Here is a 55,178-nt window from a genome sequence, read left to right as displayed (position 1 = left end):
CTCTGGAGCACGACCCGGCCGTCGGACGCGGCCCGTCGACTCTGCGAGCCGGTCACTGCCGGCCCACCCCCTGCCTGCCGCCATGCCTTCGACGGATGTGGCTCGAAGGGTCGTCGGTCTGATCTCGAACGACGCGCACCCTCGCGGAGCGCAACAGTCATTGGCAGGACCCTGGCAATCACCCGCGCGCCCAAGGGGAGAGTCGACATGCCCGAGCCCCGTACCGAGTCCACCCGGCGAAGATTCATCGCTACTACTGCCGCTGCCGGAGGAGCCGCCGTGGTCGGCGGTCTGGCCGCGGGACAACCCGCGCTCGCCGCCGAGGCGGCGTCCGGCAGCCGTGCCTCCATCTCGACGGCCGGCTCAAAGGGACATCGGAACGCTAAAAAGGAGAAAAAGATGCGCATCGTGGCCGTGGAAGAGGCGTTCGCCATCCCTGGAGCCATCCGGCAGGAGGCAGCGATCCGTCAGCGCTTGGAGGCGCCAGAGGCGATCAAGCAGGAGTGGTTCCGTCGCCTGGACGACCTGACCGACCTGCGCCTGGCGGACATGGACGCCAACGGCGTCGATGTCCAGGTCCTCTCGTACGCCACGCCGGGCTTGGAAGTGATCGAGGACCCGGCAGAGGCGGTGGCCGTCGCGCGGCGGGTCAACGACCATCTGGCCAAGGCGGTCGCCGCCCATCCGAAACGGTTCGCGGGCTTCGCCGTCCTTCCGCTGCAGGACCCCAAGGCCGCGGTCGTGGAGCTGCGCCGAGCGGTGCAGGAACTCGGGCTGAAAGGCGTGCTGTACAACGACCATGTGCGGGGGCACTACCTGGACGAGCCGCAGTTCAGGCCGGTATGGGCCGAACTGGAGCGCCTCGGTGTGACGCTGTATCTGCATCCGGCCGCCATCCCGGCCGACAACTGGCGCGTCTTCGACGGGTACCCCGTGCTGGTCGGGCCGTCGTGGGGGTGGACCGCGACGACGGGTGCCCATGCGCTCCGGCTGATCTACGGCGGTGTGTTCGACCAGTTCCCGCGCGCGTCGCTGATGCTGGGCCACATGGGCGAGCTGTTGCCGTTCCAGATGGCCCGGCTCGACAGCCGCTTCGGCCAGGTGCCCGCCGAGCGGAGGCTGCAGCACCTGCCCTCGTACTACCTGCGGAACAACGTGTACGTCACGACCAGCGGAGTCATGTCGCATGCCGCTCTGCTGGGAGCCGTCCACGCCGTGGGTGTCGACCGGGTGCTGTTCTCCATCGACTACCCGTTCGAGTCCAGCGCCGAGGCGGTGGGATTCCTGCGTTCGGCACCGTATGCGCCGGCCGACCTCGCGAGCATCGCGCACGGCAACGCCGATCGCGTTCTGGGGTTGTGACCAAAGACGGACTCAAGCTCTGGCGAGGGCTCGTCCCCGTCGGTGACCAGCAGTCGCGTGCAGCGGGTGAGCAGGCAGAGCAGTGCCGGGACTGCTGCGGCGCGCACCACCTTGTGGGTCGAGGTGGCGCGCGCCGCTGTCGTTCACAGTCCCTGACCGATGTCCCGCGCGGTCGTGAGGAGAGGCTGGGACAGTTCGGTGAGCCGTGCGCGGGTGCAGCGGACGGACGGGGCGGCCACGACCACGGCGGCCACCGCGGCGCCGGTGCGGTCGCGCACACACGCGCCGACGGCGTGCACTCCGCGCTCGCTCTCCTGAAAATTGAGGGCGTAGCCGTGGCGGCGTACGGACACCAACTCGTTCATCAGGCTCTCGAAGTCCTTGGGGGCTTTGGCCCGGCCGTCGGGTAGTCCGTTGGGGTAGAGGGCCCGGAGGCGGTCAGCCGGCAGTGCCGCGAGCAGGGCCTTGCCGCCCGAGGTCACATGCGCGGGCAGAAGCGTGCCGGTGCGGTAGCTGACGCGCAGCGCCTGGGAGCCCTCCACCCCGTCCAGGAAGCGGCTGCCGTTGCCCTCGAGCACCATCAGGTGGGTCGTCTCCCGGACGGCGTCCGCCAGCCGTTGCAGGTGGGGGTGGGCGATGGTGATCAGGTCCGGGGGAGGGGGCGCCTGGCTTCCCCTGATCGCCTGCAGAGCCGGCCCGGGCCGGTACACCTTGTGACGGTCCTGCACGGCGAATCCCTCGAAGACGAGCATCGCGAGGACCCGATGCGCGGTCGAGCGCGCGACGCCGAGTCGGTCGGCGACGTCCATCACCCGCAGCTCGTCGAGCTCGTGCAGCAGCCGGACGACGCGTAGGGCGTTGCCGGCGGCGCTCACCGGATACGAGGGGCCGGGCGAATGATCCGCTGAATTCTCCATAGAGGAATCATAGCCATCAAGGATTCCTGTCAGAGGAAACGGCACGTAGCGTCGAGGACAGCGCGGTGGACCGCGCTTCTTCCGGCGGTCGCCGAACATACGACCTGGAGGTTTCCGTGACCGACACCACCAGCGAACAGACCGAGCGCAAGCTGCTCGACGAGCTGTACGCGGATTTCGAGGACGCGGGTCTGATCCCGCTGTGGACGCAGGTGGACGGCCTGATGCCGATGTCGCCGCAGCCTGCCGCGGTGCCGCACCTGTGGCGATGGGCGGATCTGCTGCCCATCGCGCAGCGCTCCGGCGAACTCGTGCCGGTGGGCCGTGGCGGCGAGCGCCGCGCCATGGCCCTCTCCAACCCCGGCCTTCCTGGCCTTCCTTACGTCACCCCGACCCTGTGGACCGCGATCCAGTACCTGGGGCCGCGCGAGGTCGCTCCCTCGCACCGGCACAGCCAGGGAGCCTTCCGGTTCGTGGTCGAAGGCGAGGGCGTATGGACCAACGTCGACGGGGACGCGGTAGCGATGCGGCGGGGTGACCTGCTGCTCACCCCGAGCTGGGCCTTCCACGAGCACCAGAACGTCACCGATGAGCCGATGGCCTGGCTCGACGGCCTCGACATCCCGCTCGTCTCCAAGCTGGACGCAGGCTTCTTCGAGTTCGGCCCCGACGAGCTCTCCACGCGCGAAACCCCCGAGCGCTCGCGCGGCCAGCGACTGTGGGGCCACCCCGGGCTGCGCCCGATCAGTCGGCCCGACCAGCCCAACTCCCCGCTGAACGCGTACCGCTGGGAGCACACCGATGCCGCCCTGACCGCCCAGCTGGAACTGGAGGACGAGGGCGTCCCCGGCGTGCTCGAGCCCGGACACGCCGGAGTCCGCTTCTCCAACCCCACCACCGGCAGGGACGCCCTGGTCACCATGCGCACCGAGATGCGCCGACTGCGGGCCGGCACCCGGACCACCCCGGTGCGCACGGTCGGCTCCGCGGTCTGGCAGGTGTTCGAGGGCGAAGCGGTCGCGCAGGTCGGCGACAAGGTCTTCGAGATCGCCAAGGGCGACCTGTTCGTCGTCCCCTCCTGGTGCGAGGTCTCGCTGTCCGCCCGCACCCAGGTCGACCTCTTCCGCTTCAGCGACGAGCCCGTCTACGAGGCCCTCGGTCTCGCCCGTACCTCCCGAGGAGAACACAAGTGAAGCTCGCCACCATCCGGGTCAACGGCACCACGCGCGCCGTCCGCGTCGACGAGGACAAGGCTGTCGACCTCGGCGAGAGCGACCTGGTGGCCTTCCTGCGCCACAGTGACTGGGCGACGCGTGCCGCGGACGCCGACGGTGACACGTACGAAGGCGCCCTGGACTACGCCCCCGTGGTCGTAGCGCCGGAGAAGGTCGTGTGCGTCGGTCTCAACTACCGCACCCACATTCTGGAGATGGGCCGCGAACTCCCCTCGCACCCCACGCTGTTCTCCAAGTTCGCGCGGGCGCTGGTAGGCGCCTACGACGACGTGACCCTGCCCGCCGTGTCCACGCAGATGGACTGGGAGGCCGAACTCGGCGTCGTCATCGGGGCCGAGGTCCGGCACGCCGACACGGAGCAGGCGCGGGCCGCGATCGCCGGGTACACCGTGCTCAACGACGTCACCGCCCGCGACTGGCAGTACCGCACCACCCAGTGGGATCAGGGCAAGACCTTCGAGGCCAGCACCCCCGTCGGACCGTGGCTGGTGACCGCCGACGACCCCGCGGTCTCCGCACAGGGCCTGAACCTGACCTGTGAAGTCGACGGCGACACGGTTCAGAAGGCCGACACCGGTGACCTTGTCTTCGACCCGGCCACCCTGGTCGCGTACCTGTCCGAGATCGTCACCCTCGTGCCTGGTGACGTGATCGCCACCGGAACCCCGGGCGGGGTCGGCCACGCCCGCAAGCCCGCCCGTTATCTGCAGGACGGTTCGCTCCTCGTCACCCGGATCGAGGGAATCGGCGAGACGCGCAACACTTGCCGTCGGGAGACACGGTGAGCGCAGGCCCGGCCGTGGTGCTGGAGCAGGCGGCCAAGGGCACGGCGGCCTTCGAGGCCGCCGTACACCGGCTGACCGACCCAGGCTTCACCAGGTCCTCGTACCTGCCGGGCTGGAGCCGCGCCCACGTCGTCGCCCACGTCGCCCGCAACGCCGACGCACTCGTCAACCTGCTGATCTGGGCGCGTACCGGTGTCGAGACTCCCATGTACGCAAGTGGCGACCAGCGTGGGCGTGAGATAGAGGAGGGCGCCCGGCGGCCGGCCGAGGAGTTGCGTGCCGATTTGCTCGCGGCCGACGGCCGTCTCGCCAAGGAGCTCGCCGCGCTGCCCGACGAGTGCTGGGCGGCGACCGTCCGCACCGCGCGAGGCCGTGAGGTGCCCGTGTCTCAGGTGCCGTGGATGCGGGTGCGCGAGGTATGGGTCCACGCCGTCGACCTGAACATCGACACCAGCTTCGACGACGTGCCGCACGACGTGTGCGTGGCCCTCGTCGACGACGTGGCGGCGTCTTTCCAGGATCGACCGGATTGTCCCTCCGTCCGGCTGCGGTCCGAGGACGGCGCCCACACCTGGCTTCTGGGCGACTCGGGCGGCGCCGAGCCGGTCGTGGTCAGTGGTGATCTGGCCGGCCTGGCCGCCTATGTGACCGGGCGCCCCGTGCCCGGTCCCCTGTACCCGCCCGGCAGGGGATCCCTGCCGAAGCTGCCCGCGTGGCTGTGAGCACGAAGGAAATTCGATGAAAGTTGCCTGCATCGGCGCAGGTCCCGGAGGACTGTTCTTCGCCACACTGCTCAAGCGGAGCCGGCCCGACGTCGAGGTCGTGGTCTTCGAACGCAACCGTCCCGACGACACGTTCGGCTTCGGAGTGGTCTTCTCCGACGCCACACTCGACGCCATCGACGCCGCCGACCCCGTCCTCAGCGAGGCGCTGGAGAAGCACGGCAGGCACTGGGACGACATCGAGGTCCGCGTGCACGGCGCCCGGGAGCGTGTGGGCGGGATGGGCATGGCGGCCGTGGTCCGCAAGACGCTGCTGAGCCTGCTGCAGGAACGGGCCCGCGCCGAGGGCGTGCAGATGCGCTTCCAGCACGAGGTCAGCGATCCCTCCGAGCTGGACGACTTCGACCTGGTCGTGGTGTGCGACGGCGCCAACAGCCGCTTCCGCACCCTGTTCGCCGACGACCTCGGACCGACAGCCGAGGTGGCGAGCGCGAAGTTCATCTGGTTCGGCACCACCTACGCGTTCGACGGGCTCACCTTCGTCCACCAGAACGGCCCCCACGGTGTCTTCGCCGCCCACGCCTATCCGATCAGTGACTCGCTGAGCACCTTCATCGTCGAGACCGACGCGGACTCCTGGGCCAGGGCCGGCCTCGACGCCTTCGATCTGTCGACCGCGCCGGGCCTCAGCGACGAGAAGACCAAGGCATACCTGGAAGGCCTGTTCCGCGAGCAGATCGACGGGCACCCGCTGGTCGGCAACAACTCGCGCTGGGCCAACTTCGCCACCCGCAGGGCCCGTTCGTGGCGACGCGGCAAGTGGGTGCTGCTGGGCGACGCCGCGCACACTGCGCACTTCTCCGTGGGGTCCGGCACCAAGATGGCGATGGAGGACGCGGTCGCGCTGGCCGAGGCACTGGGGGAGACGTCCCACAGCGTGCCGGAGGCATTGGAGAGCTACGAAGAGCGCCGCCGCCCCAAGGTCGAGAAGATCCAGAACTCGGCGCGGCCCAGCCTGTCCTGGTGGGAGCACTTCGGCCGCTACGTCCGTACGCTCGACGATCCGACACAGTTCGCCTTCCACTTCCTCTCCCGCAGCATCCCCCGCGGAAAGATCGCCGTGCGCGACGCGGCGTACGTGGACCGCGTCGACGGCTGGTGGCGGCGACGTCACGATGCGGAGCCCCTGCGGACGCCTTTCCGAGGCGGGCCGTACCGACTTCCCTCGCGGCGTGTGACGGCCGACGGCGACGTCCTGACCGGGACCGACGGCACCAGCATTCCGATGGTCCCGTTCAGCGGTCAGCCGTCGGGAGCGGGCGTGTGGATCGACGCTCCGGACACCGAGGAGGGCCTGCCCCTCGCCCTTGAGCAGGTGCGTGAGACGGCGGAGGCGGGCGCCCTGCTCGTCGGTGTACGCGGCGGTACGGCGCTGACCCGCGTGCTGGTCGCGGAGGAGGCCCGGCTCACACACAGCCTGCCCGCCGCGATCGTCGGCGCGTACGACGACGACACCGCGACCACGCTCGTCCTCTCCGGCCGGGCCGACCTCGTCGGAGGTACCAAGTGACCGCCCTGGAAGCGCTGTTCGCCCCCCGAGCCATTGCCGTGCTCGGCGCATCGGCCACGCCCGGGAAACTCGGCGCGGCGATGGCAGACTCCCTGGCCTCCTTCCCGGGGCCGGTGATGAAGGTCAACTCCGGCCGCCCGGACCTGGATCGGGGCTTCTTCCCCACCGTCGGCGAGGCCGCCGCGAGCTACGGCATCACGCCCGACCTGGTCGTCTCCTGCATCCCGGCCGCCGTGACCGCCGACGCCCTGCGCGAGGCGGCAGCCGTCGGCGCCCGCGCAGCACTCGTGTGCGCCGGCGGTTTCGCGGAAGCCGGGGGTGACGGTGCGCTGCACCAGCAGGCGTTGACCGAGGTGGTACGGGACACCGGCATCCGGGTCCTCGGACCGAACACCTCCGGCTTCCTCGTCCCCCACCTCCGACTCACGGCCAGTTTCGTCCCGGGCGCGCCCGGCCTGGAACCGGGGCCGGTGGCGGTCGTGGCCGCGAGCGGCGGTGTGAACCACGCGCTGGCGTTCGCCCTGGCCGAGGGCGGCGTCGGCCTGCGCCTAGGGGTCGGGCTGGGCAACAGCCTGGACGTCACCCAGGGCGACGTCCTGCGCCACCTCGCCGAGGACCACCGCGTACGGGCCGTCGCCCTGCACGTGGAGACCGCCGCGGAAGGCCGCCGCCTCACCGAGGCGGTACGGCGTCTGACCGATCGTGTCCCCGTGGTGGCCCTGGTCGTTGGCCGCAGCGACATCGGAGACTTCGCCCGTTCCCACACCGGCGCCCTCGCCACCTCCTGGCGCGTGACCAGGACGGCCCTGCGCCAGGCCGGAGCAGTCCTCGTCGACGACGAGCGCGACCTCGTCGACGCCGTCACCGCGCTCGGCCGCGTACGACTCCCCGCGCGTCCCCGTGCGGGCGTCGGCCTGGTCACCGCCCAGGCCGGACCCGGTCTGCTGCTCACCGACGACCTGCGCTCCCACGGAGTGCAGGTTCCCCCGCTGGTCGAACGCACGGTGAAGGAGCTGCGTGAACTGCTCCCCGCCCTCACCTACCAGAACAACCCCGTCGACACCGGTCGGCCCTCGCCCACGATCACGCAGATCGTGGAGCGGGTCTCGGAGGACCCCGGTATCGATGTCACCGCCGTCTACGGGCTGCTGGAACCCACCACCGTGGACCTCTGGGCCGCACTGACCGCCGCCCGTACGGCCACCCCGCTCGTCGCCGTCGTCGGCGGACCCGTGGATCAGGCGCGGCGGACCCGCCGTGAACTGGGCGAAGCCGGCATTCCCTGCGCGGCCACGCCGGCCTCCGGATCGGCGATGGTGCGCGCGCTCGTCGAGGACGCGGCCGCGCGCACCCGACTGGAGGCCGCCGTCCTCACCGCCTCCGATGCCCCTACCCTGCCCCCGACGGGGCCGGTCGACGAGCACACGGCCAAGGGCGTCCTCGCGGACTTGGGCATCCGTACGCCCGTACGGCGTGTGTGCGCCGACCCCGCCGCGGCGCACGCGGCTCTCGACGAGCTCGGCGGCTCCGTCGTCGTGAAGATCCTCGACGCGGACATCCTGCACAAGACGGAGGTGGGCGGGGTCCAGGTCGGCATCCGCACGCACGAGGAACTCGACGAAGCCCTCGCCCGTATGCCCGCGAGCCCCGCGCTGCTGGTGGAACAGATGGCCCCCGCGGGTCCCGAACTCATCGTCGGCGTACGCCGGGACCCGGTCTTCGGCCCCGTGCTGGCTCTGGGTGCCGGGGGAACGGCCGCCGAAATCCTCGGCGACGTATCCCTGCGCCTCGCGCCCCTGTCCGATAACGAGGCCCAGGCGATGCTCGATGAGCTCGCCACCCGCCAGCTGTTCCTCGGCGCACGCGGCGCCACTCCCGTCGCCCGAGCGCGACTCACCCACGTACTGCTCGCCCTGGCCTCCCTCGCCGCCGACGACGCCGTGGCCGAGTGCGAGATCAATCCTTTGCGCGTCCTGCCCGACGGCGACGTCGTCGCGCTGGACGCCGTACTGCTGCTGCGTGACCCCCGGGATCAAGGAGGATCCGATGACGCGTGAGGGATTCGTACCCTGGCCCAAGGAGACGGCCGACCGCTACCGCGAGGCCGGGTACTGGCGGGGCAGGCCGCTCGGCTCGTACCTTCACGAATGGGCGGAGACCTACGGCGACACAGTGGCCGTGGTGGACGGCGACACGCGTCTGACCTACCGTCAACTCGTCGACAGGGCCGACGGATTGGCATGCCGTCTGCTGGACAGTGGTCTCAGGTCCGGGGACGCGATGCTCGTCCAGCTGCCCAACGGCTGGGAGTTCGTCACACTCACCCTCGCCTGTCTGCGGGCCGGAATCGCTCCCGTGATGGCGATGCCCGCGCATCGCGGTCACGAACTGCGCTACCTGGCCGCCCACGCCGAGGTGACATCGATCGCCGTACCGGACCGACTCGGCGACTTCGACCACCAGGCCCTGGGGCTGGAGGTGGCCGAAGACACCCCGAGCGTACGGCTGTTGCTCGTCGCGGGTGGCACGGCCGGTACCGACGCCACGGACCTGCGCGCCCTGGCCGAACCGGCCGACGACCCGGCCGGCGCACGGGCCCGGCTCGACGACATCGCCCCGGACAGCGGCGACCTCGCCGTCTTCCTGCTCTCCGGCGGTACGACCGGACTGCCGAAGCTCATCACCCGCACCCATGACGACTACGAGTACAACGCGCGGCGCAGCGCCGAGGTCTGCGGCCTCGACGCCGACTCCGTCTACCTGGTGGCCCTGCCCGCCGGGCACAACTTCCCCCTGGCCTGCCCCGGCATCCTGGGCACCCTCATGAACGGCGGCCGGGTCGTCCTGGCCCGCACCCCGGAACCCGGCAAGGTGCTGCCGCTGATGGCCGCCGAGGGCGTGACGGTCACCGCCGCCGTACCGGCCGTCGTCCAGCGCTGGATCGACGCGGTGGCCTCCGGCCACCACCCCGCCCCGCCCGCGCTCCGGCTGTTGCAGGTGGGGGGCGCCCGCCTTGCGCCGGAGGTCGCCCGCCGAGCCGAACCCGTGCTCGGTGGCACGCTCCAGCAGGTGTTCGGCATGGCAGAGGGACTGTTGAACTACACGCGCCCCGACGACCCCGACGAGATCAAGGTCGAGACACAGGGGCGCCCCATGTGCCCGGACGACGAGATCCTCGTCGCCGACGCCTCCGACGAGCCGGCCCGGCCCGGCGAGATGGGCGCGCTGCTCACCCGCGGCCCGTACACCCCACGCGGCTACTACCGGGCCGCCGAGCACAACGCCCGAGCGTTCACTGTCGACGGGTGGTACCGCACCGGTGACGTCGTCCGGCTGCACCCGTCGGGCAATCTCGTCGTCGAAGGACGGGACAAGGACCTCATCAACCGGGGCGGCGAGAAGATCTCCGCCGAGGAGGTCGAGAACCTGATCTACCGCCTGCCCGGTGTCGCCCGCGTCGCGGCCGTCGCGAAGGCCGACCCCGATCTGGGGGAGCGGGTGTGCGCCGTCGTGGTCGTCGAGCCGGGGACCCACTTGAGCCTCGAATCGGTCCGTGCCGCCCTCACCGCCATGCAGGTGGCGCGATACAAGCTTCCCGAAGGCCTGCTCGTCGTGGAGGAGTTGCCGCTGACAAAGGTCGGCAAGATCGACAAGAAGCGTCTGCGGGAGGTCGTCCGTGACAAGGCGGACTCCGTCGAGGCGGTGTGACGGCGCCGACTTCCGGCGGTACCTGGGAAACAGCTCCAGGTACCGCCGTCGCCGTCGCCCGGTGTCCCGGCAGTCGGACCAGCAGACCGGGATGTACGCCGTCCCGGTGACCAGCGACAGGCGTCCGTTCTCTCGTACGTCCTGCCGCTGAGTGTTGCTCCGCGCGGACCAGGCCGAGAATTCGAGCGCCAGCCGGTCGGTCGGAGGACGCGGATCGGCGGTCCGGAATCGGGTGGCGGTCGTCATTCCCCGTCGCAGACGCCCTCTACGGCGAACTTCTGGTAGAGGTGCGGGTAGGCCACGGTACCGGCAGGGTAGCTCGCCAGATGCAAGGCGAACTCCGGTGTGCCGAGCGCCGTACGGAGGTGCTCGGTGGATTTCCAGACCGCGACGTTGGTGAAGAGCCGGCTGCCGGCTATGCCCCGGTACAACTGCACCGAGAGGAGGCTCCCCGACCTCTGCATGTACTCCGCGTCGTCCTTCCAGGCGGCCACCACCTCGTCCTCCTTGCCCTCCGGGGCGACAAAGGTGTTGATGATGGTGACCGGGCCGGCTTCCTCCTTCTGCTGGTCGTGGAAGTTGGGGGACTCGTCGAGCTGGCCGAACTTGAGCATGGTTCCTCCATGTACGCGCGTGTGGTGAGTTGTGATCAAGGAGCGGTCCGGGTGAGGGGCCGAGCCCCTGTGGTACCGCCCGTGGTGTGCGTTCAGGCGTGGTGCTTGTCGAGAAAGTCGGTCATGAGCTGCAGCCACTCCTCGGTCCGCTCCAGCATCGGCAGGTGGCCGGTGGCGATTTCGGCGAGTTGGGCGCCGGGGATGGTCTCGGCGAGCCGGCGGTGCAGGGCGCTGGAGACGAGCCGGTCGTCAGTGGTCGAGACGACCAGGGTGGGGACCGTGATGCCGGCGAGGTCGTCCCGGACGTCGACCTGGCCGACGAGGTCGGTCTGGTCGGCGCTGCCGTCGACCGTACCGGCGGCGACGTAGCCGAGGGTCTGCCGCAGCTGCTCGGCCGGCATCGACTCCAGTGCCTGGGTGCCGAGGGCCACCATGAGCTGGAACTCGGCGAGCAGCTCGCGGTCGCCGGACGCGGCGATCTTGCTCTGGATCGAGGAGGCGAGAGCGAGCCGGTTGTCGCGGTGCGGGAAGGCGGCGGTCAGGACGAGTGCGGTGACGCGCTCGGGGTGGCGGGTGGCGGCGCGGATGGCGACCGGGCCGCCGAGGGAGTAGCCGGACACGGCGAAGCGGTCGAGGCCCTCGGCGTCGGCGGCGGCGACGAGCTGGTCGGCGAGGTCGTCGACGGACAGCGGGGTGGTGGAGCGGGGGGTCTCGCCGCTGCCGGGGTAGTCGATACCGACGACGGTGTGGCGGGCGGCGAGGGCTTCCAGAACAGGGCCGTAGGTGCCGGCCAGGCTGCTGCCGGCGCCGTGGGCGAGGAGCAGGCCGGGGCCGGAGCCGAGGCGAGTGCGGGCGAAGGTGGGCGCGGTGAGGTTGCGGGGTGACATGGGCGTCTGCCTTTCGAATCGTCGACACGCGAGAATCATCCAGTGCGTGTGATTACTTCCTCAGGTCTATCACACAGTGCGTATGATTGCCGCCTGTGACGTCAATCACACACGCCGTATGATGTGCGGGTAAGGTGATGGCATGAAGCAGCCCCTCCACCGCCGTCAGCCGACTCCGGGCAACCCGCGCGTACAGCGCACCCGCAATCGCGTGCTGGCGGTCGCGCGGGAACTGCTGCCTCAGGTCGGACCGGCCGGGCTGACCTACGCCCTGCTGGCCGAGCGGTCGGACGTCACCCGCCAGACCCTCTACCGGCACTGGCCCACCAGGGCCGCGCTGCTCTTCGACCTCGTCCTCGAAGGCCCCGATCTCGGCAACTACCCCGAACCGGGCAGCGACGTGCGTGAGGTGGCCACCGCCTGGCTGAAGAGCCTGCGCGCCGGCGTCAGCGTGCCGGCCGTGCGATCCGCGGCCCTGGCCGTCACCGCCCAGGCCGACCACGACCCCGACAGTGCGCGGGCGCTCGTCCGCATCGGCGAAGACCGCTACGTCGGCTTCAACAAGCTGCTGCAGCCTTCAGGCGTCCAGATCAGCGAGGACGAGTTCACCCTCCTGTACGGGCCCGTCCTCGCCCGCCTCTTCCTCGACCGCGGCCAGGTCACCGACGCCTTCATCGACGCCGTGGTCGCCCAATGGCTCACCGCGTTGCAGCCTGCCGAGTAGGTCGACCACCGACCTGGGCGACGCCCCGCAACCAGTACGAAGCTCCCGAAGGCACGGTCGCCAGTGCGGCGATCGGCTTCATGAAGGCTTCATGTGCTGAGTGGTACGTGCTTTATGAGGCGGCTGTTGTCTGGCGGTCATGCACGTACTCCTCGTCCCGCAGGTCGACAACGTCGACCACCCTGCTGTGCGGCACCTGACTTCCGCGGTCGGTACCTCGCTGTCGGAGCTCGGCGATGACGCACTGCATGAGGGAACCGCCCGCCTGTTCACCTCGGTTGGGGCAGCGACGGCGGGGCCGGGCGGCGTTGCTCGCGAGACCGTTCCTGCAGCAGACCGATGACCGCCGGTCTACCCGGCCACGTCGGCGCCGTGGGTTCCCACGTCTGAGCGCCGGACGGCCCGGTGGCGGCAACCGGCCAGGCCGGGGAGCGACTTGGCCGCTCACGCTCCCCGGTCGGCCGGACCGCGTGCACACCGGCCCGGGGAGAGAACGGGCTCCACCATCGCGGGGACCATCGCCCTTCCGCGTGGGCCCTGCCGGCCTGGCGACGGCGCGGTGACACACACACGAACTGACTCGCACGCAGAACGAAGAGGAGAACCGGAAATGAACCTGCGACGGAACATCTCGCGTCGACGGATGATCGAAGGAGCATCGGCCGCGGCACTTGTCACGGCTGCCGCGACCACCATGCCTGCTGCCATGGCCAGTCCGGAGGTGGCATCGTCCGGCCAGGGTCTGCCGAAGGGCAACTGGCGTATCGATACCCACGCGCACTACTCGCCCGACGTGTACAACGACTACCTCAAGCGTTATGGCCTCCTCGGCGCCATCACCGGGGCGTACGGTCCCTGGTCGGTGGAGCGGCACCTGGCCTTCATGGACGAGTACCGGATCCAGGCCAGCGTCCTGTCGTTCGGCGACCTCCAGGTCACCGTCGGCCCGGTCGACGACCGGCGCGCCACCGCCCGCGCGGTCAACGACTACGCCCGCGACCTCGTGCAGACCCGTGGTGACCGGTTCGGCATCTTCGCTGTCACCCCGATGCCCGACATCGAGGGCTCGGTGGCCGAGGTGGACCGCGCGCTCGGCGAACTGGATCTCGACGGCATCTGCCTGCTCACCAACTACAAGGGCACCTACCTGGGGGACCCTTCGTTCGCGCCTCTGTACGAGATCCTCAACGACCGTGGTGCCTACGTCTACGTCCACCCGACGGGTCCGGAGAACAACCCGGCCCCCAAGCTGTGCTTCGGCCCCGACATCCCGGCCGGGAACAACGTCTTCGAGTACAACTTCGACGCGACCCGCGCCATGACGAGCCTGATCTACAACGGGGTCCTGCGGGACTACCCGAACATCCGCTGGCACTTCACCCACAGCGGCGGGGCACTGCCGTTCCTGGCCTTCCGGCTCGCGACCCGGCACTCGGCCTTCCCGCCGTTCAACGAGGTGCTGCCCGAAGGCCCCCTCACGTACATGAAGCGGATGTACTTCGACAACGCTCAGGCGTTCACCGCCGCCCAGTTGCAGCCGCTGGCGTCGCTGGTGCCCGACAGCCACATCATGTTCGGCAGTGACTGGCCGGCGACCCGCCATCTCTACGCGGCCGACAACGTCGAGACGATGCCCTTCCTCAAGGGCAGCCTGCCGAATCTCAAGGCAGGCGACCCCGAACCGACCGTCGACGAGATCTACAGCCGGCGCCAGCGGATCGCTCTCGAGCGGAACAACGCCCTCGAGCAGTTCCCGAAGTTGAAGGCGCGTATCCGCCGCTCCGGCTCTCGCTGACCCGCGACCGCACACCGGCCCGGCCTGCCTCCCGCTGCCCCGTCAAGGTTCGCGGGCGCGGACAGGGTCTGTGCAAAGGCCGGCGTCGGCCGACGGGGGAGACCATCGACGGAGATCGACGTCGGCTGACCGGGCGAACGCGACACGAGGGACGGGGAAGCCGGTGTGTGACCTGCCCGGCGACTCGGCCGGGCGGCGCTCGCTGCGTGAGGCCCGCCCACAAAGCGTCGCCGGCCACGACAGACACCGTACGCTGGCTGCTTCGAGGCACTCTGCCTCCATGCCGACGGTGTCCCGCGGCCATAACTGCCTTCCCCCTCCCCCCTTCTTCTCACCTCGGCGATGGAAAGCGAGCACGATGAGTACGCAGCGCGTTCTGGTCGTCGATGACGAGCCCAAGATCCGCATGACAGTGCGCGGGTACCTGGAGGCGGACGGGTTCCACGTCGTCGAAGCCGCGGACGGGCCGTCCGCCCTGCAGGCGGTCACCCGCGACCGACCGGACCTCGTGGTACTCGACGTGATGCTTCCGGGCCTGGACGGTTTCCAGGTCCTGCGCCGCATCCGGGAGGCGAGCCAGATCCCGGTCATCATGCTCACCGCCCGCGACGAGGAGGTCGACCGGCTGATCGGCTTCACCGCCGGCAGCGACGACTACGTCACCAAGCCGTTCAGCCCTCGCGAACTGGCACTACGGGTGCGGGCCATCCTGCGGCGCACTGACAGCCGGTCCGAGGCGGATCACGAGGACGGCGTGCTGCGCTTCGACGGACTGACTGTCGATCGCGTGACGCGGACTGTGCAGGTCGATGCCGACCGGACGGTGGAGCTGTCCGCTCTCGACTTCGATCTGTTGTTCGCGATGGCCCGTGTCCCCGGGCGGGTCTTCACTCGGCGCGGTCTGCTGGCCCAGGTGTGGGGCGAGGACTTCTTCGGCGACGAGCGTGTCGTGGACGTGCACATCCGTACTCTGCGGCGCGCGTTGGGCGACGAGGCGAGCGCACCTCGGTTCGTAGGCACCGTCCGCACCATCGGCTACCGGTTCGTCGGGCGCCCCGCCTAGCCGGCGGCCAGGAAGGACACCTGTCCATGCCGTTCTCCGGCTTCTCGGCCTACCGCCGATCTCGTGCGCGGCTGCGCCGAATCCTGCAGCGGATGTCGCTGCGTGACCGGCTGGTGCTCTCGCACGTCATGGTCCTCCTCCTGGCTCTGGCGGCCATGGCGGCGGTCAGCGCGCTGATCGAGGTGTGGCTCGGTTTTGACGACATCGAAGGCGATGTGGTCCTGCGGATCGGCCTCTTGTTCGGAGGGGCCGCGGCCTTTCCGGCGTCCCTCGCCCTGAGCCGGTTTCTGCTGCGTCCTCTCGACAGGGTGCGCGCCGCCACGCGTCGGCTCGCCGAGGGACACTACGACGACGTCCTCGCACTCCCCAGCGAGCCGGGCCTGGCAGCGCTGGTCCAGGACGTCAACACACTGGCGGCAGCCCTCGCTGACACCCAACGCCGCCGTGCCCGGCTCATCTCCGAGGTCGCCCACGAGATGCGCACCCCCATCACCATCCTCCGCGGTCAGATCGAGGGTGTGGCCGACGGCATCTTCGTCCCCGACGAGGCGATGTTCGCTTCCCTCGCCGACGACCTTCACCGGCTGCAGCGCTTGGCGGGCGACCTCTCCAGCCTGTCCCGGTCGGAGGAGGCGGCCTTCGATCTTCACCGCAAGCCCACCGACGTGGCCACGTTGGCCCGGGCCACAGCCGAGCGTCTGCGCCCCCAGTACGACGACCAGACGGTAGCCCTGACCGTGGACGCAGGCACCCAAGTCGGCGCGTTCTGCGACCCGGACCGGATCACTCAGATCCTGGTGAACCTGCTGGGCAACGCACTGGCCGCATGCGATCCGCACGGGCATGTGGTGCTGTCCGTGCACACCGAACCTGCTCCCGTACGCCACGTGGTCGTCCGCGTCACGGACGACGGCATCGGCATCGCCGCACCCGACCTCGAACGCGTCTTCCACCGCTTCGAACGCCTCGAGCGTCTCGGCCGACCTGCTGCTGCCGGTGGCAGTGGCATCGGTCTGACCATCGCCCGGGGCATCGCCCGGGTCCACGGCGGAGACATCACCGCGGAATCCGCCGGCCCGGGCAAGGGCGCTACGTTCACGTTGCGCCTACCGCAGGAACACGTCCCCGGGGCCGGCAGGCCTCCGGTCTCCCGCTGACTCCATCGACCCAGCCCCGGTGCGGCGGTGATGAGCAGGCCGCGGTCGCGAAGACGCCGAGCCGTGTACTCAGTGCGCGTCGCCGGCCCGTCCAGCAGGTGGTACCCGCGCCGCGCCAGGACCGGCCGACCAAGGGCGGCTGTTGTCCGCACGTGTGAACCGGTCGCCGGGCTCTGCTGCCGGTTTCGGATGGTCTCGACAGCCCCCGAGGATCAGGCCAGTCCCAGAAGTGCTTCGGCGTTGCCGGCCAGGATGCCCTGGGTGTCCGCTGCGTCGAGACCGGCCCGTTCGATGTAGGCGACGGTGTCGAGGTAGTGCTCGCCGCCCTGGTACGGGAAGTCGCTGCCGAGGACGAGTCGGTCCGCGCCGACCGCCTGGACCGCGGCCCGGAGCGCCGCCTGGGAACTGTGGGCGACGGTGTCGTACCACATCAGGCGCGCCGCCTGGCTTGGCGGAAGGGGGGCCTCAGGCGCCTCGAAGTGGGCGAGGTTGTCCCACCGCTCCAGCAGCATGGGCAACGCGCCGCCGAAGTGGGAGTTGAGGATGCGTACCCGGGGGTAGCGCGTCACGAACCCACGGGTGATGAGCTGGGCCGCTACGACGGTGTCCTCCACGGGCGCGCCGACCATCCAGATGAGGTGGTGGTCGGTGATCTGCGGGGAGGCGACGCCGTCGCCGGCGGGGTGGAGGTACATCACGGTGCCGCGGCGGTCGAGTTCCTGCCACACCGGTGCGAACGCCGGGTCGGTCAGCGCCCGGCCCGCGGCCGATGTGGTCAGTGCCACGCCCACCACCCCCGGCGCGTCGAGGACACGGTCGAGTTCGGCCAAGGCCACGTCGACGTGCGGCAGAGGAAGCACGACGAAGGCCAGGAAGCGGTCGGGGTGGCGGTCCACCAGGTCGACGTACCGGTCGTTGATCATGCGTGCGGCTGCGGCGGCCCGCTTCGGATCCGGCAGCGCGCCTGTCAGCGGCGAGGCCGAGATCACCTGCCGGTCCACACCGGCCCGTTCCATCAGGGAGAAGCGGGCATCGAGTTCCTTGTCGGTGTCGTCGGCCCCGAGCCCGCGCTGGCCGCGGGTGGTCGTGATGCCCGAGTCCGCCAGGAAGTCCAGGTAGTCGGTGGGGTAGACGTGTGCGTGCGTGTCGATGCGCATGAAGGGGTTCCGCAATCGTCGGAGGAAGAGGGCGGGGAGAGGGAGAAGGGAGCGGTTTCCGGATTCGGGAAAAACGGCCAGGCGAAATGGATGGGCCGAGCTACTTGTCGACCAGGGACATGTGGTGCTCGTTGTAGCGGTCTCCCTGTACTCCGACGCGGCCGGCGAGTCCGTTGAGGTCGGCGAGTTCGTCGGCGGAGAGGGGCAGTCGGGTGGCGCCGATGTTCTCCTCGATGCGTGCGGTGCGCCGGGCTCCGGGGATCGGAACCACCGACGGATGCCGTGCGAGCAGCCAGGCGAGCGCGACCTGGCCCGGTGTGGCGTCCTTGGCCCGCGCGAGCAGGGTGACGTGGTCGACGAGCGCTTGGTTCGCTGCCCGGTTCTCGGCTGTGAACCGTGGGATGTTCGTGCGGACGTCGTCGGCGGTGAATGACGTCGTGGCGTCCACCGTCCCGGTAAGGAACCCCTTGCCGAGCGGGCTGAAGGGTACGAATCCGATGCCGAGCTCCGAGCAGGTCGGCAGAACCCCGTGCTCGGGGTCCCGGGTCCACAGCGAGTACTCGCTCTGCACAGCCGTCACCGGGTGGACCGCGTGAGCGCGGCGGATGGTCTGCGCACTGGCCTCGGAAAGCCCGAAGCAGCGCACCTTGCCTTCCTGCACGAGCTCCCCCACGGCTCCGGCGACCTCTTCGATCGGCACGTCCGGATCGACGCGGTGCTGGTAGAAAAGGTCGAGCGTTTCGACCCTGAGCCGTTTGAGGGAGGCCGTAGCGACGGCCCGGATCTGCTCGGGCCGGCTGTTCAGCCCGACGGAGGCACCGTCCTCGATGCGGAATCCGAACTTGGTGGCGATCACCGCCTGGTCTCGCACCGGGGCGAGGGCTTCTCCCAGGAGCTCTTCGTTGACGTAGGGGCCGTACACCTCCGCCGTGTCGAAGAACGTGACCCCGCGGTCCACGGCGCCACGCAGTACGGCGATCATGTCGGTGCGATCGCCGGGATTCGGGCCGTAGCTCTGGGACATTCCCATGACGCCGAGACCGATCGCGGAGACATGCAGGTCGCGTCCGAGCGTTCGGGTGTGCATTCTTCCTCCTCGTTACTGCCAACTCGTTGCTGTCAACGGCGTACTGCGGTTCACCGCGTTGTCCGCGGAAACAGGCGCCTGGCGTTCGCCGTCGTGAGCGATCGCCATGTCGTGTCCTGCGCCGGTGGTTCGGCCGCGTCGATCGCCGCGATGTGGGCGTCGGCCAGCGGCGCGGGCGTCCAGCAATAGTCGCTGCCGAAGAGCACGCGGTCAGGGTCGACGAGCTTCAGCAGTGCGGGGACCTGGCGTGGGAAAGCTGTGCCTGCCATGTCGTAGTACAGACCGCGGAGTTGCTGCACCGCATCGGGGCTGGGCGGCTGCCGCGCGGGCAGGAACAGGCTCATGAACTCGTTGATGCGGTCGGCCAGGACGGGGATCGCGCCACCGCAGTGCGGGACGATCACCCGCATGTTCGGGTGACGTGTCAGGACGCCCGCCATCACCAGGTCCGTGATGGTGCGGGCCGTGTCGAAGATGTACTCGACCATCGGACGCGGTCTGCCGAGCGCCGACTGTTCCCAGCAGACGGGTGAGGTGGGGTGCAGGAAGACCACCGCCCGCCGCCGGTCGAGCTCCGCGAAGACCGGGTCGAGGCGCTGGTCGCCCAGGTACACCCCGTGGGCGTGAGTCATCAACGCCACGCCGTCGGCGCCGAGTTCGTCGAAGGCGAAGGCGATCTCCTCCAACGCGCCGTCGACGTCCGGCAGCGGAAGTGACGCGAAGTTGCCGAAGCGGCCGGGGTGGTCCCGGGTCAGTTCGGCGGTGTACTCATTGACGCGCCGGGCGAGGAGGCGGGCCGCTTTGTCGTCGCCGAAGTGCACGCCGGGGGAGGACATGGAGAGCATCGCGGTCTCGATGCCGTTGCGGTCCATCAGATCGAGATGGGCTTGCACGGACCATGACGGCCAGCCGCCCATGCCGTCGGGGTGGGCGTGGCCGGCCGCCGTCGCCTGCTGGACGTAGAAGTCGGGAAGCATGTGGGCGTGGACATCGATGAGGCTGGAGGACATGACAGTGGGAATCCTTCTCGTGGGGCTCGCGTCGTCAGGGCACATACCGCAAGCGGCCTACTCCACCTGCTCGCCTCCGGCCAGCCGGACCTCTTCGTTGTCCAGGGCGGCCTGGAGCCGGCGGAGCACGGTGTCGTCGATCTGCGACTCGTCGCGTAGGCGGACGACGGTCGCGCGCTTCGTGGCGATGAGGGCGAGGCGGAGGTCGGTGTAGTGGCGGTTGTGGAGCAGGGCCGGATCGTCGTCGGTGCCCGCGCCCCTTGCCCGTACGGTCGCCAGGTTGGCCTCGTACTCCTGGCGCAGCCACTCCACGACTTTCGGAGTGGTCCCCTGTTCGGCGGCGAGCTGCGGCAGCGCCTTGATGGCTTCCTCGGTCGCCGTGGTCTCGGCGAGGACCTGCTCCTCGTCGACGGAGGTGTCGTGGGGCAGCCGGGCCCAGCGCACCACGCCCGGTAGCAGCAGCCCCTGCACCACGAGCGTCACCACGATGACGCCGGAGGTGACGAAGACGATGAACGCGCGGCCGGGGAACGGCTCGCCCGAGTCGAGGGTCTCCGGTACGGAGAGCGCCACGGCCAGTGACACCGCGCCCCTAAAGCCCGCCAGCCCGCTGACCACTCGTGCCCGGTCGCTGATTCTCCGCAGGCGTTGCTCGGGGCGCCGGTCGATCGCGCGGATCAGGTAGGCGGAGGAGAACAGAAAAGCGAACCGGACCGCGACCAGGACCACGCTGACCGCCCCGATCGCGATGAGGGCGTCTCTGAGGTCGGACCGGCTCAAGTGACGCAGCGCGTACTGCAGTTCCACTCCCACCAGGACGAACAGGGCGCCGTTGATGATGAACGTGGCCAGCGGCCAGAAGGCCAGTGCCTGACGGCGGTGATCGGCGCGGATGAGGCTCGGCGCCACCTGGGCCATGATCAGGCCGCTCACGACGACGGCGAGGACGCCGGAGGCGTGGATCTGTTCGGCCAGCAGGTACGCAGTGAACGGCGCCAGGATCATGACGAGATTGCCGAGCAGGGGATCGTCCAGTCGGCGTCGCAGGTTCATGTTGACCCAGGCGACCGCGACGCCGACCGCGGCCCCGCCGCCGTACGCCAGCAGGAACAGCGCTCCGACGTGCGGAAGTGTCAGGTGTTCCTCGCCGACGGTGATACCGACCGCCAAGCCGTAGATGACCAGTGCGGTGCCGTCGTTGACGAGGCTTTCCGCACGCAGCACGGTGATCTGACGGCGCGGCAGGGAGCCCGCCAGTGCGCTCACCGCGGTGGCGTCGGTGGGAGCGACGGCCGCGCCCAGGGCCCACGCCGGTCCACACGGCAGTCCCAGCGCGTGCCCGGCGACCGCCACAGCCCCCGCGGTGAGGATCACCAGGACCGTGCTCAGCAGGACGATGCCGCGCAGGTTTGTCCGGATCTCCCGCATCGAGGTGGTCAGGCTCTCCCAGTAGAGCAGTACGGGAAGGAAGAGCAACAACACGACATCGGGCGGGAGTTGGGTCTGGCGGACGGCCGGGACGAGGCCGATGAGCGCGCCCACGACGAGCAGCACGACGGGCGGCGCGACATGGAAGCGCTGCCCCAGGACGTTGCCCACCAGCACGGCCGCACCCAGGAAGACGACGAGTTCGAGACCGAGCATGGTGCTTACTCCTGTGCGGGACTGGCTGTCGGTGGTGGTTCAGCGGCTGCCAGCGGGATCGTCCCGGTCATCGGGGCACCAGTCGCAGTGTCGTGGAGCGCGCCGCGACCAAGGGGTTGACGTACGCGTCGCCGAAACGGCCGTACTTGGTGCGGTACGCGGTGTCGACGCGGTCGTCGACCTCGGAGTCCGCCACCTGGACGAAGGTGACGTCCTTGTCGACGCCTCCGGAGCGGATGTGCCCCTCGTGGCCGGCGCGGGCCGTGCGCCACCAGCCGCCGTCCGTACCGCGGAAGGAGCGGACGTACAGATCGTCGCCGTCGCGGACGACCCAGACCGGCACCGGACCCCGCAGTGAGCCGTCATCGCGGCGCGGCGCCATCTCCAACTCGTCGGCCGCGGCGATGCGGTCGAGCTCGTCGTTCGTCCATTTCGTCATCGGTGTTCTCCGGTCGAGGAGGCGGCGGGCGGGGCGGACAAGCGCGGGAACGCCTGAGGCCGGGCCAGGCGTAAGGCGGTGTCGCTGTGGTGGAGGGTGCCGGAGGACTCGTGGTCAGCCGGGGGTGCTGGTGAGCGGGTCACCGAGGTGGGTACGGGTGATGCCGAGTGAGTCCTCGAAAACGCGGTAGTCGGTGATCAGTCCGTCGGCGACGGTGAAACGCAGGATCATCTCGCTTTCGAGTACCTGCCCCGAGGGATGGAACCGGGAGGAGTACCGGCCCGGTGCCAGGACCTGTCCGTCGGCCTCCAGCATGGTGCCCAGCTCGAACGCGAGCGGCTCGACGGCGGCGAAGAACGCGGTGAGGGACTGCCGGATCTCCTCCGGCCCGGTGCGGCTCCCGGCCCACGGGGTGAGCGCCGGATCACCCGGAATCGTCCAGGTCGCCTCGGGGGTGAAGTGGGAGATCACGCGCTCCATGTCACGCGCGCCGAAAGCCTCGAAGTACGCCTCCACGGTGGCGATCGCCTCGCTGGTCATGGCTGTCGATCCGTTCTTCCGGTCACGGACGCAGCAGCGTCTTGATGGCGCGGCGCTCGTCCATGGCCTTGTAACCTTCGGCGACCTCGTCCAGGGGCAGGGTGAGGTCGAAGACCTTGCCCGGGTTGATACGGCCGCCGACGACGCGCTCGATCAGGTCGGGAAGGTAGGCGCGCACGGGGGCGGGACCACCGCGCAGACCGACGTGGGAGAAGAAGAGCTCCTGGCCGTCGATCTGTGTGCCGTGCGGGAAGCCGACGAATCCGACGTTGCCACCCGGACGCGCGGACTGCAGGCCCTGGCGCATCGACTCCTGCGTGCCGACGCACTCGAGCACCGAGTCGGCGCCGATGCCGTTCGTCAGCTCCTTCACGCGGGCGACGCCTTTTTCACCCCGCTCGGTGACGATGTCGGTGGCGCCGAACTCCAGGGCCAGCTTCTGCCGGGACTCGTGCCGGCTCATGGCGATGATGCGCTCGGCGCCCAGCTCCTTGGCGGCGATGACACCGCACAGGCCCACCGCGCCGTCACCGACGACCACGGCCGTCGAACCGGGTTTGACCTCGGCGGCCTTGGCGGCGTACCAGCCGGTGCCCATGACGTCGGAGAGCGTCAGCAGGCTGGGGATCAGCTCGTCGGTCGGCTGCTCCGGGGTGGCGACCAGGGTGCCGTCGGCGAGGGGGACGCGCAGGTACTCGGCCTGGGCACCGTTCACCCACTGCGCGTGCTGGCAGGAGGTGTGGTAGCCGGCCTGGCAGATCGGGCAGGTGTTGTCGGAGGCGACGAAGGAACCGATGACGAACTGTCCCGGCCTGACGCTGGAGACGTCGTTGCCGACCTCCTCGACGATGCCGACGTACTCGTGGCCGATCGGCTGCGGCTCGGCGACCGGTAGGACGCCCCGGTAGCTCCACAGGTCGGAGTCGCACACACAGGCGGCGACGATACGGATGACCGCGTCCGTCGGCGCCGTGATCTTCGGCTCGGGGGCGTTCTCCACCCGGATGTCACCGGGCGCGTGAATGATGGTTGCTCGCATGGTGCCTTCCCAGCTCTCGTCGTGTCTGTCGTGCCGTCAGGGGCAGTCGCGGGTGCGGAGGCGCGGGCTGTTGGGGTCGTGGTCGGAGAGATGTGCGAGCCAGGCTGTGCCGGCCGTCTCCGGATGCCGCCGCCGGGGGCGTGACGGCGTGGGGACAGACCCGGCCGCTCCCAGATGTCGCCGAACAGGACGGTGTCGGTCACCTCCGCGAGCGAAGAACGAGGCGAGCCCGACGAGGGCGGAGGGAGGTGTACGTAACCTTCGAGTCGGCCGCCGCCCCCGCCCGCGGCCCGGTTGCGCTCGGCCGTGCTCGGGAGTCCGCGGGGGACCGGTGAGGGCCAGGCTGTTGCCGAAGCGGGGGACATCCGTCCGCACTGGCCCTCCTCTCCTCCTCTGCCCGCCTCAGAGATATTGAATATCGGTGACATCCGGGAAATCATTCTTTCGGGAGATCGGCCTTCCCGCTCATCCGGGTGTGTGCGCTGGGCAGACCGGTTCCGGTCACCGAACACACCACAGACCCTGCCACTTTCACGGGAACCCGCAAAGGGGAGAATTCCATCCGGGGAATCCCGTATCCAGGGGAGAAATCCTTACCCCCCTTCCAGTGACCGAGCGATGCCACACTGGAGTCATGGCCGGCGACGCGCATCTGAGTGAGCTGGGAGAAATCCTCAAGGCGCGGAGGGCCGAGCTGACCCCGCGCACCGTCGGTCTGCCCGACACCGGTGGTCGGCGTGTGCCCGGTCTGCGCAGAGAAGAGGTCGCCCTGCTCGCTGCCATCAGCAGCGACTACTACACACGGCTGGAGCAGGGCCGTATCCAGCCGCCCGCGTCGGTGCTGGCCGCTCTCGCCCATGTCCTGCGCCTGTCGGATCACCAGCGCGACCACCTGTTCGAACTGGCCGGCCGGCAACGGGCACGACACCGCCGACCAGCCGCACAGAAGGCGCACCCGCAGCTGCTCCGCCTGCTCGACGATCTCACCGTGAGTCCCGGCGTGGTGATCGGTCGCCGTATGGACATCCTGGCCTGGAATCCGCTCGCTGCCGCCTTGTTCACCGATTTCGCGAAGGTCCCGGAAGGCAGGCGGAACTGCGTCCGCATCCTCTTCACCGATCCCTCCATGCGGACGCTCTACGCCGACTGGCGGGCCGTCGCCCGTGACTGCGTGTCCCATCTGCGCATGGAGACCGCCAAACGTCCCGAAGATCCGGGGCTGATCAGCTTGGTCGGGGAACTCTCCGTGGAGGACAGTGACTTCGGCCGATGGTGGGGAAGCCGTCACGCGCCGTCACGCAGGGCGGGCGTCAAGAGGTTCCACCATCCCGTCGTGGGCGAACTCGTCCTGGACTGGGACACCCTCATCTGCGGCGGCGACCCCGATCAGGAACTCGTCGTCTGGACGGCGGAGCCAGGCACGCCGTCGTACGACGGACTGAGCGCCCTCGCCTCGCGGGCCACCGGCCGGCCCGGCGGGCTCACGGCCGGTGCGACCGGTGAGACCGGCTGATACGAAGGTCTCGTCGGCCTCTGCGATTCGACAGGCGACAGACCTGGGACAAAACTCTCCCCCTCACATTTCGACTGGATACTGCGACACTAGCTGTTATGTACACCGAAGAACATTTGCCTGAACTGGGAGAATTCCTCAAGGTGTGCCGGGCCCAGCTCAGCCCGCGGACCGTCGGTCTGCCCGAGTCCGGGGCGCCCCGGCGAGTGCCCGGGCTGCGCCGTGAGGAGGTCGCTCAACTCCTGGGGATCAGCACCCGTGCCTACGCGCGGCTGGAACAGGGGCGCACCCCCGTGCCGAGGACGGTGCTCGCCACGCTCGCCCACGTCCTGCACCTCGACGACGCCCAGCGCGACCACCTGTTCGAGCTGGCGGCAAGGGGCACGTCCGAACCGCGTCGCCGGCCGGCGCAGAAGGTCCATCCGCAGCTCAGACGCATTCTGGACGAACTGTCCACGACCCCCGCACTCGTCCTCGGCCGGCACTTGGACATCCTCGCCTGGAATCCTCTCGCAGCCGCTCTGCTCACCGACTTCGACAAGCTCCCCGCGAACAGGCGCAACTACGCGCGGCTGATGTTCACCGACCCCGCCTTCCGTGAGCTCTGCCTCGACTGGAGGACGAACGCCCGAATCTGCGTGACCCATCTGCGCCTGGAGGCTGCCCGGTACCCCGGCGACCCGAAGCTGGCCGCACTCGTCGGCGAGTTGTCGGTCACCGACGCCGACTTCCGGCAGTGGTGGGCGGGCCGACAGATGAACGGCCTGCGGATGGGCACCAAGAGGCTGCGCCACCCGATCGTCGGCGACCTCACCCTCGACTGGGACACCCTGACCTGCACCGCCGACCCCACACAGAAACTGGTCGTCGCGACCGCCGATCCCGGGGCCCCGTCCCACGACGGGCTTCTGTTCCTGGCGTCATGGACCGCCGACTCGGACCGGCCCGCACAGGACGCGGCAGCCTGATACCTCAGGGGCCAGGTGTGCCACCGCGCAGCCACAGGCCCGTCGGGACGGCCTCATAGCCGCCATGGGGTTACCGGTCCACCGCCGTGGAGGGCCCCGGCGCGGGGAGAGACGCCGCCCCTCCCCATCCGGAGTGACGCATGCCCTGGATCAGGTGCGACGAGCGCGTTCCCCGGGCGCCGCGAGGCGCGGTCGTTCCCCGTCGGAGCCGGAGAGCTGCGACGACAACTCGTCGACCAGTTCGACCAGGTCCGTCGGCCGGTCGGGTCCCCACCAGTCGCCGAGCAGCTCGGCGAGAGAGTCCCGGCGGGCCGCCGACAGCCGGGCCGCGGCGTCGCGGCCCGCGTCGGTGAGGATCAGGTCCATGCCCTCGATCGTGGCCAACTGCCGCTGCTCGATCTGCTGCAGAGCGGCCTGGATCACCGGCAGCGGCACCTGGCTGTACTCGGCGAGCCGTGCCGGCGGCAAAGACCTGTCCGGTCGCAAAGCCCGCAGCAGTAGCCAGCTGGAGGCGGGCAGAAGGTCGTATCCGGCCGTGGCGGTGATCTTCTCGTAGATGTCGCGCCGTCCGTTTCGTGACCCGAGGACGGACAGGGCCCGCTGCGCCTCCTCACGCGAGGAGCGGTGCACGGGGTGGACGCTGAGGGTCTGCGCCAGGTCGGGCGCGGTGACCGAGCCGCGCAGCCTGTCCTCCTTGAGGAGCCAGGTCAGCGCGAAGGCGAGCAGGACGACCGGGGCAGCGTAGAGGAACACGTCGGTGATCGATGTGGCGTACGCGTGCAGCGCGGACGGGCGCAGCTCGGGCGGGAGCCGGTCCATGGCACGTGGGTCGGCCTCGAGCACGGCGGCCGACCGGGACTGGGCCGGCCCGGTGAACACGTCGTGCAGCTTGTCGTCGAGCCGGCTGGTGAAGACCGTGCCGAAGACGGCGACGCCGAACGCGGAGCCGATCGACCGGAAGAACGTGACCCCCGAGGTGGCGACCCCCAGATCCTCGTACGACACCGCGTTCTGCACGATGAGGACGAGCACCTGCATGACCAGGCCGAGCCCGAAGCCGAAGACGAAGAAGTACAGGCTCATCTCGAGGTTGCCGGAGGACTCCGTGAGCCGGTGCAGCGAGCAGTACGGCACCCAGGGCCGCGGTTCCGATCAACGGGGCCGATGTCCATCCCCAGGTCCGGCCGCCGAGTGAGGTCACCAGGATCAGGCAGGTGGCGACGGACGCGATCAGAAGCGTCCCCAGGTAGTCGATCCGGTGCTTCTGCGACCGGACCGGGATCCGCAGCGCGGCGGCGATCACCACGAGGGCGAAGGCACCGACGGGCAGGTTGATGTAAAAGACCCAGCGCCAGCTCAGACGGTCCACGAACAGCCCGCCGAGCAACGGCCCCAGCACGCTGGTCGCGCCGAAGACGGCACCGAACAGCCCCTGGTAGCGGCCCCGGTCCCGGGGCGGCACAATGTCGCCGACGATCGCCATCGACAGGACCATCAGGCCACCGCCGCCGAACCCTTGAAGCGCGCGGAACGCGATCAGCTGCGGCATGTCCTGCGCCAGACCGCACAGCGCCGATCCGATCAGGAAGATCACGATCGCAGCCTGGAACAGCTTCTTGCGCCCGTACTGGTCGCCCAGCTTGCCCCACAGCGGGGTCGCGGCGGTCGAGGCGAGCAGGTAGGCGGTGACGACCCACGACAGGTGGCTCATTCCGCCGAGGTCACTGACGATCGTCGGCAACGCGGTGGAGACGATGGTCTGGTCCAGGGACGAGATGAGCATGCCGAGCAGCAACGCGCCGATGGACACCCGCACCCTGTGACGGTTTCCCGCCACCGACTGCGGCTCCACCACCTGTTCGCCTACTTCCTGGACCACAATTCCGTTCCCTCCGATACAGGCAATCGGACGTGTTTCTTCCGCCCGGGCCGCGCCGCTGACCATATCCGCGGGGCCGACACGCGCGCATCGGTGTATGGGTGGGAGGAATTCATCCCCTGGGTAATTCATGCCGGGGAAGAAAACAGCCCCTTTTCTTATTCCCCGACACCGGGAAACTTACTGTCCAACTCAGAACTGCGGAGATGCACTTGCTGCCGTGATGCGTCTCGGACCTCGGCCGAAGGAAGCGAGTCACGGATGACCAGAGCCATCCCCACGTCCAGCCAGGTCGCCGCTCCGATCCCCACGACACGGGCGAGCCTGTTGCTGCCCGTCGCGCTGGTCGCTGCCTACTACGGTGCCTACATCGCGGTGATGTCCCCGCCCACGATCAGCATGGCGCTGCGCGTGCGTGACGTGGTCGGTGAGGGCCGGCGGGTCTCCACGCTGAGTACCGTGCTGTCCGTCGGCGCCTTCGCCGCCGCGATCGCCTCCCCGCTCCTGGGCGCCCTCTCCGACCGCACCACCCTTCGCCTGGGGAAGCGTCGGACCTGGTTGGTGATCGGCCCGCTCGTCGGACTCACCGGCCTTGCCTGCATCGGCCTCGGCGGCGCGGTGTGGCTGCTGGTCGTGGGCTGGGTACTGGCACAGGCCGGCTGGTCGGGCACGCTGATGGCGGCGCAGGCCGTGCTGACCGAGCGCATCGAACCAGGGATGCGGGGCCGGGTCAGCGGGCTGATGGGGCCGGCCATGCCCATCGGGATGGTCGCCGCGACCCTGTTGGTCAGCCTGTTTGACTTCAGTCCCGCGCTGATGCTGCTGGTCCCAGGTCTGATCGGCGTGGCCGGTGTGGCGCTACTCGTCGCCGTGGTCCCCGACGGACCCGCCGACAAGAGCACCCTCCCGCCCTTCGGCCCGCGGGAGTTCTTCTCCAGCTTCTATGTGTACCCGCGCCGCTACCCCGCCTACGCCTGGGCGTTCGCCAGCCGGTTCCTGATGTTCACCGGGGTCTTCATCATCCTCACCTACCAGACGTACATCGTCTCGGACCGTGTCGGATACGCCGGCGACAGCACCGCTGGCAAGGTCTTCCAGTCCACCCTGCTGCTGGGCGCCGGATCGTTGGTGGCCTCGCTGCTCTTCGGCATGCTCGACGACCGTACCGGCCGCCTCAAGCCCTGGCTCCGCCTGGCCGCTCTCGCGTCGGCGGGCGGACTTCTGGTCATGTGCGTCGACAGCTCGTTCGGGATCTTCCTGACGGGCATGGTGCTCATCGGCGTCGCCCAGGGCGGCTACCTCTCCGTCGATCTGCCCATGGTCAGCCGGGTCCTGCCCGATCCCGAGCACGCGGCACAGGAACTGGGCGTCTACAACCTGGCCCTCGTCGTCCCGCAGATGCTCATCCCGCTGTACGGATCGCTCATCGTCGGCTCCCACGACGACTATCCGCCCCTCTTCGTCGTCGGCGCCATCTGCTCGGCCCTCGCCATCGTCTCCCTCGCAGGCGTACGCGGCGTCAAGTGACGACGCACGGATAGCCCCCTCACCTCCTCAGGAGCGACCATGACCACCCCCGCCTCCCGCGCCGATGCCCTCGTCCTCTTCGGCATCACCGGCGACCTAGCCAAGAAGATGGTGCTGCCCGCCCTGTACGACCTGACCCGCCAGGGCTTCCTCGACGTGCCCGTCATCGGCGTCGGCCGCAGCGACTGGGACGACGAACGGCTGCGCCGACATGCTCGCGATGTGCTGAGGGCCGCGGAAGTCTCCCTGGACGAGGGGGTGTTCGACAGGTTCGCCGCACTGCTGGGCTATGCCCGCGTCGACTACGACGACCCCGCCACCTTCACCGACCTCGCCGACCGGGTCCGTCCGCACGGCTTCCTGACGCACTGCGTCGCCCTGCCGCCGTCCACCTACCCCGTCATCGCCCAGCGGCTTGCCGAGGCAGGTCTGGCCGACAACGCACGGCTCGTCGTCGAGAAGCCTTTCGGCCACGACCTGCACTCCGCCCGTGCCCTGCAGAGCGAACTGACCCGGTACTTCCCCGAGGAACGACTGCGTCGCGTCGACCACTTCCTCGCCAAGGACGTCATCGAGGACCTGCTGACCTTCCGCTTCGCCAACACCAGCGTCAACGCCGTCCTGGACCGCCGCTTCGTGCGCAGCGTCCAGATCACCATGGCCGAGGACTTCGACGTGCCCGACCGTGGCGGCTTCTACGACGCGACCGGATGCCTGCGCGACGTGGTCCAGAACCACCTGCTGCAGATGCTCGCCTACTTCGTGATGGAAGCACCGCGTACCGGCTCCGCCGCCGACGTCCTCGACGAACGCATCCGAGCCCTGCGCGCCGTCCGTACCGTGCGGTCCGAGGACTTCGTAGGCGGTCAGCACGACGGTTACCTCGACGTCCAGGGTGTCAAAGCGGGGTCGACCACCGAAACCTACTGCGCCCTGCGCACCTGGGTGAACCTCGACCGCTGGGCCGGGATCCCCTTCACCATCCGGGCGGGCAAGGCGATGGCGGCCACCGCCATCGAGATCGTCGTCGAACTCAACCGACCCGTCGAGGGCTACTACCACTCCGCCGGCGCTCAACAGGCCCCTGCGAACGGGCTGCGTTTTCGCATCAGCCCTCGCGCGGGCGTCACCTTCGATCTGCTCGCCCAGCACGAGGGAGACGCCGGCGAGGTCGACCAGGTCGCCGCGACGGTCGACTTCGCTCACCTCACCGGGAGCAACTCCGTCGCCTACACCCATGTCCTGGCCGACGCGATCACCGGCGACCCGCGCCGCTTCACCACCATGGACATGGTCGAGGAGCTCTGGCGCATCGTCGGGCCCGTCCTCGACCTGCCCGGTTCGCCCTACCCCTACGACGTCGGCAGCTGGGGGCCGGTGGAGGCCGACCGCCTGGCCACCGACGACCGCTGGCTGCCACTGGAACAGGCGTAGCCCCGGCATCGCGCGGAAGGCCGACGGACTTCCGCCACCACCCCATCGCACAGGCCCACTTCACCTCGCGGCGATACAGCCGACCGGCCCGTACTCACCTGGACACCCGACCATGGCCACTCCGGACACCACCCCCACGCCGCCCACCGCGAACGTCCCCGCCACAGCGGACGGGAACAGGATGAGCCGCGGCCTGACTCTGCTGTTCGCAGTCGCCGGCGGCACCGCCGTCGCCAACCTCTACTGGGCACAGCCGCTGCTCGGCTTCATCGGCAGCGACCTGCACGCCTCGACCGCGTCGGCGGGCTGGCTCGTGACAGCCACCCAGATCGGCTACGCGACCGGAGCACTGCTGCTGGTCCCGCTCGGCGATGTCCTCGACCGGCGCCGGTTCATCCCCGGAATGATGCTCTGCGCGGCCCTCGCACTCATCGCCTGCGCCATCGCTCCTTCCCTGGGCGCGCTCCTGGTGGCGACCACTCTCCTCGGGCTGACGACCGTCAGCGGCCAGTTGCTCACCCCGCTCGCCGGTGACCTCGCCGACGACACCAACCGCGGGCGCGTGGTGGGGACGGTGGTCTCCGGGCTGCTCATCGGCATCCTCACCTCCCGCACCATCAGCGGACTCGTCGCGGACACGGCCGGCTGGCGCGCCATCTACTTCGTCGCCGCAGCGGTCTCCGCCACCTTCGCGTTGCTCCTTCACCGCGCGATTCCTCCCGTCGCCCCGAAGGTCCACCTGCCATACCCGCGGCTGTTGCTCTCGGTGTGGCAGGTGATCCGGCAGGAACGCGCGGTGCGCTGGACGCTGTTCCTCGGTGCCACCGCCTTCGGCGTCTTCACCCTGTTCTGGACCGGGCTGACCTTCCTGCTCGGCGCGGAGCCGTTCTCCTACTCGGTCTCCGTGATCGGCCTGTTCGGCCTCATCGGCCTGACCGGGGCGCTGGCCGCCCGACGTGCGGGGCGACTCCACGACCGGGGCAGGTCCATGCCGGCGACCGGGTGGGGGTGGGCCGCGATCCTGGTCTCGTTCATCGTCGCGGCCTTCGCCGAGCGTTCCGTCGTGGGGATCGTCGTGGCCGTCGTGCTGCTCGACATCGCCGTACAGGGCGTGAACATCCTCAACCAGACACGGCTGTTCGCGCTCGCGCCCCAGGCCCGGAGCCGCCTCAACACGGCCTTCGTCACCTGCAACTTCATCGGCGGCGCGGCCGGCTCCGCGGCAGCCTCCGTCCTGTGGTCCGCCGCCGGCTGGACCGCCGTCTCGCTGACCGGCGCCGGCCTCGCCTGCGTCGCACTCCTCGTGTGGGCCCTCGGCCGCCGCGGACCGCTCCTCTCCGAGAGAAACGGGTGAGCGCCCTCCCTCGAACGTCAGGTTTTCTTCCACTGCTCTAGTCAGGAGTGATTGCGCATGACCACTGCACAGCACAAGATCGGCTCCGGGTTCGACGCCAGGAGCACCGCCGACGACGTCCTCCAGGGCATCGAGCTGAGCGGCAAGCTCGCGATCGTCACCGGCGGCTACTCGGGCATCGGCCTGGAGACCACCCGTGCGCTCACCCGGGCCGGCGCCCACGTCGTCGTCCCCGCGCGTAGGCCCGCGGACGCCCGGGGCGCGCTCGACGGGGTCCTCGGCGTCGAGGTGGACGAGCTGGATCTCGGCGACCTGGAGAGTGTTCGCGGATTCGCGGAGCGGTTCCTCGACTCGAGCAGGAGTGTCGACTTCGTCATCGACAGCGCCGGGATCATGGCATGCCCCGAAACCAGGGTCGGGCCCGGCTGGGAAGCGCAGTTCGCGACCAACCACCTCGGTCACTTCGTCCTCGTCAATCGTCTGTGGCCGGCGCTCGAACCCGACGGCGCACGGGTCGTCTCCGTCTCCTCCGGCGGCCATCACATGTCCGGCATCCGCTGGGACGACGTCCAGTGGGAGCGGGGCTACGACAAGTGGCAGGCGTACGGGCAGGCGAAGACCGCGAACGCGCTCTTCGCGGTGCACCTGGACAGGCTCGGCAAGGACTTCGGCGTCCGCGCCTTCGCCGTGCATCCCGGCGTCATCATCACACCGCTCCTGCGGCACGTGCCCGAGGAGGAGAAGGTGGAGTTGGGCTGGTTCGACGAGGACGGCAACCTGCGCGACCCGGACTTCTTCAAGACCCCTCAGCAGGGCGCGGCCACGCAGGTGTGGGCCGCGAACTCCCCCCAGCTGGCCGGCCTGGGCGGTCTCTACCTCGAGGACTGCGACGTGGCCGAGCCCGCCCCTGCCGACGGCGAGATGCGCGGTGTGAAGGACTGGGCGACCGACCCCGAGCAGGCGGCGCGGCTGTGGGAGCTGTCGGCGGAGCTGACGGGTGTGAACGCGTTCGCCGCGTAGCGCGTGTGTGTGGTCGGACGTCGTACGACGTCCGACCACACACACGGGTGACGTTTAGGGCAGCCGTCTCAGTGCCCGTACGTGCTCCGCATCAGAAGGTCAGGACCAGTCGGCCACGTACTCCGCCCGCGGCGAGGAGACGGTGTGCCTCGGCGGCCTGTTCCGCAGGGAAGGTCCTGGCGACCCGGAGGGTGATCCGGCCGTCCTCCGCTTGCTGCCGGAGCCGGTCGAGCTTGGCGTGCTCGCGGGCGTACCGGAACACGACGATCGGCTCGTAGACGATGCCGCGTTCGCCGGGACCGTCGTAGCCGAGCAGTGTCACCACCCGGCCGCCGTCACGCACCGCCCGGGCGGTGAGAGCGCCGAGCGACGCGCCGTCGAGGAGCCCGTCGACGCCCTCCGGGACCTCCGTGCGGACCCGGTCCGGGTACTCGGCGCCGCGACGCAGGACGATGTCGGCACCGAGTTCCTTGACCAGGGTCTCGTCCTGCTCGGAGGCGTCGGCCACCACCCGCAGCCCGTCCGCCTTGGCCAGCTGGACTGCATAGCCGCCCACCGCACCGGCTGCTCCGGTGATGGCGACGGTCTGGCCGGGTTCCAGGCCGAGGGTGTCCAGGGCCAGGCGCGCGGTCAGCCCGTTCATCGACAGTGACGCCGCCTGCGCGTCGCTGACGCCGTGGGGTGCGCGCACCACCGACTCCGCCGGTACGACGACCTGCTCGGCGTAGGCTCCGCGGGAACCGTCGGCGAGGACGAACGCGATCACCTGGTCACCGACGCCGAGGTCCGTGTCCGTACCCGCGCCGATCTGGTCCACGACACCGGCGGCCTCCATGCCGGGAACGAACGGCGGCGTGGCATCCGGAGACCGGGCGGGGCCGCTGCGCTGGAGGGCGTCGACCGCGTTGACGGTCGCGGCACTGACCCGGATACGCACCTCGCCCGGACCTGCGTCAGGGATAGGCAGCTCCAGAATCTGAAGCACCTCCGGCCCACCGAATTCCGTGAAACCTACAGCCTTCATGCGAAGCACCTCATTGTCTGACATGCGGTCGTTGAGGTGTCCGACCTTTCCGTCTCCCGTACGCCCGGAAAAGGGGAAGGTTCTTGGCCGGGAGACGGCCATAGGGGGGACGTATCCCTCCCCCCCCATGTGTGGCACCGCACCGCCGGTCAGCCCTTGCGGGCGCCCGGGAGGGAAGGCTCAGGTAGCCGCGTCGGACGCCGACGGTTTCCGGTCGGCGGTCCAGGAAGCGAGCAGGCGTAGCCCGTCGTGGGAGGGGGTGCCGGGTTCCGCGTTCCACACGATGATGTGCTGGTCGGGGTCCGTGCCGCAGGTGAGCGTGTTCCAGTCGAGCGTCAGCTCGCCCACCACCGGGTGACGCAGCTTTTTGACGCCGTTGCCCCGCATCGCGACGTCGTGTTCGGTCCACCACTGCCGGAACTGTGGGTCACGGGCGGAGAGTTCCTCGACCAGTGCGGTGAGCGGCTGGTCGTCGGGGTAGCGGGCGCTCTCCATGCGCAGCTGGGCGATGGCCAGCCGGGTGACCTCCTCCCAGTCGACGTACAGCTCACGCATCCAGGGTTCGGTGAACAGCAGCCGCACGAACACCCGCTCCTGCTCGGGGTAGCGCCCGAAATCGGTCCATAGGGCGGCGGCAAGCTGGTTCCAGCCCAGGATGTCGGTGCACCGGCCGATGACGAAGGCCGGGGAGGCGCTGAGGTCGTCCAGCATGCGCTGCAGCTGTGGGTCCACCTGCTGGCGCTCGCGGTACGCGGCCGGGCGCACTCGCTCCTTCGCCGCGAGGTCGAAGAGATAGGTGCGCTGGGCGTCGTTCAGACGGAGCACCTGGGCGATCTCGTCGAGGAGGGGAGCTGACGCCTGGAGCCGGCCCTGCTCGATCCGGGTGTAGTACTCGGTGCTGATCGCGGCGAGGAGCGCCACCTCCTCGCGGCGCAGACCCTTCACGCGCCTCCGTTGCCCGCCGCGGAGGCCGACCTCGGAGGGGGTGAGCTCGGCGCGACGAGCCTTGAGGAACTCACCCAGCTCGTTCAGATGCGGGTTGCGGTTCATGACCTTCAGCTTGGCATAAACGCCGCATCTTTGGAGGGGGACGGATCCGTCCCCTGGCTGATCGGCCAGTGGGCACGATCTCCTCCATTGCGATACAGCCCGCAGCAGGACGGATGGACCGGGGCGCGAGCACGCCACGGGCCACCGGCGGGAGCTTTCCGAGTCGTCAGCTCAGTGCCTTGACCAGCTCCTGGGCGAGGGCGACGGCCGAGACCGGGTTCTGGCCGGTGTAGAGGGTGCGGTCGACCTGGACGTGCGGGGTGAACGGGTCGGCCTCGCGGTAGTCCGCCCCGAGTTCGCCCACGAGGCGGTCCTGCAGCAGCCACTTCGCGCGGTCCGCGAGACCGTTCAGCTTCTCCTCGGCGTTGGACAGGCCGGTGAGGCGGTAACCGTGGAACGGGGAGGTCCCGTCCGGGCCGATCGTCGCCAGCAGTGCTGCGGGGCCGTGGCACACCAGGGACACCGGCTTGCCCGAGGCGAGCCACTCGGTGAGCAGCTTGCCGGAGGCGGCGTCGGCGGGCAGGTCCTCCATCGGGCCCCAGCCGCCGGGGTAGAACACGGCCGCGTAGTCGTCGATGTTCACGTCCTCGATGCGCATCGGGTGCGCCAGCTCGGTGGCCTCGCGCAGTGCGGTCCGCATGTGCTCGGCGCCTTCCTCGCCGCCGTTGAACTCGGCGGTGAGGCTGAGCGCATCCGCGGTGGGCGGTACACCGCCGGGCGTCGCCGCCGCGATCTCGTATCCGGCCTCCTTGAAGACCTGGTAGGGGCCGATCGCTTCCTCGGCCCAGAAGCCGGCCGGCTGGCGGGTGCCGTCGGCCAGCGTCCAGTGGTCGGACGCGGTGATCACGAAGAGAATCTTCGCCATGGTTGTCGTCTCCTGGTGAGGGTGTCAGCCCTTGAGGGCTTCCTGGAGGATGTGGCTGTCGGCGGCCTGCCGCATGCTCACGGCCTTGCCGTCACGGACGGTCCACAGGTGGATGAACCGGACGTCGGCCTTGTTCCCGGTCTTCGTCTCGGCGTGGTAGTGGCCGAATACGAAGACATGGCCTTCGTCGTCGGCGTAGAACTCCTCGGGCACCGGGCCGAAGGAGTCGTAGTTCGGCATCGTCCTGCCGAAGAAATTCTTGGCCGCGTCGTCCCAGCCGTGGTAGACGCCGCTGTTCGGGAAGCCGGGGGTGATGTCCCAGACGAGGTCCTGCGCCATGACCTCGGCGGTCACTTCCGGGGACATTCCGGATTCGTACAGCCGGCGGATGAGGGCGAGGCTCGGGGAATCGGACATGACGTACTCCTTGCGGGGGGGGGGATGGAGCGGGGAAAGGTTCTGGGATCAGGCGGCGAGGGCGGTCCGCCCGGCGCGGAAGATCGCGGCCTGGCGTGCGACGCGGGCGCCCAGGTGCTCCGCGGTGGCGATGTCCGACTTGTGGACCGCCTCCGGGCCGGCGTCGGTCGGGCTCTGGGCGCCGGCGCCCAGGAAGAAGCCCAGCCGGTTGATGTCGTCCTCGCTGCCCGTGGTGGAGTCCCAGCCCGGCTGCAGGCCCAGGCTGATCCAGTGCATGCCGTGCTGGGCGGCCATCGTGGCGAAGTAGCCCAGGGTGGACGACTTGTCGCCGTTCTTGGCACCGGAGTTGGTGAAACCCGCGGCGAGCTTGTCCACCCAGGACTGGGAGAACCAGCGCCTGCTGCTGGCCTCGGCGAACGCGTGGAAGGCCGCGGAGGCGGTACCCATGTATGTGGGGGCGCCGAAGACGATCGCGTCAGCGGCGTCCAGCTGTGCCCACTGCTCGTCCGTAATGGTGTCGACGGAGATCGAGACGACCTCGACGCCCGCTCCCGCCGCACCACGCGCCACGGCTTCGGCGACGACGGCCGTGTGGCCGTAGCCCGAATGAAAGGCGATGGCGACGGTGGTGGGGTGGCCGGGATGGGACATGGTGAAGGTGCTCCTCGAATGATTTCTACGGCGGGCTAGGCTCTCCGGGCGTTTGCCCTGTGGGCCTTCTACTGAAGGACGGCGAAGAACTTCACCATCTTGGTGAGCGCCTGATCCATGTACTCGGGAACGTCGTACATGGCGATGTGAGTCGCCCCGTCGACGACGAACAGTTCCTTCAGGCCCTTGGAAAGCTCGTAAGCCTGGTCGCTGAACACTTTTGTGTCCGCCTTGCTCCCCGCGATGAGGAGCAGCGGCTGGGTCAGCAGTTCCGGGATTTGATCGAACGCCGAGAACGCGTACATCTTGTCCATGCTGGTCAGCAGAAAGCGGCCCTTGGAACGGGGATGCTGACCACGCGGAGTCCGGTAGTAGTCGTATCCCTCGCGGAGGAGGTCCGGCGTGTTGTCGTCGATCTCCTCCAGCGTTTCCGGGACGAACGGGGCGTAGACGGGCTCCGCTCCCCTCGCCTCAGCTGTGCGCTGCTGAGCGACCATCTCCAGGTTCCTGATCTGCTCGGACACCGGAGACGGATGCCCCAGGAAGGCCCTGGAACCTTCGCCCATCGGAGCCGCGCTGACGGTGGCGACCGCCTTGAAACGGCGTTCGGTCTGCGCCACGCTGATCGCGTAACCGCCACCGGCGCAGATGCCGAAGACGCCCATCCGCTCGGTGTCCACGTACGGGAGAGTGGTGAGGAAGTCCGCCGCGCAGCGGGCGTCCTCCACCCTGGTCGTCGGGTCTTCCAGAAGGCGCGGTTCGCCTCCGCTCTCTCCCTGGTAGGAGGAGTCGTAGACCACGGTCACGAATCCCTCGGAAGCCAGCCGCTTCGCGTACTGGCCGATGGTCTGTTCCTTTACACCGCCGGCCGGATGAATTCCGACAAGGGCCGGGTATTTTCTATCTTCGTCGAAGTCGTCCGGCAGGTGGAGGTGTCCCGCGATCTCTACTGCCTTGTTCCTGAATGAAACAGCCTCGACCATGGCGCCTGCCCCTTTGTCGACCGCGATCCGCCCATCGGCGGTGCGCACACCATGATTCGCCGGTGCCGAGATGATGTCCACTCGCGATGGGGGGAAGAAATCATCCCCTGGATATGAATTCCCGGGTGTCCATCTATCCGTCTCATTCCGCGGGGGGTGTGAAGCCGGCGCGCGGTATTCCTGCCCCGTGTGTGGTGGGCCACCACGGCATCGCCGGCGTGACGGCCATGCCGTGGACGTACGCCGGACGCTGCTGGGGCGAACGCGGGATGCGCAGCTCCTGCACTGCACTGCTACCCGTTCCGCTGTGGCGGCCGCGGTTCACTGCCGGACTCGGTCGGAATGCGCGCGAGGGTTGCGTGGGAGAACGCCGCATGCGCGCGAGGGTTGCGTGGGAGAACGCCGTTGTTCGCTGCCGTGCCCCCCGCGAGGAGGCGCCGCGGAACGTCGACTGCGGCCCCCTTCACTCGTGGCGATCATGGTGAGCTCGGTGAACCGCGGTGCTGGCGGGACCCGTGCGGCGTACAGGAATGTTGGAGGGTGGTCAGCCACTGGGCCGCGGTCCGACCTGAGGATCCAACGACATGCTCCAAGCACACGTTCTGACCTGCAGCGATTAGCTGAGCGTTTCCCAATCGATGAGTGTGCGTTCCGGAGCGATCTCCTGGCCACCCACTGACCTGCGGCGACGGAGTTTTCTGCAAGCCCCGACTGCTGGCCTACGCCCACCTGTACAAGCCGGCGATGTGGTGGCTCCGCATCAGGACGTGGGGCAACGTGCTTCTGGCTCTGACGGCGCCGCTCTTCGCGGTGTTCCTCCCGGCGGGGACGAGTACCCGCGGGGCGATCGCCGCCGCTTGGCTGGTACTCGGGAAGACCGTCCTCAAAGGTATGGAGGGAAGCGCCACCCTGAGGGCTGCCAACATCCAGGAGCTGTACGACACCAAGCTCTTCCACCTGAATTGGAACCAAGCCCTCGTCGGCCGACAGCCCGTCCCTGACGATGTCTCCTCGGCGGCTCGTTGCATCCTTGAGTACGGCCCCTATCGCGACTGATACAGCATTGACTTGGGCGACACCCCGTGGCCCGGCGACGTCCTTCTGTACCAGCGGCAAAGCGCAGCCTGGAGCCACTGGGATCACCACGCCTATGGCGCCTTCCTGGCGATCGGTGGCGACACGTGGGCTGTTGCGATCATCGTCATTTTCGCCTCGTAAGTGACATGACGCTGCGCACCTGCCTCGTAGTGCTCTTCCTGCCCAGCACAGCCGCGCTTCTCGACACCGTCGAACTCGCCCTCGAGCACTGGCAGCAGTCCACCAAGCGCTGACAAGTCGAGGACGACATTCACGGTGTCTTGCCCACGTACCGGGCCAGGTCGGCAGACATCTCAGTCGAAGAATGCCGACGCCTTCAGGCCGCCACCTACCTCCTGCGCAGCGATGGCTCACCGGTGCCCAGGTGGTTCTATGATCGCCGCCGACCCGAAACCGCTGCCGTCACGAACGACGGCACCACAGTCCTGCGTTCATAGTCAGACTGATCAGCCGCGTTGTGTCGCTCACTCTCGTGGCCGTCGTCGCGGGTGGGCACCGTGGGCGACCATCAGCACTTCGTCGGTTGCGTCCACTACCCGAGAAGTACAACAGGACTGTTGCTGCCACCTGCGGATCTGATGCCCTCTTGACCTGGGTCATCACGGTCGAGTTCGACGAAGCCCATCAGCTCTGAATTTGCGGCAGAAATGGTCACTGCCGGGTTGTCGCCGATCAGGAACTGGCCCCTTTCGGGAGTGAGCACTTCCACCCCCCCACGTGGACGCCATGGCCCGCACCTTGTTGAAGGCGTTCTCGATGCTGGTGCGAATAAGCTTGCCGCTCTGGTAGTCACGGGCGACCGAGGACCGTTTGATGAGGCGCTCAACGTAGGCACCCAGCGAAGCCGTCCCGGACAGATGGAATCCCGTCTCTCGCAGTGCCTCGCGGCGCAGATGCTCCGGGAAGTTGCTGATCAGACTGCCTGGGCGGTCCGGTGACGGCGCCGACGATGGCGTCGTGGGTAGCGCGGACTTTGTACTTGCGCCAGGTCCTGGCGGTGGGGCGGTAGGGCTCGGTGAGCCGTTTGAAGCACAGCCCTTCCATGCCGGCGGCCGTCCAGTCCAGCCACTCGTGGGCGGTGCCGGGATCGGTCGTGGACGGGCTCAGAGTCCAGGGGGATTGCAAGCGCAGGTCGGTGAAGAGTTCCTCCAGGGCCCTCCGGCGTCGCCGGTAGGACCAGGCGGTGGCATGCACTCACACGGACAACTGACAAACACCGTCAGAAGCCATCCTTGCGAAAACCATTGGTGCCCGGCTTGCTCCGCTGATGGACTGACGTCCTACCGTGAGTCTGCCGCGTGACGGAGGTAGTGGTTGTGACAGGCTATGGCGTGCTTGCCGAGGTGTACGAATGGCTCATCTCGGATGCAAAGTTGCCTCCAGCCGAGTTCGCTGCGTCGTTCGACGACGTCCTCAATCTCCTGCCGTCGAACGCTCACGTCCTCGACTGTTCGTGCGGAACCGGACAGTTGGCGGTTGGCCTCGCCGGTCGTGGCATGCAGGTTGTCGCGACTGACGCCAGCGAGACGATGGTTCGTCGGACTGCAGAGTTGTCCGAGGAGTTCGGGGCATCCGTCCGGGCCGTACGGGCGAACTGGGAAGAGTTGCCCGACCATTTCCAGGACAACACGTTCGACATGGTGTTCTGCGTTGGCAACTCGCTTCACCATGCCACGGGCGCGACAGGCAGGGGTGCTGCTCTGGAGTCGATGTCACGGCTTCTGCGCCCCGGCGGGCGCTTGGTACTCACATCCCGCACTTGGGAACTCGTGAGGGCCAGAGGTTCCCGGCTGGAGATCAGTGACCGTCTCGTCCGCCGGAACGGTCGCGATGCCGTCGTGGTCTACCGCTGGGAGATTGCGCCGCAGTGGGAGGAGGAGCACCACATCGAGATTGCGATCGCGCAAGTTGATGCGACCGGGTTGGTTCTTGTCCGCTCGGAACTGCTGTCCTGCTGGCCCTACCGGTACGAGGAACTCGAAGTCGAGCTGCACCGGGTCGGACTCCAGACGGAACTGAGCACGTTCGATCTTGAGGCCGAGAACTACATGGTGGTCGCGAGCAAGGTATAAACACCGGACTTTCAGTCCCTGGCCGGACCGCGCGGTTGCTCGCAGGACGCTTGCGCCCTCTCCTCGGTGCGGGTTCAAGTGGTCAACGCAACGCAACGCAACGCCTCGGACGAGGAGTGCTCGTCGATCAGACGGCGGTGGATCCGGGGTGACGGTGTGGCGCTGTTCCTGGTCGCGTCCAGATCAATGAGCAGGATCTCGTCGATCACCAGCGTGAACGGATCCAGCTTCGACGGCCGCACCGAAGCGGTTGTCGTGCGCGGCCGGGGCCAAGCCAAGGTCAGGGCCTTGTTGACCGTGCTCCAGGTGACGCCGTACTTGCATTGCAACGCCCGGTTTGACATGCCATCGCGGGAGACGCGTCGCAGCGCGGCGCGCGCTGCGACGAGTTCGGTATTCATCCACGAGCACGCAGATTACGAACCAAGCTCGCCGATTCTGCGAGTTTCTGCGGAAACTCCACCGACTCAGGGACGCGTCGAACACGGGTCTCGGACCTGCCTACATGTAAGAGATCGCACGCAGAGATCGTCTACGAACCCGCGCGTACTCCAGTTACGAAGTGAGCGGGCCACCGAGTCGTGGCCGCTGCCCCGGCACTTCCCCTGTCTCATCAACAGCTTGTATCCATTGGCAGATCACCGGCGTGCGTGGTTTCGAGGCGGTGTGCGAGGTGGAGCAGATCTTCCAGGTGCAGCACCCGTCCGTCGAAGCCTGGGAGGGGGACATGGAGCGGCTGGGTCCAGCGGCTGGGGATTGCTTCCAGTCCGTAGTACGCCCCCGCCAGGCCTCCGGTCACCGCGGCGACGGTGTCCGTGTCACCGCCGAGGTCGATCGCCGCGCGTATCGCGTCTTCGAAGCTGGTGGTGGTGCGCAAGGCCCAGACGGCGGAGCCCAGGCAGGGCCAGACGGCGCCGTTGAATTCGGTCGCCTGATCGGGGTGCCAGTCGGGCGCGAGGACGGTGGCGTAGCGGCCGCGGTGGTCGGGGTGGACGAGGGCCAGGATGTCCGGGAGCGCGGCGAGGGGGTCGGTGTCCTCGAATGTAAGGCGGATGAGTTCGTGGAAGATCGCGGTGCCCTCCCAGGCCGCGCGGTCACCGTGGGTGAGGGCGGCCATGCGGCGGGCCGCATCCATGGTGGCTTCTCGGCCGACGGGTGCGAAGTGAACTGCGGAGGTAGACGCCCGCATCAAAGAGCCGTTTCCTGCTGCTCGTTGGTTGACCTGAAAATGAATCGCGGCGGCCAGGTCCCAGGGCATGCCGTTGGTCAGGACGTCTTCGGTCTGCAAGCCGATGTCCTTCGGTTCTGATGCCGCCCACCGCTGGAAGCGGGCGAAGATGTCCGGCAGATCCAGTCCGCCCCGCTCCAGCAGCGACTCCGCGACCAGGACGGCCATCTGCGTGTCGTCAGTGGCCTCGCCGGGGTCCCAGCCACCGCCTCCGCACATCTCGCCGCCGGCACCGGGCGCGGGAAACCGCGCGGAGAACGCTCTCGGGGGGCCAAACTCGAAGGGGGCGCCCAGGGCGTCGCCCACGGCTGAGCCGACGACCGCGCCGGCCGTTCGCTGAATCCGCTTCATTCGCGCAGGTTATCCGGGCCGTGCCGACGCCACACGGCCCTATTGCCTCCCGCGGCTCCCGAACCATCGGCAGCGAACGCGTCTCGTCTACGGAGGTGCACCGCCTGAGACACATTGGGTCTGAGACACCCGTACAGGCCGCATAGCGCCGTCCAGGCCAGTGTCGGCCGGCAACTGCGCGAGGGCGGCTGCCGGTGTCATGGCGGTGCCGCGGCGGGAGCGCAGCAGGACGCGGCCGTCGGCGTAGCGGGCGAGTTGGGAGCGGTAGCCGTCCCATTTCGGTTATGCGCTGTTGAGCTGTCCACGGACTATGGTCCAGCGTCATTTCGATCACGGGTTGGCGGGTCCACTTCACCCGCCAGGACCCGGCAAGGGGCGTGCGACCGTCGGTGCGGCACGAGGCGAGCGAAGCGACCTCGCCCCTGGCACTGCACCGTCCTGCGGCCAGGTCGGGCGGGAGCCCTTGCAGACGCCGGCAAGATCATTCCTCTACTAAGACCGTGTCCTACATGGTCAGTTTGAGGGACCGCTTGTAGCAGCAGAGAGCGGATGCCAGCCCAAGAAAGGCCAGGTAGTTGCCTGGTTTCCGCTCGTAACGGTGGCTGAGACGGCGGTAACCGGTCAGCCAGGACATGGTGCGAGACCTCGACAGCCTCACCGACGAGGACCGCACGCAGATCAAGGAAGCCACCACCGTCCTCCGCCGCAGCCGACGGCAAGACGTCGCCCTCGGGATGCCCCGCGTCGGACCGCCCATCCCCGACTTCCACCCTGGCAGAACAGCATGACCAACATGAGCGAGGGCGCCGGGCCGACTCGGCCCGGCGCCGGGAGCGCGTTCTCAAGACCCTCGACGCAATGCTGCGAAGCGACACCGACATCACCGTTTCGGCTCTCGCCCGCACGGCGCGGGTGGACCGCACCTTCCTCTACCGACACCGCGACCTGCTCCAACGGATCCACGCGGCCGCGGCCGCCCCTCCCCAGGAGGGGAGGATCGCAGCCGTCAGCCGGGCCTCCCTCCAGGCCGACCTGGCCAACGCGCTGGAGCGGAACAAACGCCTTGCCATGCGGGTCCGGCAGTTGGAGAAGCGCCTCTCCCAGGCTCTCGGCGAGGCTGCCTGGGCCGAGTCGGGCTTGGGGGCGCCAGCCGACACCGACCAACTTCAGCAACGCATCACCATGCTGGAACAGAACCTCGCCGACATCCAAGGTCAGCTCGATGAACGCGACGACGAACTGGAGGCTGCCCGAGCGGCTAACCGCGAACTGACCCGCGCCTTAAACCAGCGCGAGTGACCTACAACGCCCGCGGGAGGAAGTCGACATGTCCGGGTTCATCGCACACGGCGACCGCCATCTTTGCGCGCGGGCGACTTCGCCCGCGCCGAGGGGGTCGCTCGGTCCGCACAACAGCCGTCCCTCAGAGTGGACCTGCTCATCAGCGTGGCCGTCGCCCTGTGGCGCGCGGGGCGGCGGAAGGAGGCTGAGAGCCTGCTGCACGACCTCACGCTCGTGGGACATGACAGCGACTTCATCCGTGAGCAGCGGACCATGGTGTGCCGCACGATCACAGCGTTCGCCGACGACGATCGCCTGGAGGAGGCACGGGCGCTGCTGGCCGCCCTGCCGCCCCGGCCCGTTCCCGAGGATCTTTTGGGGGAGGGCGAGGAAGCGACGGCACTGGCCGCGCTCGGGGGGTACGAGGAGGCGGTTGCCCTGGCCCGGCGACCGGAGCATGCCCTCGTGCGGGGCCTGCACCTGGCGGAGCTGGCGCGGTGCATGATCAGGGCCGGCGACTCGGAACGTCTCCTCACCCTCATGGAGGGCTGCGATGAGGAGGAGCGTCAGTGGGCGTGGCCCGATGTGGTCGAGGAGGCCACGGAGCGGGGGGACTACGGTCTGGCCGTCGAGGCGGTGAAACGGATGGCAGGTGTCGACCGATGCTGTGTGGCCCTGGGACGCATCGTGCGCTCCCTGGCCGAGTCGGGCGACGAGTACGACCGCGTCTGGGCGGCGCAACTGCTGGAGATCGCCGCTGCGGACGCCGGCGCGGTCGAGGAGGAGGCGTTGAAGTTGGTGAAGGCCCGTGGCGCCGGTGCGGTCGATAGTGACGCTGCACCCCGTTGGCGGGCAGCGGCCGTGCGGGGGCAGGCCGCCGTCGCGCGGGCTCGGATCGCGCGGGGGCAGCGCACCCCAAATGCGCCGCCCCCGCATCTCATGCCTGAGACCTCCCCCAGACGGGAGAATCCAGCGTGGGGGGACTACGGGCAGGCGGCCCGCGAGCGATAGAAAACAGGGGGGCCGGCGCCCTCAGCCCGCGGGTAGCGGGTGGCACGGACACCGGCCAGCCGAACTCCTCCTCGGGGGAAGAAATTCGGAGCCAGCCTACCGGGGACACCGGCCTCCAGCCGGGGCCGACATGATCCGCGTGCGGCGCATCGTGTACACACTCACAGCCCTCCAGGCGCCGGCCTCCAGCCTCAGCCCCCCTGCTCCGGAGCCCGCGGACCGGTGCGGCACCGCCACGCAACGCGCAGCCGCGCAGGCTCCCGCACGTCGTGGGTAGCGGTTCGGTCGTACCGCTGCGGGGAGTCGCGTTTCCGGTCAGCGTTTGAAGCGGCCGCGGATGGCGATGAGGCTGGGTTCGAGGAGGCGGGAGGCCATCTCGACGTAGGTGTCGGCGTGGTGAGTTTCCGCCTGCTGGAGCGGAAGACCACCGAGTTGACGGCCACCCGGGTGGCTTTCTCTGTGTAGCTGGACGACGTCGGCCAGGGGGCGGTCGCCCTTCTCGCTGTTGCACTTGCGGAGGCATACGGGACAGCCGACTACGCCGCGGATGGGCGCGAGGTTGTCGGGGTCGAGGCGGGCGCTGCCCTTGCTGACAGAGATGACGTGGTCGGCGGTGTCGCTGGCGCCGCGGCCGCAGACGATGCAGATGCCGGATTCGGCGAGGAGTCGGGGGCACGTCTGCCTGAACTCGTAGCTGGTGAACTCGTCGCGGGCGGTGGCCACGTCCATCCTCTGGGCGTGCGAAGGCCCGACCGCGCGCGAGTGCGGTCGGGCCGGGGTGCTCGTCGTCAGCTAAGGCAGAAGGCCGCCTTGAGCATCCTGTTGATGGCCTTCGCCTCGCCGTCGGTCACCTCGTGCGCCGGGTAGGAGAAGCGGCTCTTCGCGGTGGCATCGGCGTCGCCGCCCCCGCTGATGGTGGAGCACTGGTTGCGCGCGTCGTCGATGGCCTCGTCCTCATCGCCGACGAGCCAAGGGTCGATTGCCCTGAGCCCGACGAGGAGCACGGCGCGCTGGGAACTGTCGGGCTCGGGCGGGATGCCGGCAGCTCTGCTGTCGGCCTTGTCGCTGCTGCTGCACCCAGCGAGGGTGAAGGCGAGCGCGGCCATGATGGCAACGATGGTGGTGCGGGTGTCCATGTTCCCCCCTGGAACGTTGTACTGAGGGGACAGCATGCGCTGGCGTATGGGTGCTTCGAGGCACCGGGGCTTCTGATGGCGTCTGGTGTCCGCCGCGCACAGGCAAGTTCACGAGCTCGGTGGCTGGTACTGAGTCGGCTGCTGCCATGTCTGGGCTACCGAGCGCGCCGGCCGACGCCGACCGCATCGCCGATGGTGTCAGCGCTGTTGAGCGATGGTGGTCTTGTAGTCGTGGGCGGTGAGAGTGACGAGTCGGCCCGCGGTGGCGTGGAGGCGGAAGATGCCAGAGTCGCTGGCGGCTGTGCTCCATCGGTGGGCACCGGTGTACCGGTTGATGGCGTGGAGTTGGCCGTCTGGTCCGCTTACGGCGTAGACCGTGTCTCTGGCGACCAGGGGTTCTGCGGCGATCCAGCTGCCTGTGGGGGCGGACCACAGGCGGGCGCCGGTGACGGCGTTGAAGGCGTAGAGGTGTCCGTCATTGTTGTCAGTGGCGTAGACCTGGTCGCGGCTGAGGACGGGAGCTCTATAGGTGTCTCCGACTGGCGCCGACCACCGGGAACGACCGCTGTGGTGCGCGGACGTGCTGATTCATGATCGATGGTCTATTCGTCGCCGCCATGACTTTCCGTCACCACCGATTGTGAGACAGAGCCGTTGATTGACAGTCCCCCCGGCAGTCCAACGACGCGTGCGTCCAACCTGTCGGCTCCTGGTTGGGGACAGGTGGAGCAGCTCAGGAGGCAGCGGTTCTGCCGGACCGACGCCGAGCGATGGCCTCATCTGACCGCGGTGAGTGTCGCGTAGACCACGAGGTTGCCCTGGTATCCGGTGTGCTTGGAGTAGCCCCCGCCGCAGGTGATCACCCGTAGTTCGGCGCGCTCGGAGATGCCGTACACCTTCTTGCTCGGGAAGCGTTCCTTGTCGTAGACCTCGAGGGCGTCGACGGTGAATACGGCTGTGCGCCGGTCCGCCCGGTCGATCTCGATGGTGTTGCCCTTGGTCAGGGCGCCGAGCTCGTAGAAGACGCCCGCGTTGCCGGTGGGCAGGTCCACGTGGCCCGCGGTGACGGCTGTCCCGGCAGATCCTGGTGCCGTGCCCTCGCTGTACCAGCCGGCGCGGTTGGGGTCGTCGGCGGGCGGGGACTCGAGCGCCCCCGATGAGTCGAGGTGCAGCTTGGTGACTGGGGCGTTCACGTTGATGGCGGGGATCCGGAGCCAGAGCGGTTCCGCAGGCGGGAGCGGGGACACGGCGGGGCCGGCTGGGGCGGCGGTGCGGTGGACCGAGGCACCTGGCAGCGGAGAGAGTGCCTGGCCGGCGGAAGGCCGTGGTGGCTGCTCGTCGTGTACCGCGCCGGCCAACAGCACGGTCCCTGCCACGAGCGTCCAGGCCAAAGACCTGGCCGAAGGGATGAACGGGGATGAGGAAGAGTCTTCGGTACGCCTGGAGGCCATCGCGGTGGGTTCTTTGCCTGCAGCGGGGGAGAGGGGAGGCGATCGGTTCCCGGCGGCTTCCGGGACCAGGGAGGCCTCGGGAGCCGGCCGGGTGGAGCCAGCCGGGGGAGCCGGTGGGGCAGGGGCAGTCAGCTTCGGTTCGAGCGGCGGCGCATCCTCACCAGCCCCCCGGCAGTGGCTGCGGCGACCAGCGCCGCGCCCAGAGCGAGCTGCGGGACTTCCCTTCCTGTGTCTCCGAAACCGGCCTCGACGGCACCGTCAGGCTGGCGCGTCGGGAGCTGGTACGAGTCCGTGATCCTGGTCCGCGGCGGGCATTTGACGGTTACGGTGTCGGTACCGGGCGAAGATCCTTCCGGCACGGTGAACTCGCCGGTGAGCACGCCCTTGCTCTCGCCTTCGAACAGGTGGAACGCCCCTGCCGCCTCGGACTCGCCCTTGCCGTAGGTCACGTCCGCGCCGCATGCGGTGGTGCTGACGGTGACCGTGGAGCCGTGGGAGGTCCGCTGCAGGCGAATGTCGAGACTTGAGTCACCGGCGGCTGCGGCGACTGGAATCTGAAGAGCTAGGAATCCGGCCATCAGGCCGATACTGAAGCCAACACGTGTACTGCCCACAAGAACCCCTCCAGCGGTGGATTGTCCGTTCTGTTGCGTGAAGCCTGAATTGTGCATCACTGCTGAGGCAACCGACGCTGTGTCACCTCCGCAACATGACGGATCGGCACATGTCTCGCCCGGACAGGCGTATCGATTGCCTGAAAACGGGCATTCACGCGGGTCAGGGACGTGGGAGCCGGAGTGGTGGGGGATTCGCCACAGGTCGGCAAACAGGCTAGTGATAGGCGGGGCACGTCCTCCGGCTGGTCGCTGTCCTGATCATCGCCAACCAGATGCAGAACGCGAAACAAGATGGAACAAGCTGTGCAGGCCAGTTCCGTAACCTTCCCATGCCGCGATTCCAAGCGACAGCCCTGCCCCTGGTGAGGAAACGCCGACGCGTCAACTGCCCGGACCGGCGAGATACGGAAGGCTGGAATCCGGCCGCCCGCCCCGGTCCTGCGGCACTGGATTTTCCCGACACCCCTTCCCTCAACCCGCCCGCACCCAGCAGAGCCGATCACCACAGCCTCCGCGCCGTCGGGCGGCAGGGCCTTCGTGGAGCGCGGTGATTTAACATGATCGGGGCGTCTGGGCGAATGAGTGTCGGGGGTACGACGTGGCTGTCTACGAACTCAAGAACCGCCTGGTCGTCGGTATCGCCTCCAGCGCACTGTTCAACCTGGCGGAGGCGGATGCCGTCTTCCGCGATCAGGGAGAGGAGGCCTATCGCGCCTACCAGGAGGAGCACCTGGACGACACGCTGGACAAAGGGGTGGCCTTCCCTTTCATCCGCAGGCTGCTGTCCCTGAACGACCTCTCACCCGATGACCCTCTGGTCGAGGTCATCATCCTGTCCCGCAATGATCCCGACACCGGGTTGCGGGTCATGCGGTCCATCCAGTCCCACGAACTGCCCATCAGCCGGGCCATCTTCATGCAGGGCCGCTCGCCCTACCACTTCATGCCCGCCCTGAACATGTCCCTGTTCCTGTCCGCGAACGAGGATGACGTCCGCGAGGCCGTCGCGCTCGGGCTGCCCGCCGGCCGCGTGCTCGGCCCGGCGGTGGCCGACGAGGGCGATGACCAGGACCTGCGGATCGCCTTCGACTTCGACGGGGTCCTCGCCGACGACGCCTCGGAACAGGTCTACCAGGCCGGCGGCATCGAGGACTTCCGCTTCCATGAATCGGCGAACGCCGCCACCCCGCACGACCCGGGTCCCCTGCGTGACTTCCTCGCAGGCGTCAACCGCCTCCAGCTGCGTGAGGTGGAACAACGGGCACAAGACGCCGACTACAAGATCCGCGTCCACGTCTCCCTCGTCACCGCCCGCAACGCACCCGCTCACGAACGCCCGGTGCGCAGCCTGAAGGAATGGGGTGTGGCCGTCAACGACGCCTTCTTCCTCGGCGGCATAGACAAGAGCACGATCATGGAGGTCCTCAAGCCCCACATCTTCTTCGACGACCAGGTCGGCCACCTGGCCGGCACCGCCCGCAGCACGCCCAGCGTGCACATCCCCTTCGGGAAGATAAACGAACCGGATCACCCGGCGACTGAGCAAGCACAGCGATGAGGCCCGCCTCGGACCGAGTCCGGGCTGCGAAACGTCCCTGGACTACGCCGCTCAACTCCAGGGCGTCTCGGCCACGGCGATGACAAGGGGGAGATCGGCAGTGACGGTGGCGCCCTCGGGGGTGGTGTCGATGGTGAGAGTGCCCCCGATCTCTTCGACGCGCTCGTGGATGGACTGGATCCCCACACCGGGTGTCCAGGGCACGGTGCACCGGCCGCTGTCGGTGACGGTCACGTGCAAGCCAACTGGCACGCCGCGTCCAACACCCGCACCCGCTCGGCCCAACCACTGCCGCGGTCAGCCCCCGGACGTCAACACCGCGACGTCGGCGAACCGCAATAACCTCGAGGCCATGATGCGCCGGGGTTGCAGCGGGCGGGCAGAACCGCGGTCAATGCGCGCGGCTTGAATTCCGCGCCGGGAGTCACTCGCCGCTGGTCTTGTCCACCAGCGCCGCGTGAGCCAGGTGCAGTGCGTCCGCTCCGGCCAGGGCGGCAAGTCCGCCCATAGCGGTGCGCGTAGCGCGGGGCCAGAGCAGCTGACCCGCGGTCAGGGTCGAGACCACCCACACGTTCATGCAGAAGGGGCAGGTCACCAGCTCTCCGACGGTGTCCTTGCCTTCGTCGGCCCGCGTCTCCTCATGCAGTTCGGCCGGGCCCTGCGGGCCGACGTACCGGGTGAAGGGGGCCCGCAGCGGACTGGTCACCGCCGCCTTGCTCAGCAGCCGACTCAGCCGGAAGGCGGCCAGCGACGTCAGCGCGATGTCCGAGGGCGCGGGCCGGTCGGGCAGAGGACGCCCCCGCAGCCGCACTACCGTGGCCAAGGCGGCCGTATACGTCCCGAATCCGGCCATGGCTGCCAAATAGCCCCCCAGCGGCCGCTCGGACCTGGGGGAATAGTGTCGCTTCGTCCTGCGTAGGAATGCGTGCAGTCGTCGCGACAGGTGGTTGTCAGCCGCTGTGCTCATGTGCCACTCCTGTCCCGGCGGGTCGCCGCTCCGTCCTGCCGCCGCTCGTGTCGTGGTTTCGTCGGCGTATGGGCAACCGGGTCCCCAGCAGGGCGTACGGCTAACGAATCAGCGCAGGTCCGACCAACCTTGCTCGGCCGTCGGTCCTGCGCTCGAAAACGAGGGGGCGGCCGCGTGGCCCGCGGCCGCCCCTGCGTCGGCGCTATGTTCGGCTCGGAGCGCCGCGTCAGCGGGCCATCAGGGCCGAGCGACCACGGCTCCCCTGTCCGTTTCGCCGGCCGCGGAGCTGGTCGCGAGTGCGAGCAGCAGGGCGATGACGCCGACGATGATGTTGTTGACCACGGTGCGTGTAGTGTCCACGTTCCCGGCTACCACCCAGGGCGCGACGATGGTCCAGACGTCGATCATCGCTGCGGCCTATGCCCGGGCGTGGGTGCGCTCGTAGGCGTGTCCGAAGCCGCCTTGGCAGTGTCTTCAAATGATCTTGGTTGGTGGATCATGGTGCTGTGATACGTCGCCATGAACTGTCCGATGCCGAGTGGGAGTTCGTCCGTCCGTTGCTGCCCGAGTCGTTGCGGGGGCGGAAGCGGCTGGACGACCGCAGGGTCCTGAACGGGATCGTGTGGAAGTTCCGGACCGGGACGGCCTGGCGAGACGTGCCCGAGCGTTACGGGCCATGGACCACGCTCCATACCCGTTTCCGGAGGTGGGGCGGACGGCACATTCGACCGGATGCTCCGGACGGCCCAGGCAAAGGCGGACGCGGCTGGCGACATCGACTGGCTGGTGTCCGTCGATTCCACGGTCGTCCGCGTCCACCAGCATGCGGCCGGGGCCCGAAGAGGGGGCTCCGCAACCCGGCACTCGGCCGGTCTAGAGGTGGTCTGACCAGCAAGATTCACCCCGGTTGGGCCGTCCGCTCGACTTCGTCCTCACGGGCTGCAACACCAACGACTGCACCCGGTTGACCGGCGTGATGGAAGCGATCCGGGTGCCCCGGATCGGACCCGGCCGTCCCCGGACCCGGCCCGATCACGTCCTGGGCGACAAGGGCTACAGCTCGAGACGATCCGCACCTGGCTCCGCCGCCGCGGCATCCCGCACACGATCCCCGAGCGGGTCGACCAGGCCCGCAACCGGGCCCGGCGCGGCAGCCACGGAGGCCGGCCGCCGACCTTCGACCGCGAGCCTACAAGCATCGCAACGTCGTGGAACGGTGCTTCAACCGCTTGAAACAGTGGCGCGGCATCGCCACCCGCTACGACAAGACCGCCGAGTCCTAACAAGGCGGCCGTCACCCTCGCATCACTCCTGATGTGGGCGTGACATTTCACGACAGAACCTAGCCCCGGGAGGTAAGGAAAAGGTCCGGTGCCCGGTCCGTCCACGGTCCGCGCTGCTCAACACAGTAGCCCTCGGCCCCGCCGTTCGGCGTCTCCGCCGGTTCAGGCCGAGGTGTTGGTCAGACACGGTCCGATGTACCCGATGAAGATCCCATGCTCGGCGCAGGCCCCATCGTAGTAGTACAGGCGTGGAGCGATCGTGTTGCCGCCGCCGATTCGTACGTGGTCACCCATGAAGATCTTCCCCGCCGGATCCACGTACTCGGGTACGGGGAAGATCCGCTCCCGACGCCGGCCGATGCTGGCCTTCACCGACGGGGAATCGTCCCGCACGATCTTTCTCGGTGCGATCGTGCGCACGCCGCTGGGGGCGTCCGAGCACCACTGTTTGAAGTCTCACCCGGTCCGCCCCGCGGTGACGGCCTCGGCGAAGTCCCGAAGTGCGCGTACCGCGTCCCAGGCCATGCGCACCCACGAGGACCCGTACGCCACCGCGTCGAGCCCGGCAGTCACCTCACGGGATCCGGTGAAATGCAGCAGGGGCAGATCGGCGATGCGGTCGAGGAGGTCCTCGAAGGACACCGGGGCGTCGTCCGTCTCCTCGGCCTCGATCCGTTCGACGCGGGCGATGTCCTCCACGGATCCCTCCTGGAGGCTGAACTTCAGGATCGGCGCGGCAACTTCGAGAAAGCCCTTCGGAGTGAGCATGAAGAGCTGGCCGCCGCCGCGTGCCTTGAGTTCGGCGGTGAGTTCCGGTCGGGGGCCTCGGCTGAAGCCCTGTTCCTTGCGCCACCAGTCCTCTTTGGCGTCCGCTGTCACGAACAGCACGTCGCACTGGCGGCGGACGGCCTCCCGGATGATCTGCTCCCACACCCCCGGCCCCCCGCGTCCGCTGTCGCCGGCTCCATGACCACGCTCCCATGTGCCCCCGCACCGGCCCCCGCCGGTGTGTCAGGGGGTGACCATAACGCCTGGTGCGCTGCCCATCGCGGTTAACAGCAAGGTTCTAGTCGTGGGCGGGATCGGCACAGTCGGACCGCGTGCAGTCGTCGAGGTGAATGCAGGCCGAGCAGGTCACGACCGCGGTGAGCTCCTGGCGCAGGTCCAGGTAGCAGCGCAGTCGTACGCCGGGCTGACCGGCGTCCCGCGTCGTCTGCTCCGCCGTGGCCGTCGCCCACCGGTCGGCGAGCAGCTTCTGGAAGGCGAGCGCGGTGGCGTCGTCGGCGGCCGCGACGTCGACCAGGCCCCGCTCGCCCACGTGCGTCTCGTGGATCGGGTCCATGTACGGCACTACGCCCGGTCCCCCGGGAGAGTTCCGCCGCTGCCGTGTCTTCACCCGACCGAGTGGCAGGCCGTCAGAGGCTGTCGCCGCCCCAGTCCCAGCGGGCCGGATCGCCGGGCGCAGGTCGTCGGCGGCACTGGCGCCTTTGCCCTTCGCTTGTAGGCGGCGAGGACTCAAGGGGCGACGAAGCCGCCCATGCCCGTATCGGCCTCGCCTCGTTCACGGCCGCTCTTGGTCAAAGCACGGACAACACAGTGGCCACCGTGGTGAGGAAGACCGCGCCGACAGCCAGCACCAGACCCAGGCAGCGGCGCCGCAATTGCTGGTAGCGGTGTTCGTACTCGGCACGCAGAGAAAGGCTTCGGGCCGCGAGACGCTCAAGGTCACGTCGGGCGCGTCGAAGACTGTCGGCAACGTAATGGCATTCGATCTCCGCGCGCTGCGACGTCGTCAGCCACTCCAACGGCCGGGCGAACTCCTGCGCACGCTGTTCCGCTTCCGCGATCCGGGCCTGCCACAGCAGGTATCCCTCCACCGTGTTGCCGAGTTCGCCGGCGGCTCCCCGGTCCGGCACATCACTCAACGCGTGCCCCGGCCGTTCAGGCGCGGACACCGTGGGCCTCAGCCTCGGCGATCGCGATGTCGGGATGGTGCAGGTCGAACGCCGGGGACTCGCTGCGGATCCGCGGCAGGGTGAGGAAGTTGTGGCGCGGCGGCGGGCAGGAGGTCACCCACTCCAGGGAGCGGCCGTAGCCCCACGGGTCGTCGACGCCGACCGGCTTGCCGTACCGGCTCGTCTTCCACACGTTGTACATGAAGGGCAGCATCGACAGGCCGAGGAGGAAGGAGCTGATCGTCGAGATCGTGTTCAGGGCGGTGAAGCCGTCGACGGCCAGATAGTCCGCGTACCGGCGGGGCATGCCCTCGGCGCCCAGCCAGTGCTGGATCAGGAAGGTGCCGTGGAAGCCGACGAACAGCGTCCAGAAGGTGATCTTGCCGAGGCGCTCGTCGAGCATCTGGCCGGTGAACTTCGGCCACCAGAAGTGGAAACCGGCGAACATCGCGAAGACGACGGTGCCGAAGACGACGTAGTGGAAGTGCGCCACCACGAAGTACGAGTCGGACACGTGGAAGTCCATCGGCGGCGAGGCCAGGATGACGCCGGTCAGACCACCGAAGAGGAACGTGACGAGGAAGCCGGCCGCCCAGAGCATCGGTGTCTCGAAGGACAGTGAGCCCTTCCACATCGTTCCGATCCAGTTGAAGAACTTCACGCCCGTCGGCACGGCGATGAGGAACGTCATGAAGGAGAAGAACGGCAGCAGCACCCCGCCGGTGACGAACATGTGATGGGCCCACACTGTCACGGAGAGACCGGCGATCGAGATGGTCGCGGCAACCAGGCCCATGTAGCCGAAGATCGGCTTACGGGAGAACACCGGGATGATCTCGGTGATGATTCCGAAGAACGGCAAGGCGATGATGTACACCTCTGGATGGCCGAAGAACCAGAAGAGGTGCTGCCACAGCAGGGGCCCCCCGTTGGCGGCGTCGAAGACATGGGCGCCGAACTTGCGGTCCGCCTCCAGGGCGAACAGCGCGGCCGCGAGGACCGGGAAGGCCAGCAGGACCAGGACACCGGT

The 55,178-nt window shown here is 68.9% G+C and carries 53 protein-coding genes and 5 pseudogenes; 25 read left to right on the top strand and 33 right to left on the bottom strand.

From position 1 onward, the window contains the following. Positions 1-279 precede the first annotated feature (279 nt). Positions 280-1,362, top strand: a complete 1,083-nt coding sequence (locus ACIRPU_RS40470) for an amidohydrolase family protein (protein WP_403877019.1) — start codon at positions 280-282, stop codon at positions 1,360-1,362. Positions 1,363-1,505: 143 nt separating this feature from the next. On the opposite strand, the gene ACIRPU_RS40465 is transcribed toward ACIRPU_RS40470, so the two are convergent. Beyond that, positions 1,506-2,279, bottom strand: a complete 774-nt coding sequence (locus tag ACIRPU_RS40465) for an IclR family transcriptional regulator (protein ID WP_277437011.1) — start codon at positions 2,277-2,279, stop codon at positions 1,506-1,508. 116 nt (positions 2,280-2,395) lie between these two features. On the opposite strand from ACIRPU_RS40465, the gene ACIRPU_RS40460 reads away from it, so the two are divergent. The 6 genes from ACIRPU_RS40460 to ACIRPU_RS40435 are packed head-to-tail and all read left to right on the top strand — an operon-like array spanning position 2,396 to position 10,299. Further along, on the top strand, positions 2,396-3,472 hold the full coding sequence (locus ACIRPU_RS40460) for a cupin domain-containing protein (RefSeq protein ID WP_403877015.1): 1,077 nt from the start codon (positions 2,396-2,398) through the stop codon (positions 3,470-3,472). Next, a complete protein-coding gene (locus ACIRPU_RS40455) occupies positions 3,469-4,299 on the top strand; it encodes a fumarylacetoacetate hydrolase family protein (protein ID WP_403877012.1) in 831 nt (276 codons plus the stop codon). The genes ACIRPU_RS40460 and ACIRPU_RS40455 overlap by 4 nt, the downstream gene beginning before the upstream one ends. Then, positions 4,296-5,021, top strand: a complete 726-nt coding sequence (locus tag ACIRPU_RS40450; protein WP_403877009.1) for a maleylpyruvate isomerase family mycothiol-dependent enzyme — start codon at positions 4,296-4,298, stop codon at positions 5,019-5,021. The genes ACIRPU_RS40455 and ACIRPU_RS40450 overlap by 4 nt, the downstream gene beginning before the upstream one ends. A 16-nt stretch (positions 5,022-5,037) precedes the next feature. Then, on the top strand, positions 5,038-6,591 hold the full coding sequence (locus ACIRPU_RS40445) for an FAD-dependent monooxygenase (RefSeq protein WP_403877005.1): 1,554 nt from the start codon (positions 5,038-5,040) through the stop codon (positions 6,589-6,591). Then, positions 6,588-8,648 (top strand): acetate--CoA ligase family protein, encoded by a 2,061-nt coding sequence (locus tag ACIRPU_RS40440; protein WP_403877002.1) that lies wholly within the window; start codon positions 6,588-6,590, stop codon positions 8,646-8,648. Before ACIRPU_RS40445 ends, ACIRPU_RS40440 begins: the two co-directional genes overlap by 4 nt. Next, positions 8,638-10,299: a (2,3-dihydroxybenzoyl)adenylate synthase gene (locus ACIRPU_RS40435; protein WP_403876999.1), complete on the top strand. Its 1,662-nt coding sequence runs from the start codon at positions 8,638-8,640 to the stop codon at positions 10,297-10,299. Before ACIRPU_RS40440 ends, ACIRPU_RS40435 begins: the two co-directional genes overlap by 11 nt. 242 nt (positions 10,300-10,541) lie before the next feature. Here ACIRPU_RS40435 and ACIRPU_RS40430 read toward each other — a convergent pair whose 3' ends face one another. Together ACIRPU_RS40430 and ACIRPU_RS40425 are read right to left on the bottom strand one after the other, a co-directional pair. Beyond that, positions 10,542-10,913: an antibiotic biosynthesis monooxygenase family protein gene (locus ACIRPU_RS40430; protein WP_403876996.1), complete on the bottom strand. Its 372-nt coding sequence runs from the start codon at positions 10,911-10,913 to the stop codon at positions 10,542-10,544. A gap of 92 nt (positions 10,914-11,005) precedes the next feature. After that, positions 11,006-11,800 carry an alpha/beta fold hydrolase gene (locus ACIRPU_RS40425; RefSeq protein WP_403876993.1) on the bottom strand — a complete coding sequence of 265 codons (795 nt, stop codon included), beginning with the start codon at positions 11,798-11,800 and terminating at the stop codon, positions 11,006-11,008. 142 nt (positions 11,801-11,942) lie between these two features. Here ACIRPU_RS40425 and ACIRPU_RS40420 point away from each other — a divergent pair, with 142 nt between their 5' ends. The 4 genes from ACIRPU_RS40420 to ACIRPU_RS40405 all read left to right on the top strand — a co-directional run bounded on the left by ACIRPU_RS40420 (position 11,943) and on the right by ACIRPU_RS40405 (position 16,539). Beyond that, positions 11,943-12,524 carry a TetR/AcrR family transcriptional regulator gene (locus ACIRPU_RS40420; protein ID WP_403876990.1) on the top strand — a complete coding sequence of 194 codons (582 nt, stop codon included), beginning with the start codon at positions 11,943-11,945 and terminating at the stop codon, positions 12,522-12,524. A gap of 610 nt (positions 12,525-13,134) precedes the next feature. Beyond that, positions 13,135-14,319, top strand: a complete 1,185-nt coding sequence (locus ACIRPU_RS40415; RefSeq protein ID WP_403876987.1) for an amidohydrolase family protein — start codon at positions 13,135-13,137, stop codon at positions 14,317-14,319. Between the two features lie 358 nt (positions 14,320-14,677). Continuing rightward, positions 14,678-15,382, top strand: coding sequence for a response regulator transcription factor (locus ACIRPU_RS40410; RefSeq protein ID WP_403876984.1), 705 nt, complete (start codon positions 14,678-14,680; stop codon positions 15,380-15,382). Between the two features lie 92 nt (positions 15,383-15,474). Further along, positions 15,475-16,539, top strand: coding sequence for a sensor histidine kinase (locus tag ACIRPU_RS40405; RefSeq protein ID WP_403876981.1), 1,065 nt, complete (start codon positions 15,475-15,477; stop codon positions 16,537-16,539). A 212-nt stretch (positions 16,540-16,751) separates the two neighbouring features. Here the strand turns inward: ACIRPU_RS40405 and ACIRPU_RS40400 are convergent, their stop codons facing one another. The 7 genes from ACIRPU_RS40400 to ACIRPU_RS40370 form a co-directional block, all read right to left on the bottom strand. Next, complete coding sequence (locus ACIRPU_RS40400; RefSeq protein WP_403876978.1) at positions 16,752-17,696, bottom strand: amidohydrolase family protein; 945 nt, start codon at positions 17,694-17,696, stop codon at positions 16,752-16,754. 100 nt (positions 17,697-17,796) lie between these two features. After that, positions 17,797-18,783: an aldo/keto reductase gene (locus ACIRPU_RS40395; RefSeq protein WP_403876975.1), complete on the bottom strand. Its 987-nt coding sequence runs from the start codon at positions 18,781-18,783 to the stop codon at positions 17,797-17,799. Positions 18,784-18,833: 50 nt separating this feature from the next. After that, positions 18,834-19,793: an amidohydrolase family protein gene (locus ACIRPU_RS40390; protein WP_403876972.1), complete on the bottom strand. Its 960-nt coding sequence runs from the start codon at positions 19,791-19,793 to the stop codon at positions 18,834-18,836. A 57-nt stretch (positions 19,794-19,850) separates the two neighbouring features. Continuing rightward, positions 19,851-21,437, bottom strand: a complete 1,587-nt coding sequence (locus tag ACIRPU_RS40385; RefSeq protein WP_403876969.1) for a Na+/H+ antiporter — start codon at positions 21,435-21,437, stop codon at positions 19,851-19,853. 67 nt (positions 21,438-21,504) lie between these two features. After that, positions 21,505-21,876 carry a DUF2255 family protein gene (locus ACIRPU_RS40380; RefSeq protein ID WP_403876966.1) on the bottom strand — a complete coding sequence of 124 codons (372 nt, stop codon included), beginning with the start codon at positions 21,874-21,876 and terminating at the stop codon, positions 21,505-21,507. 114 nt (positions 21,877-21,990) lie between these two features. Then, complete coding sequence (locus tag ACIRPU_RS40375; RefSeq protein ID WP_403876963.1) at positions 21,991-22,416, bottom strand: nuclear transport factor 2 family protein; 426 nt, start codon at positions 22,414-22,416, stop codon at positions 21,991-21,993. A gap of 22 nt (positions 22,417-22,438) precedes the next feature. Beyond that, positions 22,439-23,455 carry a zinc-dependent alcohol dehydrogenase family protein gene (locus tag ACIRPU_RS40370; RefSeq protein ID WP_403876960.1) on the bottom strand — a complete coding sequence of 339 codons (1,017 nt, stop codon included), beginning with the start codon at positions 23,453-23,455 and terminating at the stop codon, positions 22,439-22,441. Between the two features lie 634 nt (positions 23,456-24,089). Between ACIRPU_RS40370 and ACIRPU_RS40365 the strand changes: the two genes are divergently transcribed. After that, positions 24,090-24,968, top strand: a complete 879-nt coding sequence (locus ACIRPU_RS40365; protein WP_403876957.1) for a helix-turn-helix domain-containing protein — start codon at positions 24,090-24,092, stop codon at positions 24,966-24,968. Between the two features lie 98 nt (positions 24,969-25,066). Then, a complete protein-coding gene (locus ACIRPU_RS40360; RefSeq protein WP_403876954.1) occupies positions 25,067-25,936 on the top strand; it encodes a helix-turn-helix domain-containing protein in 870 nt (289 codons plus the stop codon). A 150-nt stretch (positions 25,937-26,086) separates the two neighbouring features. On the opposite strand, the pseudogene ACIRPU_RS40355 reads toward ACIRPU_RS40360, so the two are convergent. Beyond that, positions 26,087-27,719: pseudogene (locus ACIRPU_RS40355) on the bottom strand (MDR family MFS transporter). Positions 27,720-28,076: 357 nt separating this feature from the next. Here ACIRPU_RS40355 and ACIRPU_RS40350 point away from each other — a divergent pair. From ACIRPU_RS40350 to ACIRPU_RS40335, 4 genes are all read left to right on the top strand, one after another. Then, positions 28,077-29,342, top strand: a complete 1,266-nt coding sequence (locus ACIRPU_RS40350; RefSeq protein ID WP_403876951.1) for an MFS transporter — start codon at positions 28,077-28,079, stop codon at positions 29,340-29,342. A gap of 39 nt (positions 29,343-29,381) precedes the next feature. Next, positions 29,382-30,776, top strand: coding sequence for a glucose-6-phosphate dehydrogenase (gene zwf, locus ACIRPU_RS40345; protein ID WP_403876948.1), 1,395 nt, complete (start codon positions 29,382-29,384; stop codon positions 30,774-30,776). A gap of 112 nt (positions 30,777-30,888) precedes the next feature. Continuing rightward, positions 30,889-32,130, top strand: a complete 1,242-nt coding sequence (locus tag ACIRPU_RS40340; RefSeq protein ID WP_403876945.1) for an MFS transporter — start codon at positions 30,889-30,891, stop codon at positions 32,128-32,130. Between the two features lie 57 nt (positions 32,131-32,187). Beyond that, on the top strand, positions 32,188-33,150 hold the full coding sequence (locus ACIRPU_RS40335) for an SDR family NAD(P)-dependent oxidoreductase (protein ID WP_403876942.1): 963 nt from the start codon (positions 32,188-32,190) through the stop codon (positions 33,148-33,150). A gap of 91 nt (positions 33,151-33,241) precedes the next feature. Here ACIRPU_RS40335 and ACIRPU_RS40330 read toward each other — a convergent pair whose 3' ends face one another. The 6 genes from ACIRPU_RS40330 to ACIRPU_RS40305 form a co-directional block, all read right to left on the bottom strand. Next, positions 33,242-34,174: an NADP-dependent oxidoreductase gene (locus ACIRPU_RS40330; RefSeq protein ID WP_403876939.1), complete on the bottom strand. Its 933-nt coding sequence runs from the start codon at positions 34,172-34,174 to the stop codon at positions 33,242-33,244. A gap of 180 nt (positions 34,175-34,354) precedes the next feature. After that, positions 34,355-35,224 (bottom strand): helix-turn-helix domain-containing protein, encoded by an 870-nt coding sequence (locus ACIRPU_RS40325; RefSeq protein WP_403876936.1) that lies wholly within the window; start codon positions 35,222-35,224, stop codon positions 34,355-34,357. A 166-nt stretch (positions 35,225-35,390) separates the two neighbouring features. Further along, positions 35,391-36,089 carry a type 1 glutamine amidotransferase domain-containing protein gene (locus tag ACIRPU_RS40320; protein ID WP_403876933.1) on the bottom strand — a complete coding sequence of 233 codons (699 nt, stop codon included), beginning with the start codon at positions 36,087-36,089 and terminating at the stop codon, positions 35,391-35,393. 24 nt (positions 36,090-36,113) lie between these two features. After that, positions 36,114-36,506: a nuclear transport factor 2 family protein gene (locus ACIRPU_RS40315; RefSeq protein WP_403876931.1), complete on the bottom strand. Its 393-nt coding sequence runs from the start codon at positions 36,504-36,506 to the stop codon at positions 36,114-36,116. A 48-nt stretch (positions 36,507-36,554) separates the two neighbouring features. After that, positions 36,555-37,157 carry a flavodoxin family protein gene (locus ACIRPU_RS40310; protein WP_403876928.1) on the bottom strand — a complete coding sequence of 201 codons (603 nt, stop codon included), beginning with the start codon at positions 37,155-37,157 and terminating at the stop codon, positions 36,555-36,557. 68 nt (positions 37,158-37,225) lie between these two features. Beyond that, positions 37,226-38,221, bottom strand: a complete 996-nt coding sequence (locus tag ACIRPU_RS40305) for an alpha/beta hydrolase (protein ID WP_403876925.1) — start codon at positions 38,219-38,221, stop codon at positions 37,226-37,228. 561 nt (positions 38,222-38,782) lie between these two features. On the opposite strand from ACIRPU_RS40305, the pseudogene ACIRPU_RS40300 reads away from it, so the two are divergent. From ACIRPU_RS40300 to ACIRPU_RS40290, 3 genes and pseudogenes are all read left to right on the top strand, one after another. Further along, positions 38,783-39,358: pseudogene (locus tag ACIRPU_RS40300) on the top strand (S-4TM family putative pore-forming effector). A 128-nt stretch (positions 39,359-39,486) separates the two neighbouring features. Beyond that, on the top strand, positions 39,487-39,675 hold the full coding sequence (locus ACIRPU_RS40295; RefSeq protein WP_403877052.1) for an S-4TM family putative pore-forming effector: 189 nt from the start codon (positions 39,487-39,489) through the stop codon (positions 39,673-39,675). Positions 39,676-40,554: 879 nt separating this feature from the next. Next, the gene (locus tag ACIRPU_RS40290; RefSeq protein WP_403877049.1) at positions 40,555-41,310 is read left to right on the top strand and encodes a class I SAM-dependent methyltransferase; all 756 of its coding nucleotides are present in this window, start codon (positions 40,555-40,557) and stop codon (positions 41,308-41,310) included. A 74-nt stretch (positions 41,311-41,384) separates the two neighbouring features. On the opposite strand, the gene ACIRPU_RS40285 is transcribed toward ACIRPU_RS40290, so the two are convergent. From ACIRPU_RS40285 to ACIRPU_RS40275, 3 genes and pseudogenes are all read right to left on the bottom strand, one after another. Beyond that, positions 41,385-41,711 (bottom strand): hypothetical protein, encoded by a 327-nt coding sequence (locus tag ACIRPU_RS40285; protein WP_403876922.1) that lies wholly within the window; start codon positions 41,709-41,711, stop codon positions 41,385-41,387. A 212-nt stretch (positions 41,712-41,923) separates the two neighbouring features. Further along, positions 41,924-42,889 (bottom strand): ADP-ribosylglycohydrolase family protein, encoded by a 966-nt coding sequence (locus ACIRPU_RS40280; RefSeq protein ID WP_403876919.1) that lies wholly within the window; start codon positions 42,887-42,889, stop codon positions 41,924-41,926. 505 nt (positions 42,890-43,394) lie between these two features. Then, positions 43,395-43,553 (bottom strand): annotated as a pseudogene (locus tag ACIRPU_RS40275) (IS5/IS1182 family transposase); the annotation flags it as partial. On the opposite strand from ACIRPU_RS40275, the gene ACIRPU_RS40270 reads away from it, so the two are divergent. From ACIRPU_RS40270 to ACIRPU_RS40260, 3 genes are all read left to right on the top strand, one after another. Further along, positions 43,522-43,677: a hypothetical protein gene (locus ACIRPU_RS40270; RefSeq protein WP_403877055.1), complete on the top strand. Its 156-nt coding sequence runs from the start codon at positions 43,522-43,524 to the stop codon at positions 43,675-43,677. The pseudogene ACIRPU_RS40275 and the gene ACIRPU_RS40270 sit on opposite strands and share 32 nt — an antisense overlap. Next, positions 43,661-44,188, top strand: coding sequence for a DUF6262 family protein (locus tag ACIRPU_RS40265; RefSeq protein WP_403877046.1), 528 nt, complete (start codon positions 43,661-43,663; stop codon positions 44,186-44,188). Before ACIRPU_RS40270 ends, ACIRPU_RS40265 begins: the two co-directional genes overlap by 17 nt. 129 nt (positions 44,189-44,317) lie before the next feature. After that, positions 44,318-45,181 (top strand): hypothetical protein, encoded by an 864-nt coding sequence (locus ACIRPU_RS40260; protein WP_403876916.1) that lies wholly within the window; start codon positions 44,318-44,320, stop codon positions 45,179-45,181. A 315-nt stretch (positions 45,182-45,496) separates the two neighbouring features. On the opposite strand, the gene ACIRPU_RS40255 is transcribed toward ACIRPU_RS40260, so the two are convergent. From ACIRPU_RS40255 to ACIRPU_RS40235, 5 genes are all read right to left on the bottom strand, one after another. Further along, positions 45,497-45,910 (bottom strand): hypothetical protein, encoded by a 414-nt coding sequence (locus ACIRPU_RS40255; protein ID WP_403876913.1) that lies wholly within the window; start codon positions 45,908-45,910, stop codon positions 45,497-45,499. Between the two features lie 59 nt (positions 45,911-45,969). Then, on the bottom strand, positions 45,970-46,317 hold the full coding sequence (locus tag ACIRPU_RS40250) for a hypothetical protein (RefSeq protein ID WP_403876910.1): 348 nt from the start codon (positions 46,315-46,317) through the stop codon (positions 45,970-45,972). 198 nt (positions 46,318-46,515) lie between these two features. After that, the gene (locus ACIRPU_RS40245; RefSeq protein ID WP_403877043.1) at positions 46,516-46,905 is read right to left on the bottom strand and encodes a PQQ-binding-like beta-propeller repeat protein; all 390 of its coding nucleotides are present in this window, start codon (positions 46,903-46,905) and stop codon (positions 46,516-46,518) included. Between the two features lie 188 nt (positions 46,906-47,093). Then, positions 47,094-47,768 (bottom strand): class F sortase, encoded by a 675-nt coding sequence (locus ACIRPU_RS40240; RefSeq protein ID WP_403876907.1) that lies wholly within the window; start codon positions 47,766-47,768, stop codon positions 47,094-47,096. 128 nt (positions 47,769-47,896) lie between these two features. Then, positions 47,897-48,346 (bottom strand): sortase, encoded by a 450-nt coding sequence (locus tag ACIRPU_RS40235; protein ID WP_403876904.1) that lies wholly within the window; start codon positions 48,344-48,346, stop codon positions 47,897-47,899. Between the two features lie 637 nt (positions 48,347-48,983). Here ACIRPU_RS40235 and ACIRPU_RS40230 point away from each other — a divergent pair. Then, the gene (locus ACIRPU_RS40230) at positions 48,984-49,943 is read left to right on the top strand and encodes a 5'-nucleotidase (protein WP_403876901.1); all 960 of its coding nucleotides are present in this window, start codon (positions 48,984-48,986) and stop codon (positions 49,941-49,943) included. Between the two features lie 51 nt (positions 49,944-49,994). Here ACIRPU_RS40230 and ACIRPU_RS40225 read toward each other — a convergent pair whose 3' ends face one another. The 3 genes and pseudogenes from ACIRPU_RS40225 to ACIRPU_RS40215 all read right to left on the bottom strand — a co-directional run. Next, the gene (locus tag ACIRPU_RS40225) at positions 49,995-50,177 is read right to left on the bottom strand and encodes a hypothetical protein (protein WP_403876899.1); all 183 of its coding nucleotides are present in this window, start codon (positions 50,175-50,177) and stop codon (positions 49,995-49,997) included. A 190-nt stretch (positions 50,178-50,367) separates the two neighbouring features. After that, positions 50,368-50,766 carry a DUF1360 domain-containing protein gene (locus ACIRPU_RS40220; protein WP_403876896.1) on the bottom strand — a complete coding sequence of 133 codons (399 nt, stop codon included), beginning with the start codon at positions 50,764-50,766 and terminating at the stop codon, positions 50,368-50,370. A 417-nt stretch (positions 50,767-51,183) separates the two neighbouring features. Continuing rightward, a pseudogene (locus ACIRPU_RS40215) lies at positions 51,184-51,372 on the bottom strand (SPW repeat protein); the annotation flags it as partial. A gap of 47 nt (positions 51,373-51,419) precedes the next feature. Here ACIRPU_RS40215 and ACIRPU_RS40210 point away from each other — a divergent pair. After that, positions 51,420-52,236: pseudogene (locus ACIRPU_RS40210) on the top strand (IS5 family transposase). A gap of 119 nt (positions 52,237-52,355) precedes the next feature. On the opposite strand, the gene ACIRPU_RS40205 reads toward ACIRPU_RS40210, so the two are convergent. The 5 genes from ACIRPU_RS40205 to ACIRPU_RS40185 all read right to left on the bottom strand — a co-directional run. Further along, the gene (locus ACIRPU_RS40205; protein ID WP_403876893.1) at positions 52,356-52,586 is read right to left on the bottom strand and encodes a hypothetical protein; all 231 of its coding nucleotides are present in this window, start codon (positions 52,584-52,586) and stop codon (positions 52,356-52,358) included. A 63-nt stretch (positions 52,587-52,649) separates the two neighbouring features. Next, positions 52,650-53,126, bottom strand: a complete 477-nt coding sequence (locus ACIRPU_RS40200) for a PIN-like domain-containing protein (protein ID WP_403876890.1) — start codon at positions 53,124-53,126, stop codon at positions 52,650-52,652. Positions 53,127-53,259: 133 nt separating this feature from the next. Then, on the bottom strand, positions 53,260-53,535 hold the full coding sequence (locus tag ACIRPU_RS40195; protein WP_403876887.1) for a DUF6207 family protein: 276 nt from the start codon (positions 53,533-53,535) through the stop codon (positions 53,260-53,262). Positions 53,536-53,770: 235 nt separating this feature from the next. Then, complete coding sequence (locus tag ACIRPU_RS40190; RefSeq protein WP_403876884.1) at positions 53,771-54,148, bottom strand: cytochrome C oxidase subunit I; 378 nt, start codon at positions 54,146-54,148, stop codon at positions 53,771-53,773. Then, the coding region (locus ACIRPU_RS40185) for a cbb3-type cytochrome c oxidase subunit I (RefSeq protein WP_403876881.1) at positions 54,135-55,178 on the bottom strand (1,044 nt) is incomplete at its 5' end. The genes ACIRPU_RS40190 and ACIRPU_RS40185, both read right to left, overlap by 14 nt.

It is taken from the genome of Streptomyces sp. NPDC102259 (assembly GCF_044766465.1).
In the GTDB taxonomy this organism is placed as follows: domain Bacteria; phylum Actinomycetota; class Actinomycetes; order Streptomycetales; family Streptomycetaceae; genus Streptomyces.
This window is presented reverse-complemented; position numbering and strand designations above follow the sequence as displayed.

What these genes read in the sequence shown, in the direction of transcription:
- ACIRPU_RS40465 (WP_277437011.1), bottom strand. Translation starts at nt 2,279, where the DNA reads ATGGAGAATTCAGCGGATCATTCGCCCGGCCCCTCGTATCCGGTGAGC.
- ACIRPU_RS40445 (WP_403877005.1), top strand. Translation starts at nt 5,038, where the DNA reads ATGAAAGTTGCCTGCATCGGCGCAGGTCCCGGAGGACTGTTCTTCGCC.
- ACIRPU_RS40435 (WP_403876999.1), top strand. Translation starts at nt 8,638, where the DNA reads ATGACGCGTGAGGGATTCGTACCCTGGCCCAAGGAGACGGCCGACCGC.
- ACIRPU_RS40430 (WP_403876996.1), bottom strand. Translation starts at nt 10,913, where the DNA reads ATGCTCAAGTTCGGCCAGCTCGACGAGTCCCCCAACTTCCACGACCAG.
- ACIRPU_RS40425 (WP_403876993.1), bottom strand. Translation starts at nt 11,800, where the DNA reads ATGTCACCCCGCAACCTCACCGCGCCCACCTTCGCCCGCACTCGCCTC.
- ACIRPU_RS40420 (WP_403876990.1), top strand. Translation starts at nt 11,943, where the DNA reads ATGAAGCAGCCCCTCCACCGCCGTCAGCCGACTCCGGGCAACCCGCGC.
- ACIRPU_RS40415 (WP_403876987.1), top strand. Translation starts at nt 13,135, where the DNA reads ATGAACCTGCGACGGAACATCTCGCGTCGACGGATGATCGAAGGAGCA.
- ACIRPU_RS40410 (WP_403876984.1), top strand. Translation starts at nt 14,678, where the DNA reads ATGAGTACGCAGCGCGTTCTGGTCGTCGATGACGAGCCCAAGATCCGC.
- ACIRPU_RS40405 (WP_403876981.1), top strand. Translation starts at nt 15,475, where the DNA reads ATGTCGCTGCGTGACCGGCTGGTGCTCTCGCACGTCATGGTCCTCCTC.
- ACIRPU_RS40400 (WP_403876978.1), bottom strand. Translation starts at nt 17,696, where the DNA reads ATGCGCATCGACACGCACGCACACGTCTACCCCACCGACTACCTGGAC.
- ACIRPU_RS40395 (WP_403876975.1), bottom strand. Translation starts at nt 18,783, where the DNA reads ATGCACACCCGAACGCTCGGACGCGACCTGCATGTCTCCGCGATCGGT.
- ACIRPU_RS40390 (WP_403876972.1), bottom strand. Translation starts at nt 19,793, where the DNA reads ATGTCCTCCAGCCTCATCGATGTCCACGCCCACATGCTTCCCGACTTC.
- ACIRPU_RS40385 (WP_403876969.1), bottom strand. Translation starts at nt 21,437, where the DNA reads ATGCTCGGTCTCGAACTCGTCGTCTTCCTGGGTGCGGCCGTGCTGGTG.
- ACIRPU_RS40380 (WP_403876966.1), bottom strand. Translation starts at nt 21,876, where the DNA reads ATGACGAAATGGACGAACGACGAGCTCGACCGCATCGCCGCGGCCGAC.
- ACIRPU_RS40375 (WP_403876963.1), bottom strand. Translation starts at nt 22,416, where the DNA reads ATGACCAGCGAGGCGATCGCCACCGTGGAGGCGTACTTCGAGGCTTTC.
- ACIRPU_RS40370 (WP_403876960.1), bottom strand. Translation starts at nt 23,455, where the DNA reads ATGCGAGCAACCATCATTCACGCGCCCGGTGACATCCGGGTGGAGAAC.
- ACIRPU_RS40365 (WP_403876957.1), top strand. Translation starts at nt 24,090, where the DNA reads ATGGCCGGCGACGCGCATCTGAGTGAGCTGGGAGAAATCCTCAAGGCG.
- ACIRPU_RS40360 (WP_403876954.1), top strand. Translation starts at nt 25,067, where the DNA reads ATGTACACCGAAGAACATTTGCCTGAACTGGGAGAATTCCTCAAGGTG.
- ACIRPU_RS40350 (WP_403876951.1), top strand. Translation starts at nt 28,077, where the DNA reads ATGACCAGAGCCATCCCCACGTCCAGCCAGGTCGCCGCTCCGATCCCC.
- zwf (WP_403876948.1), top strand. Translation starts at nt 29,382, where the DNA reads ATGACCACCCCCGCCTCCCGCGCCGATGCCCTCGTCCTCTTCGGCATC.
- ACIRPU_RS40340 (WP_403876945.1), top strand. Translation starts at nt 30,889, where the DNA reads ATGGCCACTCCGGACACCACCCCCACGCCGCCCACCGCGAACGTCCCC.
- ACIRPU_RS40335 (WP_403876942.1), top strand. Translation starts at nt 32,188, where the DNA reads ATGACCACTGCACAGCACAAGATCGGCTCCGGGTTCGACGCCAGGAGC.
- ACIRPU_RS40330 (WP_403876939.1), bottom strand. Translation starts at nt 34,174, where the DNA reads ATGAAGGCTGTAGGTTTCACGGAATTCGGTGGGCCGGAGGTGCTTCAG.
- ACIRPU_RS40325 (WP_403876936.1), bottom strand. Translation starts at nt 35,224, where the DNA reads ATGAACCGCAACCCGCATCTGAACGAGCTGGGTGAGTTCCTCAAGGCT.
- ACIRPU_RS40320 (WP_403876933.1), bottom strand. Translation starts at nt 36,089, where the DNA reads ATGGCGAAGATTCTCTTCGTGATCACCGCGTCCGACCACTGGACGCTG.
- ACIRPU_RS40315 (WP_403876931.1), bottom strand. Translation starts at nt 36,506, where the DNA reads ATGTCCGATTCCCCGAGCCTCGCCCTCATCCGCCGGCTGTACGAATCC.
- ACIRPU_RS40310 (WP_403876928.1), bottom strand. Translation starts at nt 37,157, where the DNA reads ATGTCCCATCCCGGCCACCCCACCACCGTCGCCATCGCCTTTCATTCG.
- ACIRPU_RS40285 (WP_403876922.1), bottom strand. Translation starts at nt 41,711, where the DNA reads ATGAATACCGAACTCGTCGCAGCGCGCGCCGCGCTGCGACGCGTCTCC.
- ACIRPU_RS40280 (WP_403876919.1), bottom strand. Translation starts at nt 42,889, where the DNA reads ATGAAGCGGATTCAGCGAACGGCCGGCGCGGTCGTCGGCTCAGCCGTG.
- ACIRPU_RS40270 (WP_403877055.1), top strand. Translation starts at nt 43,522, where the DNA reads ATGGTGCGAGACCTCGACAGCCTCACCGACGAGGACCGCACGCAGATC.
- ACIRPU_RS40255 (WP_403876913.1), bottom strand. Translation starts at nt 45,910, where the DNA reads ATGGACGTGGCCACCGCCCGCGACGAGTTCACCAGCTACGAGTTCAGG.
- ACIRPU_RS40250 (WP_403876910.1), bottom strand. Translation starts at nt 46,317, where the DNA reads ATGGACACCCGCACCACCATCGTTGCCATCATGGCCGCGCTCGCCTTC.
- ACIRPU_RS40240 (WP_403876907.1), bottom strand. Translation starts at nt 47,768, where the DNA reads ATGGCCTCCAGGCGTACCGAAGACTCTTCCTCATCCCCGTTCATCCCT.
- ACIRPU_RS40235 (WP_403876904.1), bottom strand. Translation starts at nt 48,346, where the DNA reads ATGGCCGGATTCCTAGCTCTTCAGATTCCAGTCGCCGCAGCCGCCGGT.
- ACIRPU_RS40195 (WP_403876887.1), bottom strand. Translation starts at nt 53,535, where the DNA reads ATGGACCCGATCCACGAGACGCACGTGGGCGAGCGGGGCCTGGTCGAC.